Source organism: Marinobacterium nitratireducens (assembly GCF_014645375.1).
GTDB lineage: Bacteria > Pseudomonadota > Gammaproteobacteria > Pseudomonadales > Balneatricaceae > Marinobacterium_A > Marinobacterium_A nitratireducens.
The window spans coordinates 230,685-288,355 of sequence record NZ_BMLT01000007.1 but is presented as its reverse complement, the minus strand read 5'-3'; the positions used below and the strand labels follow the sequence as shown (position 1 = coordinate 288,355).

Annotated in this window: 48 protein-coding genes and 5 pseudogenes (2 of these 53 cut by a window edge); 32 read left to right on the top strand and 21 right to left on the bottom strand. The window is 57.7% G+C overall.

Going from position 1 to position 57,671, the window contains the following annotated elements; genetic code table 11:
* The 4 genes and pseudogenes from IEX85_RS15330 to IEX85_RS24035 all read right to left on the bottom strand — a co-directional run.
* A protein-coding gene (locus IEX85_RS15330) for an ABC transporter substrate-binding protein (protein WP_188861476.1) crosses the window boundary here: on the bottom strand, positions 1 to 408 show its beginning. It extends 681 nt beyond the left edge of the window; only the first 408 of its 1,089 coding nucleotides appear in the window; its start codon is at positions 406 to 408; the stop codon falls past the left edge of the window.
* Entirely contained in the window at positions 405 to 1,829 is a 1,425-nt protein-coding gene (locus IEX85_RS15325) for a sensor histidine kinase (protein WP_229721955.1), read from the bottom strand. Before IEX85_RS15325 ends, IEX85_RS15330 begins: the two co-directional genes overlap by 4 nt.
* Positions 1,816 to 2,493, bottom strand: coding sequence for a response regulator transcription factor (locus IEX85_RS15320; protein ID WP_188861475.1), 678 nt, complete (start codon positions 2,491 to 2,493; stop codon positions 1,816 to 1,818). Before IEX85_RS15320 ends, IEX85_RS15325 begins: the two co-directional genes overlap by 14 nt.
* Before the next feature lie 302 nt (positions 2,494 to 2,795).
* Positions 2,796 to 3,072 (bottom strand): annotated as a pseudogene (locus tag IEX85_RS24035) (IS110 family transposase); the annotation flags it as partial.
* Between the two features lie 457 nt (positions 3,073 to 3,529).
* Here IEX85_RS24035 and IEX85_RS15315 point away from each other — a divergent pair.
* From IEX85_RS15315 to IEX85_RS15260, 12 genes and pseudogenes are all read left to right on the top strand, one after another.
* On the top strand, positions 3,530 to 4,489 hold the full coding sequence (locus IEX85_RS15315) for an AraC family transcriptional regulator (protein ID WP_229721954.1): 960 nt from the start codon (positions 3,530 to 3,532) through the stop codon (positions 4,487 to 4,489).
* Between the two features lie 244 nt (positions 4,490 to 4,733).
* Entirely contained in the window at positions 4,734 to 5,771 is a 1,038-nt protein-coding gene (locus IEX85_RS15310; protein WP_188861474.1) for an NAD(P)-dependent alcohol dehydrogenase, read from the top strand.
* Between the two features lie 177 nt (positions 5,772 to 5,948).
* Complete coding sequence (locus tag IEX85_RS15305; protein WP_373290921.1) at positions 5,949 to 7,217, top strand: ABC transporter substrate-binding protein; 1,269 nt, start codon at positions 5,949 to 5,951, stop codon at positions 7,215 to 7,217.
* Positions 7,218 to 7,513: 296 nt separating this feature from the next.
* Positions 7,514 to 8,320 carry a carbohydrate ABC transporter permease gene (locus IEX85_RS15300; protein WP_229721957.1) on the top strand — a complete coding sequence of 269 codons (807 nt, stop codon included), beginning with the start codon at positions 7,514 to 7,516 and terminating at the stop codon, positions 8,318 to 8,320.
* Between the two features lie 105 nt (positions 8,321 to 8,425).
* Complete coding sequence (locus tag IEX85_RS15295) at positions 8,426 to 9,259, top strand: carbohydrate ABC transporter permease (protein WP_188861471.1); 834 nt, start codon at positions 8,426 to 8,428, stop codon at positions 9,257 to 9,259.
* An 18-nt stretch (positions 9,260 to 9,277) separates the two neighbouring features.
* The gene (locus IEX85_RS15290) at positions 9,278 to 10,387 is read left to right on the top strand and encodes an ABC transporter ATP-binding protein (protein WP_188861470.1); all 1,110 of its coding nucleotides are present in this window, start codon (positions 9,278 to 9,280) and stop codon (positions 10,385 to 10,387) included.
* Positions 10,388 to 10,573: 186 nt separating this feature from the next.
* A pseudogene (locus IEX85_RS15285) lies at positions 10,574 to 11,417 on the top strand (NAD(P)(+) transhydrogenase (Re/Si-specific) subunit beta); the annotation flags it as partial.
* A pseudogene (locus IEX85_RS15280) lies at positions 11,402 to 12,404 on the top strand (IS5 family transposase). The pseudogenes IEX85_RS15285 and IEX85_RS15280, both read left to right, overlap by 16 nt.
* Before the next feature lie 265 nt (positions 12,405 to 12,669).
* Entirely contained in the window at positions 12,670 to 13,695 is a 1,026-nt protein-coding gene (locus IEX85_RS15275) for a substrate-binding domain-containing protein (RefSeq protein WP_188861469.1), read from the top strand.
* A 433-nt stretch (positions 13,696 to 14,128) separates the two neighbouring features.
* A complete protein-coding gene (locus IEX85_RS15270; protein WP_188861468.1) occupies positions 14,129 to 14,878 on the top strand; it encodes a sulfite exporter TauE/SafE family protein in 750 nt (249 codons plus the stop codon).
* A gap of 89 nt (positions 14,879 to 14,967) precedes the next feature.
* Positions 14,968 to 15,870 carry a 2-hydroxy-3-oxopropionate reductase gene (locus tag IEX85_RS15265; protein ID WP_188861467.1) on the top strand — a complete coding sequence of 301 codons (903 nt, stop codon included), beginning with the start codon at positions 14,968 to 14,970 and terminating at the stop codon, positions 15,868 to 15,870.
* Positions 15,871 to 16,058: 188 nt separating this feature from the next.
* Positions 16,059 to 17,381, top strand: a complete 1,323-nt coding sequence (locus IEX85_RS15260; RefSeq protein WP_188861466.1) for an NAD(P)/FAD-dependent oxidoreductase — start codon at positions 16,059 to 16,061, stop codon at positions 17,379 to 17,381.
* Between the two features lie 120 nt (positions 17,382 to 17,501).
* On the opposite strand, the gene IEX85_RS15255 is transcribed toward IEX85_RS15260, so the two are convergent.
* A complete protein-coding gene (locus tag IEX85_RS15255) occupies positions 17,502 to 17,738 on the bottom strand; it encodes an AbrB/MazE/SpoVT family DNA-binding domain-containing protein (protein ID WP_229721953.1) in 237 nt (78 codons plus the stop codon).
* A 422-nt stretch (positions 17,739 to 18,160) separates the two neighbouring features.
* On the opposite strand from IEX85_RS15255, the pseudogene IEX85_RS15250 reads away from it, so the two are divergent.
* Positions 18,161 to 19,516 (top strand): annotated as a pseudogene (locus IEX85_RS15250) (IS1182 family transposase).
* Positions 19,517 to 19,714: 198 nt separating this feature from the next.
* Here the strand turns inward: IEX85_RS15250 and IEX85_RS15245 are convergent.
* The 4 genes from IEX85_RS15245 to IEX85_RS15230 form a co-directional block, all read right to left on the bottom strand.
* Positions 19,715 to 20,752, bottom strand: coding sequence for an ABC transporter permease (locus IEX85_RS15245; protein WP_188861465.1), 1,038 nt, complete (start codon positions 20,750 to 20,752; stop codon positions 19,715 to 19,717).
* Between the two features lie 36 nt (positions 20,753 to 20,788).
* The gene (locus tag IEX85_RS15240) at positions 20,789 to 22,336 is read right to left on the bottom strand and encodes a sugar ABC transporter ATP-binding protein (RefSeq protein WP_373290920.1); all 1,548 of its coding nucleotides are present in this window, start codon (positions 22,334 to 22,336) and stop codon (positions 20,789 to 20,791) included.
* A 571-nt stretch (positions 22,337 to 22,907) separates the two neighbouring features.
* Positions 22,908 to 24,089, bottom strand: a complete 1,182-nt coding sequence (locus IEX85_RS15235; RefSeq protein ID WP_188861464.1) for a Gfo/Idh/MocA family protein — start codon at positions 24,087 to 24,089, stop codon at positions 22,908 to 22,910.
* A gap of 152 nt (positions 24,090 to 24,241) precedes the next feature.
* Positions 24,242 to 25,741 (bottom strand): CoA-acylating methylmalonate-semialdehyde dehydrogenase, encoded by a 1,500-nt coding sequence (locus IEX85_RS15230; RefSeq protein WP_188861463.1) that lies wholly within the window; start codon positions 25,739 to 25,741, stop codon positions 24,242 to 24,244.
* Between the two features lie 411 nt (positions 25,742 to 26,152).
* On the opposite strand from IEX85_RS15230, the gene IEX85_RS15225 reads away from it, so the two are divergent.
* From IEX85_RS15225 to iolG, 12 genes are all read left to right on the top strand, one after another.
* A complete protein-coding gene (locus tag IEX85_RS15225; protein ID WP_188861462.1) occupies positions 26,153 to 27,589 on the top strand; it encodes an NAD-dependent succinate-semialdehyde dehydrogenase in 1,437 nt (478 codons plus the stop codon).
* Positions 27,590 to 27,599: 10 nt separating this feature from the next.
* Positions 27,600 to 28,415 (top strand): HpcH/HpaI aldolase family protein, encoded by an 816-nt coding sequence (locus tag IEX85_RS15220; protein WP_188861461.1) that lies wholly within the window; start codon positions 27,600 to 27,602, stop codon positions 28,413 to 28,415.
* A 1-nt stretch (position 28,416) separates the two neighbouring features.
* A complete protein-coding gene (locus IEX85_RS15215) occupies positions 28,417 to 29,385 on the top strand; it encodes a hydroxyacid dehydrogenase (RefSeq protein ID WP_188861460.1) in 969 nt (322 codons plus the stop codon).
* A 141-nt stretch (positions 29,386 to 29,526) separates the two neighbouring features.
* Positions 29,527 to 30,651, top strand: a complete 1,125-nt coding sequence (locus IEX85_RS15210) for a Gfo/Idh/MocA family protein (RefSeq protein ID WP_188861459.1) — start codon at positions 29,527 to 29,529, stop codon at positions 30,649 to 30,651.
* A 191-nt stretch (positions 30,652 to 30,842) separates the two neighbouring features.
* Positions 30,843 to 31,778, top strand: coding sequence for a MurR/RpiR family transcriptional regulator (locus tag IEX85_RS15205; RefSeq protein WP_188861458.1), 936 nt, complete (start codon positions 30,843 to 30,845; stop codon positions 31,776 to 31,778).
* 425 nt (positions 31,779 to 32,203) lie between these two features.
* Complete coding sequence (gene iolD / locus IEX85_RS15200; protein ID WP_188861457.1) at positions 32,204 to 34,069, top strand: 3D-(3,5/4)-trihydroxycyclohexane-1,2-dione acylhydrolase (decyclizing); 1,866 nt, start codon at positions 32,204 to 32,206, stop codon at positions 34,067 to 34,069.
* Positions 34,070 to 34,972 carry a myo-inosose-2 dehydratase gene (iolE, locus tag IEX85_RS15195; protein WP_229721952.1) on the top strand — a complete coding sequence of 301 codons (903 nt, stop codon included), beginning with the start codon at positions 34,070 to 34,072 and terminating at the stop codon, positions 34,970 to 34,972.
* A complete protein-coding gene (locus IEX85_RS15190) occupies positions 34,969 to 35,781 on the top strand; it encodes an SDR family oxidoreductase (RefSeq protein ID WP_188861456.1) in 813 nt (270 codons plus the stop codon). Before iolE ends, IEX85_RS15190 begins: the two co-directional genes overlap by 4 nt.
* A 1-nt stretch (position 35,782) precedes the next feature.
* The gene (locus IEX85_RS15185) at positions 35,783 to 36,844 is read left to right on the top strand and encodes a sugar phosphate isomerase/epimerase family protein (protein WP_188861455.1); all 1,062 of its coding nucleotides are present in this window, start codon (positions 35,783 to 35,785) and stop codon (positions 36,842 to 36,844) included.
* A complete protein-coding gene (locus IEX85_RS15180; protein WP_188861454.1) occupies positions 36,841 to 38,004 on the top strand; it encodes a Gfo/Idh/MocA family protein in 1,164 nt (387 codons plus the stop codon). The genes IEX85_RS15185 and IEX85_RS15180 overlap by 4 nt, the downstream gene beginning before the upstream one ends.
* A 202-nt stretch (positions 38,005 to 38,206) precedes the next feature.
* A complete protein-coding gene (locus tag IEX85_RS15175; RefSeq protein ID WP_188861453.1) occupies positions 38,207 to 39,139 on the top strand; it encodes a substrate-binding domain-containing protein in 933 nt (310 codons plus the stop codon).
* A 151-nt stretch (positions 39,140 to 39,290) separates the two neighbouring features.
* Entirely contained in the window at positions 39,291 to 40,298 is a 1,008-nt protein-coding gene (gene iolG / locus IEX85_RS15170) for an inositol 2-dehydrogenase (RefSeq protein WP_188861452.1), read from the top strand.
* 614 nt (positions 40,299 to 40,912) lie between these two features.
* On the opposite strand, the pseudogene IEX85_RS15165 reads toward iolG, so the two are convergent.
* The 3 genes and pseudogenes from IEX85_RS15165 to IEX85_RS15155 all read right to left on the bottom strand — a co-directional run bounded on the left by IEX85_RS15165 (position 40,913) and on the right by IEX85_RS15155 (position 43,905).
* Positions 40,913 to 42,227: pseudogene (locus IEX85_RS15165) on the bottom strand (IS1380 family transposase).
* Between the two features lie 306 nt (positions 42,228 to 42,533).
* On the bottom strand, positions 42,534 to 43,034 hold the full coding sequence (locus tag IEX85_RS15160; RefSeq protein WP_188861451.1) for a MaoC family dehydratase: 501 nt from the start codon (positions 43,032 to 43,034) through the stop codon (positions 42,534 to 42,536).
* Between the two features lie 148 nt (positions 43,035 to 43,182).
* Entirely contained in the window at positions 43,183 to 43,905 is a 723-nt protein-coding gene (locus IEX85_RS15155) for an enoyl-CoA hydratase/isomerase family protein (RefSeq protein ID WP_188861450.1), read from the bottom strand.
* A 114-nt stretch (positions 43,906 to 44,019) separates the two neighbouring features.
* Between IEX85_RS15155 and IEX85_RS15150 the strand changes: the two genes are divergently transcribed.
* Positions 44,020 to 45,012 carry a GlxA family transcriptional regulator gene (locus tag IEX85_RS15150; protein ID WP_188861449.1) on the top strand — a complete coding sequence of 331 codons (993 nt, stop codon included), beginning with the start codon at positions 44,020 to 44,022 and terminating at the stop codon, positions 45,010 to 45,012.
* Positions 45,013 to 45,324: 312 nt separating this feature from the next.
* Here the strand turns inward: IEX85_RS15150 and IEX85_RS24305 are convergent, their stop codons facing one another.
* The 3 genes from IEX85_RS24305 to IEX85_RS15140 all read right to left on the bottom strand — a co-directional run bounded on the left by IEX85_RS24305 (position 45,325) and on the right by IEX85_RS15140 (position 47,118).
* Complete coding sequence (locus IEX85_RS24305) at positions 45,325 to 45,477, bottom strand: VapC50 family PIN domain-containing toxin (protein ID WP_505718475.1); 153 nt, start codon at positions 45,475 to 45,477, stop codon at positions 45,325 to 45,327.
* Entirely contained in the window at positions 45,478 to 45,675 is a 198-nt protein-coding gene (locus IEX85_RS24240) for a PIN domain-containing protein (protein ID WP_373290918.1), read from the bottom strand.
* A 192-nt stretch (positions 45,676 to 45,867) separates the two neighbouring features.
* The gene (locus tag IEX85_RS15140; protein WP_188861447.1) at positions 45,868 to 47,118 is read right to left on the bottom strand and encodes a tyrosine-type recombinase/integrase; all 1,251 of its coding nucleotides are present in this window, start codon (positions 47,116 to 47,118) and stop codon (positions 45,868 to 45,870) included.
* A gap of 210 nt (positions 47,119 to 47,328) precedes the next feature.
* Here IEX85_RS15140 and IEX85_RS15135 point away from each other — a divergent pair, with 210 nt between their 5' ends.
* Complete coding sequence (locus tag IEX85_RS15135) at positions 47,329 to 48,312, top strand: DNA-binding protein (protein WP_188861446.1); 984 nt, start codon at positions 47,329 to 47,331, stop codon at positions 48,310 to 48,312.
* 249 nt (positions 48,313 to 48,561) lie between these two features.
* Here IEX85_RS15135 and IEX85_RS15130 read toward each other — a convergent pair whose 3' ends face one another.
* Positions 48,562 to 49,443 carry a LysR substrate-binding domain-containing protein gene (locus IEX85_RS15130; RefSeq protein WP_188861445.1) on the bottom strand — a complete coding sequence of 294 codons (882 nt, stop codon included), beginning with the start codon at positions 49,441 to 49,443 and terminating at the stop codon, positions 48,562 to 48,564.
* Between the two features lie 105 nt (positions 49,444 to 49,548).
* Here IEX85_RS15130 and IEX85_RS15125 point away from each other — a divergent pair, with 105 nt between their 5' ends.
* From IEX85_RS15125 to IEX85_RS15105, 5 genes are all read left to right on the top strand, one after another.
* On the top strand, positions 49,549 to 50,253 hold the full coding sequence (locus tag IEX85_RS15125; protein WP_188861444.1) for an SDR family oxidoreductase: 705 nt from the start codon (positions 49,549 to 49,551) through the stop codon (positions 50,251 to 50,253).
* Between the two features lie 80 nt (positions 50,254 to 50,333).
* A complete protein-coding gene (locus IEX85_RS15120) occupies positions 50,334 to 51,242 on the top strand; it encodes a DMT family transporter (protein ID WP_188861443.1) in 909 nt (302 codons plus the stop codon).
* A 488-nt stretch (positions 51,243 to 51,730) separates the two neighbouring features.
* Positions 51,731 to 51,964, top strand: coding sequence for a type II toxin-antitoxin system ParD family antitoxin (locus IEX85_RS15115; RefSeq protein ID WP_188861442.1), 234 nt, complete (start codon positions 51,731 to 51,733; stop codon positions 51,962 to 51,964).
* A complete protein-coding gene (locus tag IEX85_RS15110) occupies positions 51,964 to 52,257 on the top strand; it encodes a type II toxin-antitoxin system RelE/ParE family toxin (protein WP_188861441.1) in 294 nt (97 codons plus the stop codon). Before IEX85_RS15115 ends, IEX85_RS15110 begins: the two co-directional genes overlap by 1 nt.
* A gap of 140 nt (positions 52,258 to 52,397) precedes the next feature.
* Positions 52,398 to 52,580 carry a nucleotidyl transferase AbiEii/AbiGii toxin family protein gene (locus IEX85_RS15105; protein ID WP_188861440.1) on the top strand — a complete coding sequence of 61 codons (183 nt, stop codon included), beginning with the start codon at positions 52,398 to 52,400 and terminating at the stop codon, positions 52,578 to 52,580.
* A gap of 460 nt (positions 52,581 to 53,040) precedes the next feature.
* On the opposite strand, the gene IEX85_RS15100 is transcribed toward IEX85_RS15105, so the two are convergent.
* The 5 genes from IEX85_RS15100 to IEX85_RS15080 form a co-directional block, all read right to left on the bottom strand.
* The gene (locus IEX85_RS15100) at positions 53,041 to 53,259 is read right to left on the bottom strand and encodes a hypothetical protein (RefSeq protein ID WP_188861439.1); all 219 of its coding nucleotides are present in this window, start codon (positions 53,257 to 53,259) and stop codon (positions 53,041 to 53,043) included.
* A 921-nt stretch (positions 53,260 to 54,180) separates the two neighbouring features.
* Positions 54,181 to 55,431, bottom strand: a complete 1,251-nt coding sequence (locus IEX85_RS15095) for an acyl-CoA dehydrogenase family protein (protein ID WP_188861438.1) — start codon at positions 55,429 to 55,431, stop codon at positions 54,181 to 54,183.
* Positions 55,432 to 55,467: 36 nt separating this feature from the next.
* Positions 55,468 to 56,226 carry an SDR family NAD(P)-dependent oxidoreductase gene (locus tag IEX85_RS15090; protein ID WP_188861437.1) on the bottom strand — a complete coding sequence of 253 codons (759 nt, stop codon included), beginning with the start codon at positions 56,224 to 56,226 and terminating at the stop codon, positions 55,468 to 55,470.
* Between the two features lie 20 nt (positions 56,227 to 56,246).
* Complete coding sequence (locus IEX85_RS15085) at positions 56,247 to 57,275, bottom strand: phosphotransferase family protein (RefSeq protein WP_188861436.1); 1,029 nt, start codon at positions 57,273 to 57,275, stop codon at positions 56,247 to 56,249.
* 243 nt (positions 57,276 to 57,518) lie between these two features.
* Positions 57,519 to 57,671, bottom strand: partial view of an SDR family NAD(P)-dependent oxidoreductase gene (locus tag IEX85_RS15080; RefSeq protein ID WP_188861435.1) — the final stretch only. 621 nt of this gene lie beyond the right edge of the window; only the last 153 of its 774 coding nucleotides appear in the window; its start codon lies off the right edge, out of view; its stop codon occupies positions 57,519 to 57,521.

Below are 57,671 nucleotides of genomic sequence, written 5' to 3'. Positions count from 1 at the left end.
GCCGAACAGCTCATCGCGCCACTTCGAGCGTGTGGGCAGGCGATCGGTGTGCTCGGAGCTGTAACGCTGCGCATAACCGTCGTTCACCAGCTTGAACTGCAGGTCCATGGCCGAGCTCAACATCAGGTCTGGGCGCTCGTCCGGATGCTCGAGAAAATACTGGTAGAGGTCGAGGCTGTTGAACTCTCGGTACTTGAGCGCTATCTGAGGGTGGCGCTCCAGAAAAGCGCTGAAAACCGACTTGATTGTTTCCCTGTCCACGGCGCCATAGATCACCAGCTCAGATCCGGTGCTGTTGTCGACGGCCTTATCGAGCACCTTATCGGCGAGAAGCGATCCGGCACCGACAGCGGTGCCAATCACAATCGCCGTCAGGATGGCGAGAAAAAAAACCGGCAGGCGCTTCATGACGCTGTTACTTCAACGGGCGGAAAGACCACTTCTACGATCAGGCCCCGGGGCGTGTTGTCCCTGAGCCGGAAGCTGGCATGGTGGTGCTCGGCCACCTCCTTGGCAATCGCAAGTCCGATACCGGTGCCCGGTTGTTGGCTGTTGGGGCTGCGGTAAAAGCGTTCGAAAATATGCTGTTTCTCTTCATCACTGACGCCAATGCCCTGGTCTTTAACGCGCAGCACGACTTCATCCCGGGATTTCCCGTGCTCGACGTGCAGCGACACCTCGACGACGGACTGCCGGCTGCTGTAATTGACGGCATTTTCGATAATGTTGCGGATCATCTGCTTGAGCGCGAAATCGTCGCCGTCAATCTCGACTTCGACCTTGCCGCTGTATTCGATCTCGACACCCTTTTGCAGTGCCCAGACCACCAAGTCTCGGCAGACCTCCTTGGTCAGGCGATCCAGCGAGATGCTCTTCAGGGGCTGGCTCTGGAAACGGTGGGCCAAGGTGGCTTGGTTCAGCAGTTGATTGACGGTTTCACGCAGCAGGTTGCTGCACTCGACGATATGCGAAAGCTGTTGCTGCCGCTGGGTTTCATCTTTCTCGTCCAGCGCATTTTGCGCCTGGGAACTCAACCCGGCCAGCGGGGTGCGGATCTGGTGCGCCGCTTCCGAGGTGAATCGTTTAAGCCGCTCTAGGGTGCTGTTGAGCTGGGTATTCGAACGGTTGATAGCGTTGACCAGCGGGGTGATCTCCTTCGGCACCGGCAAGATCAGCGGCTTCAGCTCCAGCGCGGAGCGCTCGTCGATGGCTTTTCGTAGCCGCTGCAGTGGCCGCAACACCCGCCAGATGCCGAACATCAGCAGTAGCAGCGTGACCGCGAAAAACAGCATGACGAAGCGCAGCACGAACCAGTTGGTTTCCTTGGCCAGTTCTTGGCGGGCACTGAGGGTCTGGCCGACGACGATATAGATATCGCTAGAACTGTTCGAGTCGATTAGCTGCTTGTTCACGCCCAAGAAGCGAACCTCTTCGCCGCGGTAAACCCCGTTGTAGAAGAAAGGCGTGATCTGTCCGCCCTGGTCCCGGACCTGATCCAGATCGTCAAACGGAATGTCCGGCAGATCGGTGTAGCCGCTCAGCACGTGCTGGTCCGGCCCGATGATCGAATAGAAAGCCCTGTCGGACGGCGCCATCGCCAGCGTTTCGAACGCCGAGCGTGGTAGGTCGATGACAATATTGCCATCCAGACTGTTGATGTTTTCGGCGATTTGCAGCACCGATCCCAGCAACAGCCGGTCATAGGACAGGCGGGCGGCGCGGTTGGCGTAAAGGTTGGCCGACCAGGCCACGAAGCCGTTGATAACAATCAGCACCAGCAGCGTCATCCACAACAGCTGACGGCGAATCGAAGGATTAGCCCGGGTCACCGTCTTTTTCCAGCAGGTAGCCTAGGCCTCGGATGGTGCGGATATGCAGATTGCTGTCACCCAGCGCTTTTCTCAGCCGCGCCACGTAGATTTCGATCACGTTGGGGCTCGGGAACTCGTCGATACCGTAGATATGCTCCATCAGCGCCTCTTTGCTGAGCACCTGGCCGGTATGGCCCATGAAGACCTCGAGCAGCCGGTACTCCCGCTGTTTTAAGCTGACGGACTCGCCCCGGATCGTTACTGTGCACGCCTTTCGATCCAGGCAGACATTTCCGTACTCTATCCTGTCGTGGGCCTGTCCCTGGCTGCGCCGGAGCAGTGCCCGGCAGCGGGCCAGCAACTCGCCGAAATCGAACGGCTTTGTCATGTAGTCATCGGCGCCGAGATCCAGCAGCGCAATCCGATCTTCGACCTGGTCGCGTGCGGTCAGGATCATGACGGGCTTATTAATCTGCCGTTTGCGCAGACTGCCGAGAACCGCGTCCCCGGTCATGTCCGGCAGGTTCAGGTCGAGAATCAGCAAGTCGTAGTCGTACATGCCGATGAATTGCTGTGCGGCCGCCCCGGTCTGGGCGAGGTCCACCCCGTGACCGATGCGACGAATACGCTGGATAATGGCTTCGCCAAGCACCTTGTCGTCTTCAACTACCAGAATGCGCATGTGACTGGATCCAAAGTCTCGTAATTAGCCGTCCAGGGCGGTACAGCCCAATAGTATCACCATATCCGCGCGCTGCAGCTGCACTGGTCGAAGAGTTACGCGCTTTCAGCCCTCTGATGGGGTAACCGAGTACTTCGACGACGAAATTGGTTTCGGCGGCCGCAAGATCGATAGCTGTGTCGTCCAAGTAGCCCGGGCGTGACCGGGAATAACAGCAGCGGAAATAAGTACTTAATCACAGGTTGTATGGACTCCCCCGGTATTGCAAGAGATTGGCTGTCGGCATCGTTGCGATCGTTCTTGTCGTTCTTGTCGTTCTTGTCGCTCTTGCGGTACGGCGTAACGAACTGGGGTGCCATCATCCGTACCTCGTGTCCTAGCTTGCGCAGCTCCCGAGCCCAGTAGTGGGCTCCGCCACAACTCTCTATAAACGACCACGCACGGCTCCAACTGAGCAAAGAACGCCAACACCGTGTTGCGTTTGAGGGTTTTACGAAACAGACGCTGCTCCTGATGGTCAACGGCGAAGACCTCGAAGACGTTCTTTGCCAAACCCAGGCTGGTACACATACTTTTCATGAAGGACTCCTTCTTTTCGATTGGTCGAGTCAACTTCCAATCTGGCACATAGATGCCGATAGAGGGGGAGTCCATCCCATTTCCTTAGGCGGCCCTCGATGCTGTCGCACTGGATCAACGGTCTGGACAAGGCTCGGCACTGCAATGAGGTCTTGCGCAAACGATCGGGGCCGGGAGAAGACGTGTCCCTGAAGCGCTGAGGATGCAGCAGAATCACCATACTATTTTGTCGCACGAGTTGACGGCGTTAGGATGCGAACAGGCCGATTTTACGAGCGACATAACTGAAAATAGGTAGCTCCAAGCATTCGTTAGGAGTGTGACGCTCAGAGTCTCTATGGGTGGTTTGGCAGAATAGTATAGATAAGTGCCCTTTGAGTATTGGCAAATCGATTCCCAATAGCCTTCAATGACAAGGTGCCGTTCGATAGAGCGGCAGCGTAAGACAGAACAGTGAGTGCGCCTGCCCATCGCGATCCACTCCGCAGGCACCAACCAAGACACCGAAACCAGTCTAGCCATGAACGATAATAAAAAAACATTGGCGCCGGATTACGAATGGGTCACTCAGCCGCAGGGTGAGTCCATCCACTACATCCAGCATGGCGTGCCCAGCGATCTGATCCGGTGGCATCACCACCGGCAGTACGAGTTGCGGCTAGTCAGGGCGACCCGCGGCAAGATGTTCGTTGGCGATTACATCGGCAATTTTGCGCCCGGCAACCTGGTCCTGATTGGGCCGGATCTGCCCCATAACTGGATTAGCGAACTGGCCGCGGGGGAAACGATTGCGCTGCGGGATCAGGTGGTGCATTTCTCGAGCGAATTTGTTCAGGGTCTGCAGTCTGCCATACCGGAAGTCCAGGCGATCGAGTCGATGTTGCAACGATCGCGTCGGGGCATCGAGTTCCTGGGTGAGGAGACCATCGGTCAGGCGGCCCGGCTGTTCGATCAGATCGCCAGTTCCCACGGCATGAAACGCCTGGTCTGTTTCCTTCAACTGCTGGAACTGCTCGCCAGTTCCTCTAACTACCGCATGCTGTCAAACTCCAACGTCGAGGAGAACATCAACAAGCAGCACCTGGACTGGCTGACGCAAGCCGTGGATTTCATCCTGATGCACTATTCCCGCGAACTGTCGCTGGATGAGGTTGCAACAGAAATGGGTATGAGTGCCACCCAGTTTTCAAAACGCTTCAAACGGGCCGCCGGGCATCGCTTCATCGACTTCGTGAATCAGTTGCGTGTGAGCAAGGCTTGTGAGCTGCTGGTTAGAAACGAAATGCCCATTACCGATATCTGTTTTTCCGTTGGCTACAACAATGTGGCGAACTTCAATCGCCGTTTTCTGGAGATAAAGGGGATGACGCCGAGCGAATACCGGAAATCGTATATTCACGATTTGAAAGCGTCCTGATACTCAGGCTCTTCCAATACAATACGCAGCCATTGGTGCTGCCAGCCTGTTGGACGGAAAAATTTGTGTTCCGGAATGTCCTGGAAAAAAGTATAGAAGTTTGTCTGTGTAGTATTGGTTATTTGCGTATCGAATTGCTGTAATAGATATTGAAAACCCCATGGGGTCTGAACTTCAGCCAAACTGATTTTTTAACTCAAAAAAATCATCACGCATTCATAAACGAAAATAACAGGGTGTTGTCATGCAAGCTCTTGTGCTGGAAGAGGTCGGTAGACTATCGATTCGAGATATCCCCATCGAGCAATCAATGGGTAAAGACGATGTGCGTATTGCGATCCGAAACGTCGGTGTCTGCGGCAGCGATGTCCATTATTACAAGCACGGAGTGATCGGTCCCTTCGTTGTGCGGGAGCCGATGGTACTGGGGCACGAAGCTTCCGGTGTCGTGGTGGCGGTGGGGGAAAATGTCACGCACCTGCAACCGGGAGATCGCGTTTGCATGGAGCCGGGTATACCCGACCTGCAGTCCCGGGCATCCCTGGAAGGCCACTACAACCTGGATCCTTCAGTCCGCTTCTGGGCGACGCCGCCGATCCACGGTTGTCTCACGCCTGAAGTGGTGCATCCAGCCAGCTTCACGTTCAAGCTGCCGGACACTGTCAGTCTTGCCGAGGGCGCCATGATCGAGCCGCTGGCGACCGGTATGCAGGCGGCCGACAAGGCCCGAATCCGTCCCGGCGATGTGGCGGTCGTCGTCGGCGCCGGCACGATCGGGATTTTGACCGCAGCGTCTGCGCTGGCAGGCGGTTGCAGTCGCGTCATTATCGCTGACCTGGTGCAGGAAAAGCTCGATATTGCGGGCCATCTGGTTGACAGTATCATCCCCGTCAACATTGCCACCGAAAATCTCGCGAAGACGGTCGGTCGTCTTACCGACGGCTGGGGCGCGCAGATTGTCTTCGAAGCCTCCGGCAGCCCCAAAGCCTACGACAACCTTTTTGATCTGGCCTGCCCCGGCGGCTGTGTCGTAATGGTAGGTATGCCGCCAAAACCGGTGACACTCGATATCGTTTCGATGCAGGCCAAGGAAATTCGCATAGAATCGGTTTTTCGCTATGCCAATCAGTTTCCCCGGGCGCTGGCATTGCTGGGCTCCGGGAAATTGAATATCAAACCGTTGATATCCAAAATATACCCTTTCAACGACTCGATTGCCGCATTCGATCATGCCAGTCAAGGCGCACCCGGGGATGTCAAAATTCAAATAAGCCTGGAATAGGAATAATGGCTTGGCTCGCCGCACGATATCTCTGAGTAATGAGAGTTAAGGAAACGGGGAACGATTCACTTTTCTGATGTTTAATAGCCGGTCGTCGGCTTTAAAACAATAATAACCGGAGATTCAAAAATGAAAAAACCACTTGTTCTTTCTGTCTCAGTGGCAGCAGCTATCGCTATGGGATCGTCGTTGGCTATTGGCGCAACGACCGTTACCATCGGCACCGTCAACAACGGCGACATGATCCGCATGCAGGAGTTGTCCGGTGAGTTCGAAAAATCCCATCCTGATATTAAATTGGACTGGGTCGTGCTCGAGGAAAACGTCCTGCGCCAGCGCCTGACCACCGATATCGCCACCGAGGGCGGCCAGTTCGATGTCATGACCATCGGCATGTACGAAGCCCCGATCTGGGGAGAACGTGGCTGGCTCGAGCCGATGAAGGATCTGCCCGCAGACTATGATCTGGAGGACATCTTCCCAGCCGTACGCAATGGCCTGTCGGTCGAGGGTATCCTGTACGGGCTGCCGTTCTATTCCGAAAGCTCGATGACCTATTATCGCAAGGACCTGTTCGAGCAGGCCGGCCTGACCATGCCGGAGCGCCCAACCTGGGACCAGATGCGCGACTTCGCCAAGGTACTGCACAAGCCGGATCAGGAGCAGTATGGCCTCTGCCTGCGCGGCAAGGCCGGCTGGGGCGAGAACATGGCGATCGTCACCACCCTGGCTAACAGCTTCGGTGCACGTTGGTTCGACGAGGGTTGGAAACCGGAGTTCACGGGCGAGGCCTGGACCAACACCATCGAGTTCTATGTTGATGCGTTGAACAACTACGGCCCGCCGGGGGTTTCGTCCAATGGCTTCAACGAAACGCTGGCGCTATTCAGCTCCGGCAAGTGCGCGATGTGGGTCGATTCCACCGTGGCCGGTTCCTTTGTCACCGATCCAAGTCAGAGCAAGGTCGGGGACCAGGTAGGCTTTGCGCTGGCGCCGAAACAAGTGACCGAGAAGGGGGCTGGCTGGCTCTGGTCCTGGGCGCTGGCGATTCCGGTCAGTTCGGATGCCAAGGACGTCGCCACCGAGTTTGTCACCTGGGCGACCTCCAAGGCCTACAGCCAACTGGTGGCCGACAAGTTCGGTATTGCCGCCATGCCCCCGGGTAGCCGTGCCTCGACCTATGCCAACGCCGACTATATGTCCGCCGCGCCCTTTGCCGCCAAGACACTCGAGTCGATGAACAACGCAGATCCTGCCGATTCGACGCTGAAGCCGTCTCCCTATATCGGCATTCAGTTCGCCGCGATTCCTGAATTCCAGTCCATCGCCACCCAGGTCGGCAAGCTGGTCTCCGGCGCCCTGGCCGGCCAGATGTCCGTTGATCAGGCCATGAAAAGTGCCCAGTCGATCGCCGAACGGGAAATGAAGCGCGCGCGTTACTACTGATCGGCGCTTGAACTGATCGTCCCGGTCGATTCTAGAGTGACGGAATTCCCGGCCGGGGACCTGGCCCCGGCCAATTTGTACAGGATGTACGTTTCCTGCGAGTGCATGGATGCACAGGAGCAGGACGTCCGATTACAACGATAACAAGAGTCTGTCCCATGAGTATTTCAACCGTGCAAGACGGGGTGTCGGCGGTATCGGCACCCGGGCCCACGACGGTCAAGGCCGACCGGCAACTCCATAATCGCGTAGGTCTGCTGACGGTGTCGCCGTCGGTGCTGGCGCTGCTGGTCTGGATGATCGTGCCGCTGGCGATGACCATCTACTTCTCGCTGATCCGTTACAACCTGCTGTATCCCGGCGACAACGAGTTCGTCGGCCTGGAAAACTACTACTTCTTTCTCACCGATGAAGGCTTCGTCCATGGTGCGCTTAACACCCTCTGGCTGGTCGGCGCGACGCTGCTGATCAGCGTCGTCGCCGGGGTGCTGATCGCGGTGCTGGTGGATACGCCATTCTGGGGTCGGGGCATCGTCCGGGTGATGCTGATCTCGCCGTTCTTCATCATGCCGACGGTCAGCGCACTGGTGTGGAAAAACCTGCTGCTGCATCCCGTGTCCGGGGTCTTCGCCGCGGTCTGGAACTTCTTCGGCGCCACGCCGGTGGACTGGTTCGCCGAGTATCCGCTGCAGGCGATCATCCTGATCGTGTCCTGGCAGTGGGTGCCGTTCGCGGTGCTGCTGCTGATGACGGCGATGCAGTCGCTCGACCAGGAGCAAAAAGAGGCGGCCCGCCTCGACGGCGCAGGTCCCATCGCCATCTTCTGGCATATCACGCTGCCGCACCTGACGCGCCCGATCGCGGTGGTGGTGATGATCGAGACCATCTTCCTGCTGTCGATCTTCGCCGAGATCTTCACCACCACCGGCGGCGGGCCGGGTTACGAGACCACCAACCTTGCGTACCTGATCTACAGCCAGGCGCTGCTGCAGTTCGATGTCGGCATGGCCAGTGCCGGTGGCCTGGTAGCGGTCGTTATTGCCAACATCGCCGCCTTCATCCTGATCCGGATGATCGGCAAGAACCTGACCGAGAAAGCGTAGGAGGGATGGACATGAGCCAATATCGCACATTACAGACCCTCCTGATCCGGATGATCGGCGCTTATATGACCAAGAATCTAACCGAAAAGGCGTAGGAGGCTCACCATGCTGACCCTGAAACAAAGCCGCCGCCTGCAGACGGTACTGATCGCAACCCTGGCCTGGCTGGTGGCGCTGGCGATCTTCTTCCCGATCTTCTGGATGATCCTGACCAGCTTCAAGACCGAGATCGATGCCTTCGCCACGCCACCGCAGCTGTTCTTCACGCCGACGCTGGAAAACTACGTCCATATCGACGAGCGCAGCGACTACTTCCACTTCGCCTGGAACTCGGTAGTGATCTCGTTCGGCTCGACCCTCGCCGGGATGCTGCTGGCAGTGCCGGCGGCCTACTCGATGGCCTTCTTCGAGACCAAGCGCACCAAGTCGACGCTGCTGTGGATGCTGTCGACCAAGATGTTGCCGCCGGTTGGCGTGCTGGTGCCGATCTACCTGCTGTTCAAGGACGCGGGCCTGCTCGATACCAAGACCGGCCTGGTGATCATCTACACCCTGATCAACCTGCCGATCATGGTCTGGATGGTGTACACCTACTTCAAGGAAATTCCCAAGGACATCCTCGAGGCGGCCCGCCTCGATGGCGCCACCCCGGCGCAGGAGATCTACCGCGTGCTGCTGCCGATCGGCAAGGGCGGCCTGGCATCGACGGTGCTGCTCTCCTTGATCCTGTGCTGGAACGAGGCCTTCTGGTCGCTGAACCTGACCGCCTCGTCGGCCGCGCCGCTGACTGCGATGGTGGCCTCCTACTCCAGCCCCGAAGGCTTGTTCTGGGCCAAGCTGTCGGCCGTCTCGACCCTGGCCTGCGCGCCGATCCTGATTTTCGGCTGGCTGAGCCAGAAACAACTGGTACGCGGTCTTTCCTTTGGTGCCGTCAAATAACAACAAGAGGTTTTCCCCATGGCTGATCTGACTATCCGCAATCTGAAAAAAAGCTTCGAAGATATCGACATCATCAAGGGCATCGATCTGGACATCAAGGATCACGAGTTCGTGGTGTTCGTCGGCCCGTCCGGCTGCGGCAAATCGACGCTGCTGCGGCTGATCGCCGGCCTCGAGGAGGTGAGCAGCGGTACCATCCACCTCGATGACCGCGATATCACCGACGTTGCACCGGCCAAGCGCGATCTGGCGATGGTGTTCCAGACTTACGCGCTCTATCCGCACATGACGGTGCGCAAGAACATGTCGTTCGCGCTTGAGCTGGCCGGTGCCGACAAGGCCGAGATCAACCGCAAGGTCGACGAGGCGGCGCAGATCCTCGAGCTTGGCCACCTGCTGGACCGCAAGCCCAAGGCGCTGTCCGGGGGCCAGCGCCAGCGCGTGGCGATCGGCCGTTCCATCGTACGTCATCCCAAGATCTTTCTGTTCGACGAGCCGCTGTCGAACCTCGACGCGGCACTGCGCGTACAGATGCGCTTGGAGCTGGCGCGGCTGCACCACGAACTGAAGGCGACGATGATCTACGTCACCCACGACCAGGTCGAGGCGATGACGCTGGCCGACAAGGTGGTCGTGCTCAACGGTGGTCACATCGAACAGGTTGGCTCGCCGCTGGAGCTGTACCATCATCCGGTCAACGCCTTCGTGGCGGGCTTTATCGGTACGCCGAAGATGGCCTTCCTGAAGGGAAAGGTGGAAAAGGCCGACCGCGCCGGCGTGACGGTGAAGCTGGACTGCGGTCCCGAATATCAACTGCCGCTGGACGGCAGCCGTCTCAAGGCCGGCGAGTCGGTAACCTTCGGCATGCGGCCCGAGCATATCGAGGTGACGGCGGCCGATGCCAGTCCGTTCAAGGTGACGCTGGACGTTACCGAGCACCTTGGCGCCGACACCTTCTGCTACGTCAAGGCACAGAACGGCGAGACGCTGACGGTCCGTGCGGGAGGCGACTACGCCGGCCGCTTCGGCGAACAGGTCGGTCTCACTCCTGATCTGGCGCACTGCCATCTGTTCGACGAAAAGGGCAGGGCGGTGCCCAAGCCAGGTGCGCCGGCAAAGGCTGCCTGAGCGACGCACTGATCAATCGGTTCTAAAACCAGTCCTGCTGTTCGTTGCGGCGTTATGCGTAAAACCGGGGCCTTATGGCCCCGGTCAGAAATATCTTCAGTGCCCGTCCTTTCTATATCGACCTGGACTCTCTCCCGACCAGCGTTCAATAGCGCGTCTGAAATTTGCGATCTCGGCAAAACCAACCTGATCGCGTTGGTGTTCGGTGTGCACATGGTCGTAGCCATCGGCGGCGCCGACATGCCGATCGTGGTATCGATGCTCAACAGCTACTCCGGCTTGGCCGCGGTGGCGATGGGTTTCATGCTCGGCAATGACCTGCTGATCGTGCTCGGCGCGCTGGTCGGTTCCAGCGGTGCGATCCTCAGCTACATCATGTGCAAGGCGATGAACCGCAAGTTCGCCAACGTTATCCTAGGTGGCTTCGGCTTCGGCTTCGGCTTCGGCTTCGGCTTCGGCGCCAAGGGCGGCGCGGCGGCGGCTATGTTGGAAAATGCCAAGGAAGTGATGATCCTGCCGGGTTACGGCATGGCCGTTGCCCAGGCGCAGCACACGGAGTTCGAGATCACAAAGAAACTGCGCGAGAAGGGCGTCAACGTGCGCTTCGGCATCCACCCGGTGGCGGGTCACTTGAACGTACTGCTGGCGGAAGCCAAGGTATCGTACGATATCGTCTACGAAATGGACGAGATCAACGTGGACTCCCCGGACATCGACGTCTCCGTGGTCATTGGTACCAACGACATCGTCAACCCGGCGGTGCATGAAGTGCCGGACAGCCCGATCGCGGGCATGCCGGTCCTCTAGCCCCGGAAAGGCAAGACCACCTTCCTGCACAAGCGCGGCATGGCGACCGGTTACGCCGGCGTCTACAACCCCCTGTTCTACAAGGACAACACGCGGAATGCTATTCGGCGATGCAAAGGAAAGCGTCGACAAGGTGCTTAGGGAAGATGCGAACAAGTCCCCGACCATGAGAGAATCCCGAGTCTTGAATCGACCAGATCCTGATGCATGGAACAGCAACTGACCTTCGCCGATAGCGAGTACCATCACAAACGTCATCGCACGCGTAAGGAAACATTCCTCGCCCGGATGGAGGAATTAGTGACTTGGCAGCGTTTGGAGGCTGTCGTCAAACCGCATTACCCCAAAGCCGGAAATACCCATAGGGCACTTCGGTCGTAGACCCTATCCTTTGATGACGATGCTGCGCATCCATTGCATGCAGCACTGGTACAGTATGAGCGATCCGGCGATGGAAGATGTGCTGTACGAGATTGCTTAGATGCGGTTGTTTGCTGGGCTCTCGCTGGACCGGTCTATTCCGGATCACACCACCATTATGAACTTCCGACATTTGCTGGAACGTCATGGCCTGGCGCGGAAGATCTTTGAAGCGGTTAGTGAATGGCTCACAGAGGCCGGCGTGTTGCTCAAGCAAGGCACGTTGATGGATGCCACCATCATCGAAGCGCCCAGTTCTACAAAGAATCGCAGCGGGGTGCGGGACCGCAACGGCGGACCGCCCGAGATGCACCAGACCAAAAAGGGCAACCAATGGTTCTTCGGCCTGAAAGCGAATATTGGTGTGTATGCGCGGACAGGTATCACTCATAGCTTCACCACCACGGCAGCCAACGAGCACGACCTGAACCAGGCGGAACATCTACTCCACGGTGATGAAGCGTTCATTTTTGCTGATGCGGGTTACCGGGGTGCTGGAAAGCGGAACGAGTTGAAAGATGTGAGCGCGGACTGGCATATCGCCGAACAACCAGGGAAGCTGAAGGCTCTGAAAAAGCATCCTCGGATCAATAAGGTCAGGATCCGCACCGAGTATCTGAAGGCCAGCCTTCGCGCCAAGGTCGAGCATCCGCTCCGGATCATCAAGTGCCAGTTCGGCTTCGTGAAAGCCCGTTACCGTGGTTTGAAGAAAAATGACGGCAAACTGGCGATGCTGTTTGCTCTGTCAAACCTCGTTCGCGTGGATCAGATGTTGCGAGCTCAGGGGTAATCCGTCTGAACTGCCTGAAAAGGCAGCTCGTCGATGGAAAAAGCAGGAGAGTGACGCCTAGATTGAGTTCCAGCTGCATTAATTGCGAGTCACAGCGGAAATAAGGACTTAATCACAGGCTCCCTAACTTCATCTGACGCTTCTATGCTTGAAACTGTAATCGCCGGCCTTCGATCAAACGAAGATAGGCGTTGCCCGGGACCGGTCGGGGTCGATTCGCTAAAGACGAAGAGGCCACTGTGCCGGGCATCGAACGGGGGGAGTCATGTTGCTGTCGAGAACGTCAAAAACCTTTCTGATCAGCATGTTCACGATGCTGGTTGCGATTTCCGTTGCCGCAAAAGAATACCGATTCGTGATGGTGTCCCACATCGGGGCCCAGGATCCGAATATGAATTGGCTGACGCTATCTCTAGCCGAATTTGAGAAACGATACCCAAATGTGTTTACCGAATATGTCGGCGGGCTGACGTCTGGCGTCGAGGAGTTGGCGCAAAATCTGGAGGAGACGATCGCCTCCCGTCCCGATGGAATTGCGGTGCCGATTCTTGATGCCAAGGCTCTCGACGCTCCCATTCGCAAGGCGCTGAGCATGGGTATCCCGGTGGTGGCGTTCAATATCCCGGATAAGCGGCCGCCGGACCAGCGAATCCCCTACTTGACGTATGTGGGGGGGGACGAGTACCTGACCGGCTACAAGATCGGTCTCTATGCTCTCGCCAAAGCGAAAGATGGAATGGTTCCAATGCCCAGGAAGGTCGTCTGCACCTTGCATACGGCGGGTCATGCGGGACTGCGGGAACGTTGCCGAGGCATCGAGGACGCCTTCGGGAAAGTCGGTGCCCCGGTGGAATATCTGGTGACTGACATTGAAGAGACCAACTTTCGCCAAAAACTGAAGGCCTATCTTTCGTCCAATCTCGATACCAACTACATCTTCAACCTGGCCGACTTTACCGCCGCCTGGTCCTGGGAAGTGGCGGATGAGCTGGGTATGGAGCCGGATGCGGACACCAAGGGTCTAACGGTGCTAACCGTGGACGTGGGCCCGATTGGTCTTTCCGGTGTGAAAAATGGTCATCTTCTGGTGGCGTCCGAGCAGGGGTTCTGGTTGCAGGGTTACATTCCGATGGAATGGCTCTACTGGTATCACGAGATGGGTTACAAACCCCAGTCCGATATCATTACCGGGCCTGTACTGGTCGACAAGGACAACCTCGAGCAGATGGACAAGCTGTCCAAGCTCGTTTTTGGTGTCGGCTCCGAGTCTGATGCTGCTTGGCGCAAATAGTCCGCCAGTATTGGGTTGCCCCGCCGTGATCAAGTTCTCGATTTTTTAATCGTCTGTTGGACAAACCCAGAGTGGTGGCTGCTAGCGCGGGCGTATAGGTTTTCGCCATCCAGTTCTGTGGGATCGCGATCGAAGTCGTGTCAATTGCTCTTTTGGCCTCAGACGCCGGGGATGTGCTGGCCTTTATGTGGAAACAATAATTGCTTAAGGTTAATGATATGCAATTTATGTTGTAATTATGGGGTCGCTTTGTTAACCTCGGTCTTCATTGATGATCGTGCGTTGTTCGACGGCGCTACACTGCCCGAAAGGGCCGTGCTGTTGATTCTGAATGGCAGTTGTTGTTCTGCACCTCCCTGGCCGTGCTCCGGCTGGACTTGTGCCACCGGCTCGGCCGGTGGCATTTTTTATTGACTAGGGGGCTGGTACGGTAATGATCCATGATCCGTTTTTCTTCCTTTGTGCAATACCGGCTGTGCTGATATTTGGCATCGCTAAAGGCGGGTTTGGCGGCATCATCGGTATTGTCAGTGTCCCGCTTATGGCGCTTTCGGTCAGCCCGGCACAAGCTGCCGCCATACTGTTGCCGATTCTCTGTGTAATGGATCTGCTGGCAGTATACAAATTCTGGGGGCAATGGCATTCCGAAAATCTGAAGATCATGCTGCCCGGTGCGCTGTTGGGCATTCTGCTGGGCGTTCTCACTTTCAGCTATCTGTCAGAGGCGCATATTCGGCTGCTGATCGGCGCTGTGGCGCTGGCATTTGCCGTACAATACTGGTTCGGCACCGCCAAGCGTAGCGAGGTGGGGCCCAGTCGCGTCAAAGGGAGTGTCTGGTCGATGATAGCCGGTTTCACCAGCTTCGGGATTCATGCAGGCGGTCCGCCGGCAAGCGTCTATCTCATTCCTCAACGACTGCCGCCGACCCTGTTCATAGGAACTTGCAGCCTGCTTTTCGCCGCGATCAATTACGCAAAGCTTGTTCCCTATTATTGGATGGGGCAGCTCAGTGGCGACAATATGCTGACGTCTCTGCTGTTATTGCCACTGGCGCCCTTTGGCATCGGTATCGGCTATTACCTGCACAAGAGGGTCTCTACCCAACTGTTTTATGGAATCTTCAATGTTTTTCTGGTCTTAACAGGTCTGAAATTGCTTCTTGACGGTATTGCCGCGCTGTAGTCAGTGTCCCCGGGTAATATTTCACGAAATGGTTTTGGGCAAAGTCGTCAAGGTTCTGATGGCAGAACTGGCGGAAAATGGAGACGAAATTGATGAAGATCGGACTTATCGGTACCGGTATTATGGGACTGCCGATGGCACAGAATCTGCGCAATGCTGGCCATCAACTGTACGTTTCAACCCATCGCAGTCCCGTGCCGGCGGGCCTCCAGGAGGCTGAAGCCTGTGCCAATCCGGCGGAAGTCGCTCGTGCAGCAGAAATCATTATCCTCATGGTTCCGGATACACCGCAGGTTGAAGCAGTACTGTTCGGTGACAACGGAGTCGCCGAAGGCCTGGAAAACGGAAAGGTGGTGATCGACATGAGCTCCATCTCGCCACTGGCGACCAAGGTATTCGCCAAGCGCATCAACGCGCTGGGTGCCGAATACCTGGACGCCCCTGTCTCCGGGGGAGAAGTGGGAGCCAAGGCCGGAACGCTGTCAATCATGGTGGGTGGCAATGAAGGGGCCTTCGCGCGCGCCAAACCGCTTTTCGAGATCATGGGCAAGAATATTACGCTGGTTGGTGGGAATGGAGACGGTCAGACTGCCAAGGTCGCGAACCAGATCGTCGTAGCACTGAATATTGAGGCAGTGTCCGAGGCATTGCTGTTCGCGTCCAGGGCCGGTGCGGACCCGGAGCGGGTGCGCGAAGCCTTAATGGGCGGGTTCGCGTCGTCCAAGGTCCTCGACGTACACGGCGAGCGCATGGTCAAAGGTACCTTCGATCCGGGCTTTCGCATTGCCCTGCATCAGAAGGATCTGAATCTGGCGCTGAGCGGCGCAAAGGAGCTTGCATTGAACTTGCCCAATACCGCCACTACCCAGCAGATTTTCAGTACCTGTGTGGCATTGGGCGGCGATGGCTGGGATCACTCCGGCATGATCAAGGGGTTGGAGCACATGTCCAACCACTCTATTCGGGATCGGTACAATGAGACTGAAGGCTAACAGCGCCATCCCGTTAAAATAATATCACCCGGACATCTCACAAAGAGACCGTTTAACAGTGGCGAACTCTTTTGGTAAATCGCTGTTGCGACTTCTCTATACCTGTCGTATCGATTTGATCAGCCCAATTTATTACCAACGCTTAGTTTGAGTTCTAAATTTATAAATAATTCTAATTTGGAGTTGACATGACTGATATGAGCTTCTCTGAATCAACTGAAATTCGTAACATCGTTGTTGTTGGAGGTGGTGCCGGTGGCCTCGAGTTAGTTACCAAACTGGGTAGGAAACTTGGAAAAGAAGGAAAGGTGTCGGTAACGTTGGTAGACCGAAACCGTATTCATATTTGGAAGCCATTGTTGCACGAGGTTGCAACAGGAACGCTGGACTCAGGTACTGAAAGTGTGGTCTATCATGCACACGCGGCACGGAATGGCTATAATTTTGAGCTGGGTGAGTTGATCGATGTTAATACTTGCGAAAACCGTATCACCCTTGGACTGATAGTTGATGCGAACGGCAATCAGTTGTTGTCTGAGAGAACGATTGAATATGACACCTTGGTTCTCGCATTGGGAAGCCTGTCCAATGATTTTGGGATCAAGGGTGTCAAGGAAAACTGCTACTTTCTCGACTCCTACCAGCAAGCGGAAAGATTCCAAAATGCTCTGATAAACAAATTTACGGGAATTCACCAGCTCGGGGCGGGGGAACGCCTGCGGATAGCGATTGTAGGAGCAGGCGCCACGGGCGTAGAGCTGGCGGCTGAACTGTACCATGTAACCGATCTACTCAAGTCCCATGGCATGCCGCGCATGTCGCGGGATCAACTGGAAATTACATTGATTGAAGCCGGTTTAAGAGTACTGCCTGCGCTACCCGAACGCATCTCGGTATCCGTTGCGAGCGAACTGGAGAAGCTCGGAGTGAAAATACGAACCTCCGTCATGGTAAGTTCCGCAACTAGGGAGGGGCTTCATACCAATGATGGTGAGCTTTTCGATGCTGACTTGATTGTCTGGGCGGCAGGAGTGAAGGCTCCGGATTTTATCTCAGGAATCGAGGGCCTAACCACTAATCGAAGTAACCAGATTGTGGTAGAGAAAACGCTGCAAGCTAGTGGTTGCAAGAATATATGGGTAATAGGTGACTGTTGCTCTTTTACACAGGAGAATGGAAAGCTTGTTCCGCCGAGGGCACAGGCGGCTCATCAGATGGCTTCGACAGTTTTTACCAATATTATCAGAGCAAGTAATGGGCGTAATCTAAAAGATTATCGATATAAAGATCACGGCTCTCTTGTGAGCCTGAGTCGATTCAGTGCGGTCGGCAATTTAATGGGTAACCTACACAGGAATAGCTTGTTTATCGAAGGTCGTGTGGCAAGGCTTTTCTACGTCTCCCTTTATCGTATGCATCAGTTCTCGATTCACGGATACCTCAGAGGCGTTTTGGTTGTCCTAACCGATCGGATTGCAAAAGTGGTTAGACCAAAAATGAAACTTCACTGACCTCAGTAAAAACATAAAACGACCTTTGACGCCCGCTACTGCGGGCGTTTTGTTGAGGGCTCCTGCGATTGAATTGCAACCATATAATATCACCAGCTTCGGGCACATAGCGCGCCACCATCAAAGGGCTTCCTTACCGACCTCCAGACCGTAATCAACCTCGCTGTGAAGGTTGCTCTCCGTGATACCGGCAACCAGGTCTTCCAGTTTGTAGTCTTCTTCCCAGATCGGTTCGATCACAATCCGGCCGCCCTCTTCACGCACGTCCACAATGGGGTCTATATGCAGTTTGGCTGCATCCATGATTGCTGACGGGATACGCATCGAGGCGCTGTTGTCCCACATTTTCACGGTCACTCGCTTAGCACTTGCCTTCGTTCGAGTGTATCAACAATGTTAATACAATAGGTTGGCGGTGGCGGTGGCGGTGCTGCAACATTGTCGATATCGAAGTGGTGGTGGAACCGCTCGGCTATGGCATCCTGCTTCGCCCTAATTCCTCCATCCATGGAGTCCTGTTGTTCCACGCTACATCGACTTAAGGTGCCGTTTGTTTCGCTCAGAGACACCTACAATTTCCCGCTTCCCGCTTCCCGCTTCCCGCTTCCCGCTTCCCGCTTCCCGCTTCCCGCTTCCCGCTTCCCGCTTCCCGCTTCCCGCTTCGCATTTCACGCTTCACGCTTTACCACTTACTCATAAACGACAAAGGGGCGCCGAGGCGCCCCTCAGACTGCTGACAAAGTCCTCGCCCAGCGGCGGGGACTTCTTATAATGGGGCCATGCTAAAAGACAGAGCCCCTACCCAGTCCGAGTTGGAATTCGTCTGCATCGACGAACTCGTCCCCGCCGATCACTTGTTACGCAAGATCTATAAGACTGTCGATTTCGGCTTCATCCATGAGCTGGTCAAAGACCTCTACTGCAGCGATAACGGTCGGCCGGCGCTCGATCCGACCCTGCTGTTCAAACTGCTGTTTCTCGGCTATCTGTACGGCGTACGCAGCGAACGCCAGCTGATGCGGGATGTGCAGGTCAACGTGGCCTATCGCTGGTTCCTTGGCTTGAACCTCACCGACAAGGTGCCCGACGCTTCAACACTGAGCCAGAATCGGCGCCGACGCTTCAACGAGTCCGAGGTGTACCAGCAGATTTTTGATGAGATTGTCCTGCAGGCGATGCGCAAGAAGCTGGTATCCGGCCAGATACTGTACACCGACTCAACCCACTTGAAGGCCAATGCCAACAAGAACAAGTGGATCAAAGCCCGTGCGGCCAGCTCAAGCCGAGACTATCTGGAGGCATTGGATCAGGCGGTAGAGGAGGATCGCCTGGCCCATGGAAAAAAGCCCTTGCCGCCGCGCTCGAGCGAACCCGAGACGCGGGACATTAAACAGAGCACCACCGACCCTGATAGCGGTTACATGGTGCGTGACGGCAAGCCCAAAGGCTTTTTCTACCTGGATCACCGCACCGTGGACGGGCGTTGTAACATCATCACCGATGTTCACCTGACGCCAGGTATCGTGCATGACAGACTGTCCTACCTGGAACGTCTGGATCGGCAGCAGAAGCGCTTCGGCTTCGACGTGCAGTCGGTGGGCCTCGATGCGGGCTACTTTACCGCAGGCATCTGCAAAGGGCTGGAGGATCGCCAAATCTACGGCGTCATCGGCTAGCGTCGACCGACCCACCGTAAGGGCTACTTTTACAAGCGGGAATACCGTTACGACGCCGAGCAGGATCGTTATACCTGCCCCGAGGGCGCCTTACTGATCTACAAGACCACTGATCGTAACGGCTATCGGCACTACCGCTCAGACCCCGCTCGCTGTTTGCACTGCCCGCAGCGCGAACGCTGTACTGACAACGCGAAAGGCGTAAAAACGCTGATGCGCCATGTCTGGGAAGACAGCAAAGAGCGCATCGGGCAGAACCGCCTGAGCCCAGGAGGGCAGCTCATTTATCAACGCCGCAAGGAAACGGTGGAGCGAAGCTTTGCCGATGCCAAGGAGCTGCACGGTTACCGCTATGGGCGGTTCCGGGGATTGGATCGCATGAAAGCCCAGTGCTTACTGGCGGCTGCCGCGCAGAACATCAAAAAATCGCGCTGCTCACAGCCTGATCTGGCCATGTAGCCTTCACTTCCGCGATTAGGCGCAAGCATTTCGGGGCGCTGCTCCTAAACACCCCAAAGCGCCCGGCGTTTATCCCTTCATCAAGGAAAAGGCGAGACCCAGCAGGGAAAACAAACCCCCCTGATCAACTTGACCGGGGTTTGTCAGTACCCTGAGGGGCGCCGAGGCGCCCCTTTTGTTTTACAGCTATTAACCCGGTCAGGTCTTCTTGCTGCGCTTGGCCTGGCGGTGCTGGTCGACCACCACCGCGGCGACGATGATCGCGCCCTTGATGATGTCCTGGTAGTAGGCATCGACCCGAAGGAAGGTGAAGCCCGAGAGCATCACGCCCAGGATCAGGGCACCGATCACGGTGCCGGTGATCCGACCGCGACCGCCGGACAGCGAGACCCCGCCGATAACGGCTGCGGCGATGGCGTCGAGCTCGTACATCAGGCCCATGCCGGCCTGGGCTGTCTTGATGCGGGCGATGGCGACCATGGCGGCCAGGCCTGCCAAGAGACCTGCGATCACATAGACCTTGATCAGGTGCGTTTCGATGTTGATACCGGAGACGCGGGCCGCCTGCGGGTTGGCGCCGATGGCGTAGGTGAACTTGCCGAAGCGGGTGTAGCGCATCATGACATGGAAGAACGCCGCGACCAGCAGGAAGATGACCACCGGCATCCAGCGGTCCAGACCGTTACCCAGCATCGCGAAGCTTTCGGTGAAACCGGAGACCGGGCTGCCGTCGGTGAACCAGCGGGCGACACCGCGGGCCGAGACCATCATGCCGAGGGTGGCGATGAACGGTGGGATTTTGGTCTTGGTGATGAACCAACCGTTGAGGAAGCCGGCCAGGGCGCCCACGCCAAGACCCACCGCTAGCGGCACGATAAAGGGCAGGTCGGTCAGGGCCGGGAAGATAACCTTGGGCCATTCCGAGTTCTGGGCGAAGGTCGCGGCAATCATGCCGCTCATCGCGACCACCGAGCCTGACGACAGATCGATCCCGCCGGTAATGATGACCTGGGTGACGCCGACGGCGATGATGCCGATGACCGAGACCTGCAGGATGATGATCTGCAGACGGGCCATGTTGCCGAGGAAGCTCTGGTCGACCAGGAACCAGCCCAGTACCTCGAAGAAGGCGGCGATGCCGAACAGGACCAGTAAGATGCCGACTTCCGGCGGCATGCGTTTTTTGGCGCGCAGTTGAGCGCTGGCGGCGGTTGCAGTGGTGGCTGTTGTAGACATAATGACCTCTCAAATATCCTGAAACGGCGTTTGTTGTTATTGGGCGGCCAGATCCATGATCTTCACCTGGTCCGCTTCAGAGCGATCCAGAATGCCGGTGGCGTGACCTTCGTGCATGACGACGATGCGGTCACTCATGCCGAGCACTTCTGGCATTTCCGACGAGATCATAATGACGGCGACGCCCTTATGGGCCAACTGGGTGATCAGGCTGTGGATCTCCGCCTTGGCCCCGACGTCGATGCCGCGGGTGGGCTCGTCCAGAATCAGTATCTTCGGGTTGGTCAGCAGCCAGCGCGCGATCAGCACCTTCTGTTGATTGCCGCCAGACAGGTTTTCGATGCACTCGTGCATGTTGGGGGTTTTGACCCGCAGCTTTTTGCACATCTCGACGCATGCGTCGACGAGCTTGCCCTCGCTGATGAAACCGCTGTTGACGAATTCGTCATGGATCACCGCCACCTGGGCGTTCTCCTGGATATCCAATGGCAGGAAGCAGCCGGTTTCCTTGCGGTCCTCGGTGAGGAAGGCCATGCCCAGCTTGATGGCATCTTGGGGAGTCTGGATGTCCACCGGCTGGCCGTTGATCTCGGTGGTGCCGCTGGTGGCCGGGGTCACGCCGAACAATGCTTCGGCAACATTGGAGCGGCCTGAGCCGACCAGACCCGCGAAGCCGAGAATCTCGCCCTGGCGCAGATCGAAGGAGATGTCATGGAAGACGCCCTCGAGGCTCAGGTTCTTGACCGACATGACGACGTCGCCGAGTTCGACTTCTTCCTTCGGGAACATCTGGGTGATTTCGCGGCCCACCATCATCCGGATGATGTCGTCGCGCGTGACCTCGGAGGAGAGGTGGGTACCGATGTAATGGCCGTCGCGGAACACCGAGAACTCGTCGGCGATCTCGAACAGCTCGTTCATCTTGTGGGTGATATAGACGATACCGATGCCCTTGGCGCGTAGATCGCGGATGATCTCGAACAGATGCGCCACCTCTTTCTCGGTGATCGCCGAGGTCGGCTCGTCCATTATCAGGACATCGGAGTTGAAGGAGACCGCTTTGGCGATCTCGACCATCTGACGGTTGGCGACCGACAGTTCGCTGATTTCGGCCTCCGGATCCAGATGGATGTTGAGACGGTCGAACAGCTCGGCCGTCATGCGGTGCATTTCGGCATGATCGACCAGACCGTATTTGTTCTTCGGTTCGCGGCGGATCCAGATATTCTCGGCGACGGTCATATAGTTCATCAGGAGCAGTTCCTGGTGAATCATGGCGATACCCGCTTCCTGTGCGGCAAGAGGCGTTTCGAGGTGAACGTTTTCGCCCCTGAGCCTTATCTCGCCAGCATCCGGTTGATAAATGCCGGCAATAATCTTCATCAGGGTGGATTTACCGGCACCATTTTCACCCATCAGTGCATGTACTGTACCCGGACGGATCCTCAGCGAGACGTCATCGAGTGCCACCACGCCTGGAAACTCCTTGCGGGCATTCACAACTTCCAGCACATATTCATAGCTTCGAAGTTGAGGCATAGGGCTGCGCGAAGGCAACACGTCCTCTCGAAGTACGTTGTTCATAACGCAACTCCTATTATATTTTTCTTAAAATTGGAGGTCTGAGGTCAGTGTCAAAACTGACTCAAAGGTATTGGTTGCCTCGCAAGAGGCAGAATCCGATAAAGCTCACATTTCCCTGATGTCAGTGTTGGGTATCACCTTACATAACAATCAATATTGCTGTCAATGATAAGATGCAATTAACGTTGCAATACTGTTGTTCCCTGTGTTCTACAGTGATGCCTGATCTACGCAAGTCATTGAAAATAGAAAAGATACCTGGGGAGGCATGGCTTTGTGCCGACGTGTTCGCCCCATGTGGTTGCGTGTGGGCGGACGGGCAGGGGGCTCGGTTTCGGTCAGCGTAGGGGGAGCGGGGGCGTGACGCCGGCAGGACGCGGAGCCACTGGTGACGATGGCCAGGAAACGGCCGTTATTTTAATGACCGCCAAATCATCGGTTCGGTCGGGACCGACCCGACCCACTCGGCGGGAGGAGATATCGAGAGGGAACCATGGGCAGGCATCGCAGCTTCGTGGTTCACATGCCTGTCGTGCTGAAAGCCTTTACAGGAAAAGGCGCTGGCATTTGCCTAATAACAGTTAGTGAACTTTGGCTCGATGTAAACCCACATGCCATTGCCTCGATTAGATTCGATCGCCGCCTCGATGAATCTCACGCCCTGAACACCGTCCTCTATCGGGGGGAAATGGATTAGGGGATTTCGAATATTCTTGATCGTATCGCTAACGGCGTCGGCAAAATCGTTATAGAGGGTGGCGAAGCCTTCTCGGTATCCTTCCGGGTGCCCTACGGGCACACCGGTAGCGCGATTGGCACTTTCGTACAGGCCGGGCCTGCCCTTGGTCAGCAGTTGGGCGGGGTGCCCCAGGCTGCGAAAGAGCAGCTCGTTCGGGTGTTCCTGGTGCCATTCGATACCGCCCTTGCTGCCGAAGACGCGCAGATAGAGCCCATGTTCGGCGCCGGCGGCGGCTTGGGTTACCCAGAAGGAACCGCGGGCACCGTTGGCGTATCGCAGCTGGATACTGGTGAAATCGGTGGCCGAGCGGCCTGGCACCATGGTGCAACTGTCCGCGCTGAGTTGCTCGGGCAGCATGCCCGTGACATAGGAGCATAGGTGGTAACAGTGGGTACCGATATCGGCGACGATCAGATCCTCGCCGGCGATATCCGCACGCATGTGCCAGTTTTTGCCTTGCAGTTCCGCTTCGCTCATTTCCGCCAGGTGGCCCTGAACGTAATTGCACTGGATCATTCTGATTTCGCCCAGCTCGCCCGCTTCCACCATTGCTCGCGCTTGACGGACCATCGGGTAGCCGGAGTAGGCGTAGGCCACGCAAAACTGCAGACCTGATTTTTTTGCGCGAATCTCAAGGCTCTTTGCCTGATGGTAAAGATTGGTCAGCGGTTTTTCGCAGATGACGTGAATACCCTTGTCCAGAGCGAGGCACGCTATTTTGTAATGGCTGTCATTCGGCGTCATGATCGAGATGACATCGATGCCGTCCTCTCGGGTGGCTTCCGACTCTATCATGTCCTCGATGTGCCGATAGCCTCGCGGTATGCCCAATTCGGCGGCGGCAGCGACCGAACGGCCGGGATCCGATGAAAGTACGCAGGCGACGACCTCGTATTGCTCGTTCATCAACGCAGCTCCCCGGTGAATGGATCCGATAAAGGAGCCAGGGCCTCCGCCGACCACGCCGAGTCGCAAACGACGGCCGAGCTTTTTAACGACAGGGTTGGTACTCATAAGGCTGTCTCTTTCCTGCGAACGAATAAACAAGGTTATTAACCCGGCTGTTGACATTCACCGGGTTAATAACCACCGATATATCAAGCTATCGGTGCGGCCAACGGCCGTATAAAGAGCAGACCTTCAAGTCTGCAAGAGCCGTCCTGTGGTCACTGCATCGTCGGCATGACGAAGTCCGCTCCGGCCCGGATGCCGGTGGGCCAGCGCGATGTGATGGTCTTGAGCTTGCTGTAGAAGCGTATGCCCTCGGGCCCATGCATGTGATGGTCGCCGAAGAGCGAGGCTTTCCAGCCGCCGAAGGAGTGGAACGCCATCGGTACCGGAATCGGTACGTTGATGCCAACCATCCCGACCTGGATCTGGTGGGCGAACTCGCGGGCGGCATCGCCATCGCGGGTAAAGATCGCCGTGCCGTTTCCGAACTCGTGCTCGTTGATCCAGCGGGCGGCCGTTTCGTAGGAGTCTGCGCGAGCAACGGCGAGTACCGGCCCGAAAATCTCTTCCCTGTAGATTTTCATATCGGTCGTGACGTGGTCGAACAGGGTGCCGCCGATGAAATAGCCGTTTTCATGCCCTGAAATTTTCAGGTCCCGGCCGTCCACAACCAGTTTCGCGCCTTCCTCGACGCCGGACGCGATATAGCCGCTTACTCGCTCGAGGTGTTCGCGGGTGACCAGCGGACCCATTTCCGATGTGGCATCGGTACCCGGCCCGACGTTGAGTTCCCGAACCTTGGCTTCGAGTTTGGCGACCAGGGCGTTGGCCGTTTCCTCGCCAACCGGAACCGCGACGGAAATTGCCATGCAGCGCTCGCCGGCAGAACCGTAGGCCGCCCCCATCAGCGCATCGACGGCCTGATCGAGATCGGCGTCCGGCATGATGATCATGTGGTTTTTGGCGCCCCCCAGCGCCTGGCAGCGCTTGCCGGTGCGGGCAGCGGTTTCGTAGATGTAACGGGCGATCGGTGTCGAGCCGACGAAGCTTACCGCGGCGATGTCCGGATCGGTCAGCAGGGCATCGACCGATTCCTTGTCGCCCTGGACGACATTGAAAACGCCATCGGGCAGGCCCGCTTCCCTGAGCCACTTGGCGATCAGCAGTGAAGCCGACGGATCCCGCTCCGAGGGTTTCAGAATGAAACAGTTGCCGCACGCCAGCGCGACCGGGAACATCCACATCGGCACCATCACCGGGAAGTTGAACGGGGTGATGCCTGCAACGATTCCGAGCGGTTGCCGCAGTGCATGGCTATCGACCCGCGTGCCAACATTTTCTGTAACCTCGCCCTTTAGCAGTTGCGGCGCGCCCACCGCGAACTCGACCACTTCCATTCCGCGTTGAATTTCGCCTTTTGCGTCGGAGAGTACCTTGCCATGTTCGGCGGTGATGACGGCCGCCAGTTCGTCCATGTGCTCCTCGAGGATGCGCAGAAAACGATTAAGAATGCGGGCACGTCGCAGCGGCGTCGTGCTGGACCAGGCGGGGTAGGCCTGCTTTGCAATCGCCACGACCTCCCGCACTTCGTCGGTACTGGCCAGCGGCACCGTGCCGCTCTGTTCACCGGTTGCGGGATTGAAGACCTGGCTGGTGCGCGCACCGCGTCCCGCTACTTCCTGGCCGTTTATGAAATGGTTGATTGTGCGTGGCATATCAGTACCTCTGTCAAAGTGCCTTTCTATTTATTGAATGCTAAAAAAACCTATAGCAACTAAAATTGCAAGCCAATGAAAATAGAAATTAAAGTTGCAAAAGCGCTTTTGTAATTCTGCCTGTCCGTGTGAGCCGGAGGAACCTTACGCACTTGGCGTCGCTCAGCCCGGATGCTCGCCCTGGTCTATGTGACGATGACTGTACCAGAGGTGTCTTCAATTTAAGTTGCTTTAAAAAAATGTTTGCAATTAACGTTGCGAAAGGGCTATCTTGCTGCCATGACACTAGGGACGCTATCGGGAGAGTGCGGAGCAACCGGCTCGGCTGACAGGCGTTGCAAGTGAAGTCGGAAGGGGGAGGTGCCCGAAGCCATTCTCCCCAAAAATCACGTTCAGGAGAGTCTCAACGCTATGTATAACAATTACGGACTTTTCATCGACGGTGAGTGGTGCAAGGGGAGCAGTGAAGCCATCATCTCGGTGCTCAACCCCGCCACTACCGACGTTTTAGGCGAGGTGCAGGCTGCCTCTGTCGAGGATACGCAGGCGGCCATCAGGGCGGCCGAGGCGGGGTTCAGGGTATGGCGTGAGACGGCTGCCTGGAGCCGGGCCGATTTGTTGCATGCCGTGGCTGACCAGATGGTACTTGCCACCGAGGACGCAGCGCGCTGTATCTCGCTGGAAACCGGAAAGCCCCTGGTGCAGGCGCAGCGGGAGTGGGCGTTATCCATCGATCAGTTCCGCTGGTACGCCGAGGAGGCCCGGCGTCTCTATGGTCGCATTGTCGAAAGCCGTGCTCCGGGTGGGCGTATCGAAGTCCATCATGAGCCCGTAGGTGTCGTGGGTGCCTTCACGGCCTGGAACTTTCCGGCGGTCCTGATCGCCCGCAAAGTGGCACCGGCGCTGGCGGCAGGCTGTTCGGTCATCGTGCGGCCGTCCAGCGAAGTGCCCGGTACCGCAATGGTGCTGTTCGAATGCCTGCGCAAGGCGGGCATTCCCAAAGGTGTCGTAAACCTCGTTATCGGTCCGACACAGAACACCTATAACCCGGTATTGGCGTCGCCGGTGGTGCGCAAGATTTCGCTGACCGGGTCGACGGCGATCGGTCAGCAGATGATTCGTGACTCGGCCGATACCGTCAAGCGGGTCAGCATGGAGCTGGGCGGCAATGCGCCGGTTCTGGTCTTTGAAGATGCGGATCTTGAACAGACGCTGGATCTCTGCGTCCCGACCAAATATGCCAATGCTGGGCAGGTCTGTGTCACGGCCGACCGCTTCTATGTGCACGAGAGTCTGTACGAGCGTTTTGTCGAGGGGTTTGCCCGGCGGGCGCTGGCGCTGAAGCTGGGTAGCGGGCTCGAACAGAGCACCCAGATGGGCCCCCTCATCAATCAGCGTCGACTGGATGCGATCGAAGCGGTGGTGGCAGATGCTGTCGAGCGTGGTGCGCGCCTGGTAACCGGGGGTAAGCGCCCGGAACACCTTGGCGCGGGCTATTTCTTCGAGCCGACGGTACTCGCTGACGTGCCGGACGATGCCCAGGCCATGGCGGAGGAAAACTTCGGCCCCATCGCCGCCATTACATCTTTCAGCAGTACCGAGGAGGCATACGCGCGGGCGAATGCCTTGCCCGTCGGTCTGTCGGCCTATGCCTTCACCCGGGACGCGGCGCGTATTCGTGAAGTGGTCGCGCGGCTCGAGGCTGGGATGGTGGGCGTCAACAGCTTCGCGCTGGCGGCGGCCGAAGCGCCCTTTGGCGGAATCAAGGACAGCGGGATGGGACGCGAGGGTGGTTCAGAGGGTATCCACGATTACACCAACGTCAAACTCGCGCAGATCACGGTATAGAGGTAGCACTATGGTTCCCAATCGAATCAAGCAGATCTGGTCCAAAGGGGGGCAGGCGATCAACGGCTGGTTGTCCATCGCCTGTCCTTTCACGGCGGAAATCATGGCCGAGCAAGGCTATGACGCGATCACCATCGACATGCAGCACGGCCTTGTCGGGTATGAAGTCGGTACCACCATGTTGCAGGCCATGCGGGCGAGTGGTGTAACACCCATGGTCAGGGTCCCCTGGCTGGATCCGGGCGCGGTGATGAAAGCCCTGGATGCCGGAGCCTACGGAATCGTCTGTCCGATGATCAATAACGCCGAGGAGGCGGCCCGGCTGGTGTCCTATGTGCGGTATCCGCCGACCGGTAACCGAAGCTTCGGTCCGACGCGGGTCAACTTTGCCGCGGGTGCCGACTACGGCCAGCATGCGGACGACGAAATTCTCTGTTTTGCGATGATCGAAACGGCGGAGGCGGTCGAAAATATCGACGAAATCCTTGCCACACCGGGTCTGGATGGCGTCTACATCGGCCCGGCCGATTTGACCCTGGGACTGACCGGCCGTAAGTATCGCACGGGGTTCGACCGGGAGGAGCCGGAGATGATCGAGGCGATCAAGCATATCCTCCAGTGTACGCATAAAGCGGGGTTGCGGGCCTGTCTTCACAACGGATCGGCGGAATATGCTGCCCGCGCGCTGGAGTGGGGGTTCGACCTGGTCACGGTGTCCAACGACGTTCGTCTGCTGGCCGGCGCGGCCAAGGCAAGTGTCGACAAAGTGCGCGAATTGCAGGGTGGTTCCGCAGTGTTTTCGTCCAGTAGTGCAGGGGGATATTGATATGCCGCACATTCTCGTGGCCGGAAAAATCCATGAGGCGGGACTTGAACGCCTTCGGAATGCGCCCGGCGTGACCTTTGACCTGGTCGAGGAGGTTAGCACCGAAAGCTACGCGCCGCTGCTCGAAAAGGCGGACGGGCTGCTGATTCGCACCCAGCCGATGACATCGAAAGAGGTCGCGCTCGGCAGTAAGCTGAAAGTTGTCTCACGCCATGGCGTCGGGTTCGACTCGGTTGACGTCAAGGCGCTCAATGAACGTGGCATTCCGCTGGCGATCGTGGGCGACGTCAACTCCGGCGCAGTCGCGGAACATGCCTTGATGATGATGCTGGCGGTCGCCAAGCAGGCGTTGCACCACGATGCGGGGGTACGTGGCGGAAACTGGAATTGCCGCAACGCATTTTCCGCCACCGAGCTGGCCGGTCGGACGCTGCTGTTGCTGGGCTTTGGCCGAATCGGCCAGGGCGTGGCCAATCTGGCCCTGCCCTTCGGCATGCGCGTCGCTGTATTCGATCCCTACCAGAGCGATGATTTCATCCGTGAAAAAGGCTGTGCTCCAGTGGCAACGATCGACGAAGGCTTGCCCGAAGCCGACTTCGTCTCGGTGCATATGCCACTGATCGACGGCAAGGCGCTGCTTGGCGAGCGGGAGCTGGCATTGATGAAAGCGTCGGCAATCGTCGTAAATACCGCCCGTGGCGGCATCATCGATGAGCAAGCGCTCTGTGCGGCGCTGAAGGAGGGTCGGCTCGGTGGTGCCGGACTCGATGTACTGGTCGACGAACCGCCGAAAGCTGAGGATCCGCTGCTGGATTGCCCGCGCGTGCTGCTCAGCCCGCACGTTGCCGGCCTGACGCAGGAGGCGGCCATGCGCATGTCGGTGTCCGCGGTCGAGAACATTCTGAAGTGTTTCTCCGGAGACCTGGATCCGGTGTTGGTGGTCAATGCCCAAGAGATCGGTTTCTCGTAAGCGGGTTTGGCGATTAAATAGGTCTCCCGGCACGTTTAATCCTGCCATTTAATAACTGGCCTAGTTTGCAAAATCCATTTTTACAGGGACTTGAAGTTGAGCCAGAAACCACGCCTGCCAAAACTTATAAGAGGTTAAAAAATGCGTGATATTGGTATTGGTATTATCGGTACTGGCTTTATGGGCCAGTCACATGCATTGGCGTATCGTGCTGCCGCAGGCATTTATCCCGACAGCCTCAATCCGGTTCTGAAAGTGGTTGCCGATATCAACGAAGACGCGCTGGAACGTGCGCGCGTCCAGTACGGCTTTGAACGTGGCACTACAGACTGGAAAGCGTTGGTGGCGGATCCCGAGGTGGGTATCGTGTCGATCACGACACCGAACACCCTTCACCGGGAGCAGGCCCTGGCCGCCATTGCCGCCGGCAAGCATGTCCACTGTGAAAAACCGATCGCTCCTAGCGCAGCTGATGCCCGGGAGATGATGGAGGCGGCCGAGGCCGCCGGCGTCATGACTCAAGTCGGATACAACTATCTGAAGAACCCGTTGCTCAAATTGGCACGGCAGATGGTCGAGTCCGGCGAGCTGGGCGAGATCACCAGCTTTCGTGGTATTCATGCTGAGGACTACATGGCGGATCCGCAGCTGCCCTATAGCTGGCGATTCGATCCGGCGGGCGGTGCCGGGGTGCTCGCAGATCTGGGAAGTCACATTGTCGGCATGGCCCGGTTTCTGCTCGGCCCAATCAGTGACCTCAACGCGGATCTGGAAACCGTTATCAAAGAGCGACCAATCGCACCGGGATCGAGCGAGACACGAGCAGTCCAGCTGGACGATATTGCGCGCCTAACCGTGCAGTTCGCTCGGGGCTGCAAGGGCTCTATCGAAGCTAGCTGGGTCGCGACCGGGCGCAAGATGCAGCTGGGCTTTGAGCTGGTCGGCTCGAAGGGCTCGCTAGCATTCACCCAGGAACGCTTCAATGAGCTGCTGTACTTCAAAGCCGGTAACGATCCGAAATACGCCGGCTATCAGCGCATCGAAGCCGGTCCGCAGCACACACCCTACGGTCATTTCTGCAAGGCTCCGGGACATCAACTGGGCTTCAACGATCTCAAAACGATCGAGGTGGCGGAGTTTCTGCAGGCGATTGCTCGCGGCAAGGACCCGGAAGGCCCTGACTTCCGCGAGGCCTGGGAAATCCAGAAGGTGATCGATACCGCAGTGCTGTCGTCCAGGGAGCGCAGTTGGCTGGCGGTACCCTAAACTTTGAGGCGAGCAGAGGTCGGGCGAGAGGCCGCTCAAAGCGGAGTAGGCTGTGCGCAGGTGGCGAGTGACCATTCGAGGCCGGTATCGTCGACCGGCCCCGCTTACGTCGCAGAATGATTGGGGGCTCTCGCCGCTTCGTGTTATCAATGGGATAATAAGAATACCCAGATTGTAATGGACGCGTCCCGATGCCTGAAAAAAGCGGCTCCGTTTCGGAGCAGAAATCACCACCTGACCACTACGAGCAAATCGTCAACGAAATCACCAACCAGTACGAAAAACTGTCGGAACGGTACAAGCAGGTCGCTCGTTATGTGACGCAGAATCCGAACAACGTGGCGATGGAGTCGGTGAATTCGGTTGCGGCCAAGTGCGGCGTCCATCCGTCCGTACTGGTGCGTTTCGCGCAGGTTTTCGGCTATTCCGGCTTCAAGCAGATGCAAACGGTTTTCCAGTCCCGGTTGGCGACCGCGGCCCCAGGGTTCGATGAGCGCGTCAAGGCGCTGAAAACCGATATCCGCAAAAGTCGGGAACAAGGCATCGTCGGTTTCATGCATGATCTTGTCGTGCGCGACATCGCGACGTTGCAGGAACTGTTGAATTCGGTTACCGAGGAAAACCTCCAACGCGCGGCCACGCTGTTGAAAGATGCCAATACGATTTACATCGCAGGTCAGCTCCGATCAGAGTCGATCGCGATCTTTCTCCGCTACCTGTTAACGATGCTGAAGCAGCGTGTCGTGCTGCTCGATCCCGCCGGCGGCCTGGCGCCCGAAATGGCACGGACCATGGGACCCGACGATGTGTTGCTGGCGATCGCATTCCGGCACTATGCGAAGGAAACCATCAGCATCGCCGATATTGCCAGCCAGGCCGGTGCACCGATTGTCGGCATCACCGACAGTCCGCTGTCTCCGCTGGCCAAGGACTCGACGGTGCTGTTCAGTATTCCGGAAGATGAATACAGTTTTTCCCGCTCACTGGCTGCGCCCATGTGCCTCTCGCAGAGCATCGCCATCGCGCTGGCGTCTTTGCTCCAGCCGGACGAAGAAGCGCCCCGCATTGCAACCGTCACGGGTAACGAGCGGCGACGTGCACGCCGTCCCCGGGAGACCAAGAGCTGAACTTAGGACTGCCCTGATCCACTGCCGAAAAGCCGATTACGGCCGTTTTCCGAGCGCATGCTTGGTGAACAGAAGCATTATTCGCCAAAAAACAGCTCAAAAACTGCAGGGACTTCCCCTCGTTACGATCGACCAAGCCCGACAGGCGCCTGGCGGGAGGGGAACCTCCCGCAAGCCCTTTCCCTTCATTCCCGTTGGCGATCGCTTCGCCTATCGATGCCCCGACATCGCTCGCGCAGACCCGCTGATAGACGTCGATTTGCCGGCTCCGCGCCCTCCTGAAAACGCCTAATCCTCCTGCTGCAACCACCGCGCAATTTTCATTGCAATAAAAGTTGCAATTTGGATAATCTTGCAATAATGTTTATTGCAACAATAACAAGGCTACGACGCTTGCGCGTAGCAGACCGTGTGAAGGAGAAGCTATGTCTACCGTTCGATGCACTATGGCTCAGGCCCTTGTTCGTTACCTTTGCAATCAGTTCGTGGAAATCGACGGCCAGCGTGTCCCGTTATTTGCAGGGGTGTTTGGCATCTTCGGTCATGGCAACGTGACCTGCCTGTCCGAGGCGCTCGAGGCAGTACAGGATCAATTGCCGACCTGGCGCGGGCAGAATGAACAGTCGATGGCGCTTGCAGCCGTTGGCTTCGCCAAAGCCAAGCGTCGTCGTCAGGCGATGATCGCGGCGACGTCGATCGGCCCGGGCGCCATCAATATGGTGACTGCGGCGGGTACGGCGATGGCGAACCGACTGCCGGTCCTGCTCCTGGCGGGCGACACCTTTGCCAATCGTCTGCCCGATCCCGTGTTGCAGCAGGTCGAACATTTCAACGATCCGACCGTGACGGTAAACGACAGCTTCAAACCGGTGGTGCGCTACTGGGATCGTATTACCCACCCCGAACAGATCATCACCTCGCTGCCGCAGGCGCTTGCCACGATGCTCGACCCGGCTGACTGTGGTCCGGTATTCATCGGCCTGGCGCAGGATACCCAGGAAAAGGCATTCGATTACCCGGAAGCCTTCTTCGAACCGAAGGTCTGGTCGATCCCGCGTCCGCGTCCGGACCGCCGGGCGGTAGAAGAGGCCGTTGCGGTGCTCAGGACGGCAAAGAAGCCCCTGATCATTTCCGGTGGCGGCGTACGCTACGCCATCGCCGAGAACGAGGTTGCGGCCTTTGCGCAGAAGCGCGGCATTCCCGTGGTGGAGACCATTGCGGGCAAGGGCGCTCTGACCCATGACCACCCGGTTCACGCGGGCCCCATTGGAATCGTCGGTTCGACATCGGCCAACGCGCTTGCGGCCGAGGCGGATGTGATCCTGGCCATCGGCACGCGCCTGCAGGACTTCACCACCGGTTCATGGACCGCCTTCTCCAAGGACGCGAAATTCATCTCAATCAACACGGCACGCTGGGACGCCATCAAACACCGTGCGGTAGCGGTGGTCGGCGACGCACTCGAGACGGTGACCGAACTCGACGCCGCATTGGGCGACTTTGCGATGCCGGCAAGCTACATGGCCAAGGCGAAAGGGCTCTTCGATGAGTGGAACGCACTACTGGACCAGCACCAGGCGCCCACCGATGCAGCCATTCCCTCCTACGCACAGGTGATTGGCGTGCTCAACAAGGTGGCGCGTCCGAACGATACGCTGATCGGCGCGGCGGGTGGTACCCCTGGCGAAATCACCAAGGGCTGGCGGGTTAAAAATCCCAATACCTTCGACTGCGAATTCGGGTTCAGCTGCATGGGCTACGAGATCGCCGCCGGCTGGGGCTGCGCCATGGCGCAGGATGGCCCGGGCGCGACCGGTGGCACGCCCATCGTCATGCTCGGCGACGGCACCTATATGATGATGAATTCGGATATCTATTCCGCCGTTCTGACGGGGCACAAAATGATCGTCGTCGTCTGCGACAACGGCGGCTATGCGGTCATCAACCGCCTGCAGCAGTTCAAGGGTGTCCCTGGTTTCAACAACCTGCTCAAGGACTGCCGGATCCAGAATCCCGAAAATCCGCTCCACGTCGACTTTGTCAAACACGCAGAGTCGATGGGTGCCTATGCGCGCAAATGCGAAAGCCTGGAAGAGCTGGAAGAGGCGATGGAGTGGGCACAGAGCAATGACCGCACCACGCTCCTCACCATCGTTTCCGACGCCTATGCCTGGGTTCCGGGGGATGCGGACTGGGATGTCGGTGTGCCTGAAGTCTCGGCGCACGAGAGCGTCCGCAAGGCGCGGGAAGCTCATGACGTCATCCGTTCGAAACAGCGCGTAGGAGTTTAAATGATGCTGAAAGCGAAACTGGGGATCGCCCCCATTGCCTGGTGGAACGACGACCTGCCTGAACTTTCGGATGACGTCAGTCTCGAGGAATGCCTGCGGCAGGCGTCGGTTGCCGGTTTCACCGGCATGGAGACCGGCCGTCGATTTCCGATGGACATGAAGGAACTCGGACCCATCCTCAACGAGTTCGGCATCTCGGTCTGCGGCGGCTGGTTCTCGGGTCTGCTGCTCGACGGCGACATCGAGACGGAGAAGGCACGGATTGCCCGGCAGCTGGCCTTTTTCAAGGCCGCGCAGGCGCCCTGTATCGTCTATGGCGAGACCGCACGCTCGATCCAGGGCGTGGCTTCGGCGCCTTTGGCCACTAAGCCGAAGCTCAGCGAGGAAGAGATCGCCGCCTATGCGCGCAAGGTCTCGGAATTTGCCGATTGGTGCCAGGGGCAGGGAATGCCCATCGCCTACCATCATCATATGGGGGCGGCGATCGAAACCGAGGCCGAACTCGACATCTTCATGCAGCACTCCACAGTGCCGCTGCTGTTCGATACCGGTCATATGGTGTTTGCGGGCGGAGATCCCCTGAGTGTTATCGAGAAGTACCACAGTCGCATCATTCAGGTGCACTGCAAGGATATCCGCGCGGATGTCGTGAATGGGCTTGACCGCAGCAAGGAGAGTTTTCTGGATGCGGTCGTCAAGGGGGCCTTTACGGTGCCCGGCGATGGTTCGCTGGATTTCGAAAGCATTGTCACGGCGCTGGCGGCTAAGGGCTATGAAGGCTGGTTCGTGGTTGAAGCGGAGCAGGATCCCGTCGCCAATCCGCCACTGGACATGGCGAAGAAGGGCCATCAAGAACTCATGCGTGTCATGGCGGCAGCAGGTTATGAGGTAGAACAAAAATGAATTCAATTAACGGAAAAGTGTGTGTCGTGACGGGCGGCACTCAAGGGCTGGGTGCCGCGATCGCCCGTCTTTTCGCGCGGGCCGGTGCGGCGGGCATCGTCGTCTGCGGACGCGGTGTCGAGAAAGGCAACGCAGTCGCGTCCTCGATTACCGAAGAGACCGGCGTTCAGACGCACTTCGTTCAGGCTGACCTCGGTGTTGTGGCGGACTGTCGCAACGTTATCGCGCAGGCCGACATGCATTTCGGGCGGGTGGATATTCTCGTGAACGCCGCTGGATTAACAGACAGGGGCAATATCCTTAATACCACACCCGACTTGTTCGACAAGATGATAGCTGTGAATACACGCGCGCCGTTCTTTTTGATTCAGGACACGGCAAAGATCATGATCCGAGAAGGGATTGAAGGCCGCATTATAAACATTGGCACAATGTCTGAACTTGCAGGCCAGCCATTCCTGTCGCCCTATTCCACGTCGAAAGGCGCGTTGACCACGCTGACGCGAAACGCGGCTTTCGCTTTGATGCGCAACCGTATCCACGTCAACCAGTTGGACATCGGGTGGATGAACTCGGACCATGAGCGCAAGCTTGTCGCCATGGAAACCGGGGATCCGGATTTCCTTGATCGCGAGGCAGCCAAGAAGCCTTTTGGTCGCATCCTCGATCCCGACGAAGTCGCCCGCGCGGTTCTGTGGATGGCATCTGACGATAGCGGCATGATGACGGGCGCTGTGGTTCCGTTTGATCAGTCGGTCTATGGCGGTTATGACGACGCGCCCGTGCCGTCCGCCGCGTTGGAGGTTTAAAATGAAGACCATCAAGGGACCGGGCGTTTTCCTGGCGCAATTCGCTACCGACGAGGCGCCCTACAATTCCCTGCAGTCGCTCGCCAAGTGGGCGGCCGACAAGGGCTTCAAGGGCGTGCAGATCCCCACCTGGGATACCCGTCTGATCGATATGAAGCAGGCCGCCGAGAGCGAGACCTATTGCGACGAGATGAAGGGGCTCCTGGCCGATCACGGCCTCGAAATCACCGAGCTGGCGTCGCACATCACCGGTCAGCTGGTGGCCGTGCATCCGGCTCACGACCAGATCATGGACAGCTTCGCGCCCGAATGCGTGCGCGGCAATCCGGCGGCGCGTCGGGCCTGGGCCGAGGAACAGTTGCGCTTCGCCGCCCGCGCGTCGCAACGTCTGGGCATCGACCGGCATGTCACCTTCTCCGGCTCGCTGCTGTGGCCTTATCTGTACCCCTATCCGCAATGGCCCGAGGGGCTGGTGGACGAGGCTTTCGGTGAACTGGCCGAGCGCTGGACGCCGATACTGGACGATTTCGATGCGTATGGCGTGGACGTCTGCTACGAGATCCACCCTTGCGAAGACCTGCATGACGGTCACTCCTGGGAGATGTTTCTCGAGCGCGTCAAACAGCATCCACGGGCGAACATGCTGTACGATCCGTCGCACTTCGTGCTGCAGCAGCTCGATTACCTGGCCTTCATCGACCATTACCACGACCGGATCAAATGCTTCCACGTGAAAGACGCCGAGTTCCGTCCCGATGGCAAGTCGGGTGTCTATGGCGGCTACCAGCCCTGGTCGAAGCGGGCAGGGCGATTCCGTTCTCTGGGGGATGGTCAGGTCGATTTCCGGGCGATCTTTTCGAAGTTCGCGACCTACGACTACGACGGTTGGGCGGTGCTGGAGTGGGAATGTTTCCTCAAGAACTCGGAAGATGGCGCCATCGAGGGCGCGCGATTCATCGACGACCACATCATCCGGGTCTCGGATCGCGCTTTTGACGACTTCGTAAAATCCGGCGCCAATCGCAGCGCCAACCGGGCGATGCTCGGGCTGGAGGACAAATGAGCTATCAACGACCCCTTCGTCTTGGCATGGTAGGCGGTGGCCAGGGCGCTTATATCGGCAACATTCATCGCATTTCATCGCGTCTCGACGGCGCCTGGCAGCTTGTTGCGGGTGCCTTCGATGTGGATGCCGAGCGTGGCCGGGCTTTTGCCCTGACCCAGGGCATAGCTCCGGATCGCAGTTACGGCGACTACATGGAAATGATCGCTGGTGAGCGAGCACGTGAGGATCGGATCGATGCCGTGGCGATCTGCACGCCGAACTTCACCCATTACCCGATTGCGCGTGCCTTTATCGAGGCGGGCTTTGACGTGATCTGCGAAAAGCCGATCACGGCCACGCTCGAGGATGCGATTGCGCTCGAGAAGCTGACGCGCGAGAGCGGGCGTTTTGTCGGCGTGACCTATACCTACTCGGGTTACCCGATGGTGCATGAAGCCCGGGTCCGGGTAGCGGCCGGTGAAATCGGACGCGTACGCACCGTGCAGGTCGAATATCCGCTGGAGTGGATGGCGACCGCGATTGAACAGCAGGGAAATGCCCAGGCTTCCTGGCGCACCGATCCCAAAAAGAATGGCCGTGGTGGCTCGATCGGCGACATCGGCACCCATGCCTATCATCTTGCGGGTTTCGTTACCGGCCTCAAACTGGAGTCGCTGACCGCGGATCTGGCGACCTTCGTCGAAGGGCGGGCGCTGGATGATAACGCCCATGTGATGCTGCGTTATGAAGGGGGCGCACGCGGCCTGCTGTGGTCCTCGCAGGTAGCGTTAGGCAATTCCAACGGCGTCCGGCTGCGTGTCTTTGGCGAAAAAGGCTCGCTGTCCTGGTTCCAGGAGCAGCCCAATGACCTGGTGCTGGCTCCGCTCGATGGTCGTACTCAGATCATCAAACGTGGCGCCGATGACCTGTCCGACGACGCCAAGGTGCGTACGCGCACGCCGCCGGGGCATCCGGAAGGTTACCTGGAAGCCTTCGCCAATTTGTATGCAGGGTTCGCGGAAACGATTCGCGCGCGACAGAGCGGACGTGAGCCGGGTGTGATCGGCCAAAACCTGCCCTCGGCCTACGATGGACTGAAAGGGGTTGCCTTCGTCGATGCGGTGGTCGATAGCCACGAAGCCGAGGGTCAGCCCTGGCTTACGCCGGTAGCAGTTTGATTCTTGTAACGCTGTTTTAAAACTGCCTGCAGAGTTTCTAGGAAACGCTCGGCGAAAATCGCCGGGCGTCGGCGGAGCTATGCCTGGTGGTCCACTGAGACTATTAAATCAAGTTCGTAGCGGAAAACATCAACCGTGGATAAATCCGCTTCAAACCTCGGCAGTAAAACTGCCGTAATTGCTAGCTAAGAGGAAAATAAATATGAAAAAGCTTCTGAGCACAATTGTATTGGGCAGCGCCCTGATGGGAACAGTAGCTCAAGCCGAGACCATCGGTGTCGCCATGTCACTCTTTGATGACAATTACCTCACCGTTCTGCGTCAAAACATGCAGTCGCATGCCGATGAGCTCAATGGTGTGGATATTCAGTTTTCGGACGGTCAGGGCGACATAGCGCGTCAGCAGTCACAGGTCGAGAACTTCATCGTCTCCGGCGTCGACGGGATCATCGTGATGCTGGTCGATGCTGACTTCGGTAAATCGATCTCGCAACTTGCCGAAGACGCTGGAATACCACTCGTCTTCGTCAACATGCTGCCGTCCAATATGGACAGCTTCCCGGAGAAGCAGGCCTGGGTGGGCTCGGATGAATACCAGGCCGGCTTGCTGCAGACTACTGAGATGTGCAAGCAGATGGGCGGCGAAGGTGAAGCCGTGATCCTGATGGGGCAGCTTGGCACGACCGGCCAGCGTGGTCGTACCGCAGCGGCACATGATGTACTTGCGTCGGACGACTGTAAGAACATCGAAGTTGTTGACGAACAAACCGCGAACTGGATGCGCACCCCGGCGATGGACCTGATGACCAACTGGATCAGTGCCGGCATTCAGCCCAAGGGCGTTATCGCCAACAACGACGAAATGGCGCTGGGTGCGATTCAGGCCCTGAAGGCGTCCGGTGTGTCGATGGATAACGTCGTCATTGGCGGTGTGGACGCGACGCAGGATGCGCTGTCCGCGCTCGAAGCGGGTGACCTGGATGTGACAGTCTATCAGTCTGCCAAAGGCCAGGGTCAAGGATCGATTGATACCCTGCTGAAAATCATTCGCGGCGAGACGTACGAGTCCAAGAACGTTATCCCGTTCGAACTCGTCACCGATGAGAATCTGGCGCAGTACAAGACGAAAAACTGATGTGAGGGGGTGGCCGGTCGGGGACACCGACCGGCGCTTCAACCCTTGTCCGGCCTGAACCCGGCATCTACAGTGTAGACAGCCTCACTGCTGCCATCTACAAGCGCCTCCGATAACGCTGTGGCGCGCACCAGTTCCAGGAGAATAACCCATGCTTAAAATTGCAGTGCTTGGCTGCGGGCGTATCGGACGTATGCACGCCGAAAACATCCACGCGCATCCGCGCGCGGAGCTCGCTGGCGTCTTCGACGTCTTCGCGCCGGCAGCGTCCGAGGTCTCGCAAAAACTGGGCGTCACCAACTTCGCTTCGGCCGAGGACGTTTTCGCTTCCGAGAACGTTGACGCGGTGTTGATCGCGACCTCGACCCCCACCCACGCCGATTTCATCGAGCAAGCCGTAGCAGCGGGCAAGCCCATACTGTGCGAAAAGCCGATCGACCTGTCGCTGGACCGTGTGAACGTCTGCGCAAGAAACATTTCAGGTTCGGAACTGCCGATCATGCTCGGTTTCGTCCGCCGCTTCGATCCGGGTCATCGGGCCGTTCGCCTGGCGATCGAGGCAGGCCAGATTGGCGACCTGCACCAAGTGGTAATCACCTCCCGCGACCCGGGGATGGCTCCGGACGCCTATATGGAAGCCTCGGGCGGCATCTTCCGCGATATGACGATCCATGATTTCGACATGGCGCGCTTCATCCTTGGCGAAGAGGTGACCGAAGTCTTCGCGACCGGCTCACGCCTGGTCAACCCCGCGCTGATGGAGCGCCTGAATGACTGGGACACGGTGTCGGTCGTCCTCACCACCGCCAGCGGCAAACAGTGCATCATCAACAACTCGCGCAAAGCGACCTATGGGTACGACCAGCGTGTCGAAGCCTTCGGCAGTGAAGGCATGGCGGTCTCGGAAAACCGTCGCCCTCATATGACCACGCTGCACCGCGGGGATTTTACCGGCCAGGGCGCGCCGCTCCTGAACTTCTTCATTGACCGCTATGCCGAGGCATTTGCTGCCGAGATCGACGCCTTTGTCGATACGATCGAGAACCGCGTCGCTCCGGACGTCGGTTTTGAAGATGGTCGCCAGGCGCTGGTGCTGGCCGAAGCTGCGCTCAAATCGGTTATCGAGTGCCGCCCGGTCAAAACCAGCGAGCTTGGCTAATCCAGCAAGCGCCTTGTTTTCGCCATGGCGGGTACCTTGAGCGGTGTTGAAGGTTGACGCACGTGCGGTCACATCGGGGCTTGAAGGAATCGTACAGGGCCCGACCCTCAGATGCTTCCATGCTTGCGGGGGTAGCTGACGAAGTTATGTCGATACTTTGTTTTTAGCGCCCTCCTGAACCGCCCCAGCCTCTGGGGCGGTTTATTCATTCAGGTGAGGCCGACACCCCGGTTTCCCACCATCTCGGCCGGGCTTTTTCAATCCTGGATCGAGGCCGCAGGCGGCCCAAAATGGCCGCACTGTCCAAGCGGCCACTTGTTGCCGAAACAAAACTCGCCAGTTGAATGGGTCAGGCGAAGCTGCCTGAATCAAACAAAGACTGTATCCAGATAGTCCGGGGCAGATCACGTAAATACTTCACTCGTTGACCAACAAACAGGGAGCTAACCCGCATGTTGCATCAGATGTTTGAGGCGGCCCCGGAGCCCGTTGCTATAAGAGCCATGCTGTTCACGGTAAGAAAAAACTGATCAATAAACGATCAAAGACGGTTTTCGGGCGCAGCTTCCCCAAACCCCATTGTTTATACCGTGCCGGGGACAGCACCACCGTTGCTATCCGGATAACAGTTTGCGCATCACCTGCGCGTACAGTACTTGGTCGGGATAATGGCTGCTCATCATGATCCGGATACGCCGGGTGTTCCGTGTAACGACCGCACCGATTTTCAGAAGGCGTAGTCGCAGGGTTGTGACCTGTGCGCGCACGTAGCGTGTGCCGCGCAGATAACCACTGCGGAGCCGTTCCAGCAGCACATACGCCAGCCCTGACAGCAGCAGGCGGAACTGATTGGGCCACCACTCGTGACAACTCGTGCGGTCCGAGAACAGCCACTTCTGTTCTTTGATCCGGTTTTCCATCTCGCCCCGCAGGCAGTAGCGCCGGTCATACAGCCACTTCGGTGCACCGGGTAGATTGGTCACGACATAGCGGTTATTCGGGCCCTGATAGGAGAACTCGCACTTGGCGATGATGCGACGTTTGCACTTCTTCCAGCTCTTCGCCGCATACTCAAAGCTGGTGAACAGGCGCGGGTTAACGCGGGTGTCACGGAATCGGACAGCCGCCTCGTGGCGCCGTTTCAGCGCCAGCTTTTCCAGCCGGCTGTTCGTGGCAATGCCGACGATGTAGCTGACATTGCAACGCTCACACCAGCGTAGCAAGCGGTGCCGACAGAATCCGCTATCGCCGCGAAAGATGATCTGAACATCCGGCCATTCGGCGCGAAGTCGCTTGGTCAGCAAGGCCAGGATCGCCCAGGCGTGCTTGGCAGCATCCTCGTAGGCCGGGCGCAGGTAGCTGACCAGTAGCTTTTGACCACAGAATACATGCACAGGGGAGGAAGCAATATCCATCGTAGTGACCGTGGAAGTGCCGCCCCACCTGCTGCCCGTGGACACTGTCATCCGTGGCATCGAAATCGAGTATCAAGCGCTTCGGCGGCTTGCGATAGGAGCGGACGAATTGCTCGATCAGCTCCTCGTGGATCGCCACCGCCCAGCGGCGGTCAGCGTTGAGTTCAAAGCGGCACAACGTCGACTGGCTGGCCAATGCCTGGTCGGTCCCGACGGCGGTCTGCAGCACCAAGTCCTGTCGCAAATACTGATGGTCATTCAAATCTTCATAGCCAAGCGCCAGCCCAAAGATACGCTGGTGCAGCATCGTTTCAAGCTGGTGCGTACAGCGGCGAGGGTCACGCGGATCCTGGATGCGACGGGCAATCGAACGAGTCAAATCGAGGTTGCTGTCGAGTTGCCGCAGCAGCATGACGCCGGCATTCGAGGTGATGTTGCCACCTTCAAAACTGGTTTGGATTTGACGGCCTTTGCAGCGTGCTAATAAGGGTAGAGTCGGGTTACAATCTGTCATGGGCGATTTGGTTGTTATATTCGACGTAAGCACTTGAATTATAACAAAAAACCAAATCGCCTTTCTTGTTTATGCCGCAATATCCGGGTTAGCGTCGTGACAGGGGAAAATATTTTGAGCTATTGATGTCAATTCAGTAGTTACGGAAAAATAGTGGCTAAGAACAGTCGGCCAGATGCTGCCCGCGACCCGAAGCGGACATTGGTGAACTGAGACAGAGTATACTGTCCCCGGAAACCACAACTCAGTCTTTTTCGTCATGCTCAGAACGAGTGCATGTATTGATTTCAAAAAACGAATGGCAACTCACTTGTAGTTTCTTTCAGGAGATGTTGACCGGAGCGGCATAACCAGACTCCAATTCTGAGTGGCGAGTGTCATACCGTCAGCATTCCTTGTTGTCACCTTCAAATCGATAAATCCGCGATCTGGACGGCTTTTTGAGGGGCGAATAGCCGTGACCTCAGCACCCGCTCGCAATGTGTTCCCCGGGCGCATGGGGGCATGAAACCGTATGTTTTTTAACTCTGCCCCGATAAGTGGCGTGCCCCCCAAAAGACGTGCGTCTACCAGCAGCCGCATGGTTAGTACCAACGTCTGCCAGCCACTACCTACCAACTCCCCGAAAATCGTGTCATGCGCTGCTTTTTCGTCGAGATGCATTGGCTGGGGGTCGTACTGTTCCGCAAAGGCAATGATCATGTCCCGCGTCACAGTGAACTCTTTGGTTTCGACAAGATCACCAACCTGTATATCTTCAAGATAGAGCGGGTCTGCCGACCGCTCGCTTGCCGCCTTGGCTTCCATATTGCGCCCTTAATACTGCGATTGGGTGGATATCGAGATAGCACAGGATGTAGTCATCACACCGATAGCGTTGCAGGCACCGGGGGTGATGTTCCAGATGGTGCTCTGCACGCTATTGACTACGGTTGTCACTTTAAAGGAAAGCTTTTTACTGGCTGGCCTTGCGCTTACGCTCTACCGCAGCATTAATTTCGGCCACCTCTTGGTCTATTCGCTCGTGATGCTCATCACTGTTCGGGTGCAACCAGTCTTTGATGCGTCGAAACATAAAGGGATCTTTCGATGCGAGAAGCGTTGCACGCTCCATTGCTCGTGTGCGCATCTCCGCTGGGGAGGAAAGCTCCGCAACAAGTCCCCATTCATAAGCGTCAGCACCTGTGAATGTCTCGCCGCTGAATAGCAAGCGCTTGGCACGCGGGAGCCCAATCGCACGTTGCAGCAACAGCGAACTCGCAGCCTCAGGTGATATGCCCAAATCGATGAAAGGCAGCTTGAAGGTCGTTTCAGCACTTGTCACCACCCAGTCAGCATGCAGCAGCCATGTCACGCCAATCCCAGCAGCAGAACCGTGCGCCGCGATCACCAAAGGTTTCCTCACATCTGCAATGGCGTGGAAGAAGGCTGGAACTGGATCATGCCGCTGCTGAGGCCATTCCTCGAAGGCTTTCAAGTCATGTCCTGCACAGAAAACGTCACCATTACCCGTTACTAATATTGAGCGCACGTCGCCTCTTTGGTCGGCCTCCCTGAGGGCCTCGGTGATGGCGATGAACATGGGCATCGTGAGCGCGTTACGCTTCTCCGGTCGGTCAATGCAGATATGCAAAACCCCATCCTGGACACTGCACTTAACGGATTCGACTTTTTCCATGGTTGTAACCTCGTGTAATGACTGACTTGGCAATTTTCTTAGCCCATTTGACAGGAATACACTGATGGCACAAAGTGTCGAAAATGACACTATATATGCGAATTAGGTCAAAACATGCCACGAGCCGCTATCCTCACCTTCGACCACTGCTATGCCTCCAGTGTGGCGGGTTTTGCCGACATTCTCCTCGTTGCAAACTCACATCTGCGGATTTCCAGGGCAACGGCATCCGAACTATTCGAATGGCATTTCGTGTCGCTATCGGGTGGTCCCGTAATTGCGAGTAATGGCTTGCCTTTACATACCCAGAAACCGGGGTCGCAAGACCACTATGACCTAGTGTTCGTTCCCAGTATTTTCTACGGTGGACATCGCCAGTTCGATAGATTTCTCAACCAGCAGGAGCGGGTTTGCAGGTGGCTAGCGTCACAATGGCGCGCAGGGGCTTGGATTGCCGCCAACTGCACAGGAACGTTCATTCTGGCCCAAACAGGGCTGCTAGATGCACGCACGGCAACGACGACTTGGTGGCTGGAACGACAATTCAGAAATAAGTTCCCGGCGGTTGACCTGCAAATGCAGCCCGTCCTCACGGAGATGGACCGGCTCATCTGTGCGGGCGCGTCAGCATCTTATTTGATTCAGACCGTGCGGGTCATTGAGCGTTTCGCCGGGCCTGTCATAGCATCCCAGTGTGCGAAGACCATGCTGATCGACGTGAACCAGACCAACCAAATTCCCTATCTTCCACTTCTTGCAAAAAAGGACCATTCCGATGCTCTGGTACACCGGGCTCAAAACTGGTTACAGAACAATATGACTAAAAGTGTCAGAATCTCAGAACTCTCCGATGCGCTTGCTGTTAGCGATAGAACTCTGACACGGCGATTCCGCTCGGTACTGGATCAAACACCGTTGGCTTATTTGCAGGACTTGCGTCTGGAATCAGCACGTGCGCTGCTTGATACCAGTTCGCAAAGCGTTGATGAGATTGCCGGTCAGGTCGGATATAGCGATACCAGCTCTTTCACCAGGCTTTTCCGTCAAAGAGTTGGTATGAGCCCAGGTGCTTACCGAGATCGCTTCCAGATACGGGCTGTAGAATGAACCAAATATCAAAAATTTTCACAATATAATGATGCTGGGTTAACGATGGGTGACACTGGGTTCAGTACAAAAGGGACTTTATTTGATCATTGTCAGACGGCATGAACCTTCCGAGCAGACTTAACCCAATTTAGTCTAAGCGAGAACTAATACACTCGATATCACTAAAAAGCGATTTTATTAACGTCGGCAATGTGCCGGGCGCGGCCGCTGAAGGATCCGGGTTTTGTACATTGATTTACCCGAGATGGATCCCAGTTACGGGCAAATGCATTGCAGGAAGCCTGGTAGAATACAGTAGTTTGCTTGTTATTATATGAGTTCCTTGTCTTCACGTAATATTGACGCGAAAATTCTGAGGCCTGCGTTGTCCAAAGCATCGATATACTCTTCTGCCGTTTTGGGTGGGTATTTTAAGCGGGCGCGATGGCGTTTTATCGCTGTTAAGGTTTTGGCAGGCTCCAGTCACAGTATGTCGCATAGAAAGTCATCTGGACTTATGGCGCTTATAGCATAACTGTCCAACTCTTCACGCGGAAATTCTCGAAGGTTAAAGGTCACGATAAATTCCGCTTCAGCCTCAATCGCGGCAGCTACGACGTGCCGGTCATCTGGGTCGGGAAGTTCTAACAACGCCTCCCATCGCTCGTAGCCTTGAACCAATGCACCAGGCGTAGTTTACCTGGAGGCCGGTAGTGACCCGCACACACCGGGAACCTTGGCGTAAAAACAACCAGAACATCGGGTGAAACTCAGCCAAAACCGCACAAAAAACAGACAGGGCTGTTAAAGAGAGTCAGCTTTTCAACAGCCTGTTAAAACATCCGGCTTCTAGTAATGTTAGTGGATCGACACTCACCAACCATCACGCCCCATTTTCTGCGTGGCATCTACGAGTGCATTCTCATCCTCATGATTGTAGATAAGCGTCGTGCGTGGATCGGCGTGGCCCGCCCATTTTTGCTGCTGGCGCAGGTCCATCTGTTTTCCTGCACGGGTGATCGCCGTGTGCCGAATCATGTGGGGGTAAGCGTGCTCAAGGCGTGAGGCCGCTTCTGGGTCGGCGTCCCGGATCGACGCAGCCGCCTCACGGAACAGGGCCTTCAGCGTTTTATACAGCTGTGACGCCTGTATCCCTTGGGTGTAGGTGGGCAGCGACGGATTGGTCTGGTTCTGCCCATATAGGCTCGGCACCAGCGGCGTCATTTCCCGCGGGCCAGGGTAGGGGGTGAGGCCTAGCCGGCTTCGAAAGCGCTGAAGGGCTTTTAGCAGCTTATCATTCACCGGTACCTCGTGGCGTTTGCCCCCTTTGCCCGTCACCACGAACCACCATTGCCGCACACCTAAATCGTCCTCCTTATAGTAGAACGCTGACATCGGGTGGTTCGTAATTTCCGCAATCCGCCGGCCGGTCTCCATCATCAGCACGACGACCCAGCGTAAACGCTCGTACTTGAGCGCCTCTCGCTCGGTCATACCGGGGCTGTACAGCGTGTTGACCTGTTGCAGTACGACCGACCATTCCGAACGGCTGAACTGCTTATGGCTCTGGCCGGTGCTCCCCGCCTGGCTTCGACGTTTTGCCTCGCTGCTTTGGTGGCCGATAAACACTGCCAGTGGATTGCGGCGCAGATAGCCTGTTTTCACCAGGTAGGCGTAGAGCGCATTCAGGATCGTCAGGGCCTGTTGTACCGACCTGGCACTGGTGCCTTGGACGAACGGCCGCCACTTGGGGTGTTGGCGGGCGTAGGGGTTGTCCGCGACCCAGTCGCTGGGCGGGTTTTCCATAAACAGCCGGTACTGCTGAAAGTCATCGGGGTTCAGCGAACTCATGGGCATGCCACGGATGGCGTAGCACCACAGCAGGAAGCGCTCCGCTTCTTTGCGGTACGTGCGCTGAGTCTGGGCGGAGCCATGCTTGCTGTGGACCCATCGGGCGATTGCCTCCCGGTCCGTATTCACGCCGAGCATATTGTCCAGGCGATCTTCACGCCAGGTGCCGCTACTGCCGTCCAGTTCAGGCGGAATGCTGAACGGACTGATGACCAGTTCGCGGGATTGATGGGTAAACAGGGCGGGAAAGGCCCTCTGGTCGGTCGTGTTCATGCGCGCAAACAGCCACTGTTTTCAGCGCAGTATACCGCGGTCGACGGTCGCATTTCTATAAATACCGATAATCACAGTTATCATGATATTTTGTTTTTGCACCTCCTGTCTGGAATCGATCAACATGAAATTAGCTAAAATTGATGTTGGATAACATTGTGATATAGTTTTAAAAAACACATAAACACGTGACAACAGGGTATAGGTAAAATGTCGGAAGAACGCGAAACCTCCGCCCGCGGTCTGGTCATCGCCGCCGCGTACGAACTGCTGATCGAGGGCATAAAACCCTCGCAACAGAGCGTTCGCGCGCGGCTCAAGCAGCAGGATCCCCACTACGGGGCCAGTAACACCACCATCGGCAATGGCCTGAATGACTTCTGGGCCCAGCTCGCCGGTGAAGTCCGCGACAGTCGGTCGCGCCCGGGGATTCCGGACGAGATCTTCGAGCTGGCCGGTCAGCTCTGGTCGATGGCGTACAGCCGCGCCGATCAGGACACCAGCCAGCGTCTGGCCGAGATCCAGGATGACAATGCCGGCTTGAAGGCGCAGCTTGCAGGGGCTGAACAGGCCCGGGAGGCGCTGCGCGCCGAACTGCTGGCCGAGCTCCAGCAACGGGACGCGCAGCTGGAGATGGCTCAGCAGCAGCTCGACGCCAGCCGCCACGAAACCGAGGCCCTGCAACACCGTGTCACCGAGCTTGACGCCCTCAATACCGCCTTATCCGAGCGCCTGGCCCAGGGCCAGGACGCGATGGGGCAGCTCGATAGCCGCAACCGTGAAGCCACGCACGCGCTGGCGCTGGAACAGGAACGCAGCCGGTTGGCCGCAGAGAAAGCCACCTTGGTGGCCGAACAGGTCGCGCGCCTGCAGGATGAGCTGCAGGCGCTCAAAGGATTGAATGGTGAACTGACGCAAGATCTGCGGGCGTCGGAAAAGCGTGCCCTGTCGGCGCTGTCCCATTCGAAACAGACGGAACAGGACCTGGCGCTGGCGAACGTCAGTGCCAACGCGCTCCAGGAGCGCCTGGCGTCGACGACTGAGGCCTTGGCCAAAGAAACGGCCCGCGGCGAGCGACTGGAGCAGGCCCTGTCCGACGCGCGTGAACGCGTACTCACACTGAGCGATAAGCTCGAGCGTGTGCGGGATACGTACGATGCTGAAATTCGAGCGTTACGTCAGGATCGGCGCTGATTGAGGCGTGCGCTACCGCTTCGATGCGCATAGTGCTACAGCATGTGTAGGCATCGCACCCCATTCGTTGCAATGAGGGCATAGATCCAGCGCGCCGAAAAGTTTGGGTATCCGGATTAGGTGGTTGATTAGTTGATATCATGTCGAGGTCACACCACGTCTACTCAACGGACTAGCTGGTTGGTGGATGGTTAGAAGATTGCCCCATCTGTTAACAGAGTAGTCACCAGAAGGCGGTGGCCAGCCCCGCTAATCGACACGGAGCGAGAGTCGGGCCACGCACCAGTTCCATACCGCATCTCGCGGGGCAAGAGGTAAGGATGGCCGCTTGCGGACGAGGAAATAGCTGGGCTCTTTGATCATGGTCTCATCCGTAACCTGCACTAGACGCCCGGCCTCGAGATCCCCTGCCACAAACGCTCGGCATGCCAAGGCGATGCCCTGGCCAGCCAGGGCTGCATCCAGCGCCAGTGTCGTCTGGTTGAATACCGCACCGGGCAGCTTGCCGTCGGCACGCAGAAACATCGGCCAATGATCGTGCGCGTCATGCAAGAGTGGAAGCTCTCTAAGCCGTTCGGTAGAGAGGGGGAGCGGCAAATCTTTGATCAGATGAGGACTAGCGACCGCGACCAGCTCCTGGTGGAACAGCAGCTTGGCCTCCAGTCCGGATGGGAATGGGGGGCGGGTTAGCCGCACTGCGATGTCCACCTGGTCGCGCTCAAAATCGGAGAGCGCCTCGGTTGCGACCGTGCGCAATTCCACGCCGGGTAGCGCGGCGTTCAGCTCGGCTAGACGGGGAATCAGCAGCTTCGCGGCGACGGTCGGCGTAACACTGATCGTGACAGTGTCCGGTCGCTCTAGGAGTCGTCCGGTGGCGTCCCCGAGCATATCGAAGGCGCGGGTCACGTCCGTCAGGTAGGCCGCGCCTTGTGGCGTCAGGGCGAGGCCGCGCGGCAAGCGCTGGAACAGGGCCTGGCCCAGGTGCTCTTCCAGCGCGCGCACCTGCTGCGCGACGGCGCCTTGGGTGACGCCCAACTCCTCGGCGGCGGCCCGGAAACTCATCCGGCGGCCTGATACCTCGAAGGCACGCAGGGCATTGAGAGGGGGGAGCTTGCGGCGGGATGGCGTCATGGCAATAGCCTATAGTTTTTCTACAGTCTTACACGTTAATTTATCACGCGAAACTTCGTCTTTCACTTGACATAATGCCCCCAGAACCTACCAAAGGAGGCTGTCATGGCTGTAGAAAAAGTTGCACTCATAATGGGCGGTGGATCCGGTATGGGGGCTGCTGCCGCGCGAAGACTGGCTCAGGATGGCTATCGTATCGCCATCCTCTCCTCGTCGGGTAAGGGCGAGGCTCTGGCCAAGGAATTGGGCGGTGTCGGTGTCACCGGCTCGAACCAGTCGCTCGACGACGTGAAGCAGGTCGTGGATCTGACGATGACAACATGGGGGCGGATCGACGCGCTGGTCAATTCCGCAGGTCATGGTCCGCGCGCACCGGTCCTCGACATCCCTGACGAGGACTGGCACCAGGGCATGGATGTCTATTTCCTGAGCGCCGTGCGCCCGATCCGTCTGGTCGCGCCGATCATGGAAGCGCAGGGTGGTGGTGCCATCGTCAACATTTCGACTACCTGGGCTTTCGAGCCGTCCAGCGCATTCCCGACCTCGGTGGTATTCCGGGCGGGTCTTGCCAGCTTCACCAAGCTCTTCGCGGATGCCTATGCGGCGAAGAATGTCCGCGTGAACAATGTGCTGCCCGGCTGGATCGACAGCCTTCCCGAGGTCGATGAGCGCCGCGACAGCGTGCCGATGGGGCGCTATGGGACTGTCGAGGAAATCGCAGGCACCGTGGCCTTTTTGCTGTCGGAAAGCGCGGGCTACGTCACCGGCCAGAATATCCGTGTTGATGGCGGCGTGACCCGCTCCATCTGATTGCCCCTGTCCTCCCGTTTCAACGAGCCGCCTTTCCCTGGGGGAAGGCGCTCGTTGCACCTTTCCTCAAGGAAAACGCAATGTTACGTGCCTATATTGCGCTCGCCGCGCTTGGCATCATCTGGGGCTCGAACTTCATCTTCATGAAGTGGGCCACCGATTTGATCTCTCCGACACAGACAGTATTCCTGCGTGTGCTGTTCGGTTTTCTTCCCCTGGCCTTGGTGGCATGGCGAGCCAAGGTCCTGAGGCGCGATCAACTCCGTCATCTGCCGCACTTCGCGGTCATGTCGGTGCTGGCGACGACCTTCTACTATTACGGGTTCGTGGCCGGCACCGCCCGCCTTCCATCGAGCATTGCCGGACTCCTTAGCGGTTCGATCCCTATCTTCGCGTTCATCAGCGCCTTCCTGTTACTGCGCCAGGATCGCCCGACCGGCCAGATGGCGGCCGGCGTTGCCCTGGGCTTCATCGGTATCGCACTGAGCGCCCGCCCCTGGGAGGGCACCGATGGTGTGGCGTTGGCCGGGGTCTTCTGGATGCTGGCCGGGACGCTGAGCCTCGGGGTGTCATTCGTCTATGCCCAACGATTCCTGTCGCCGCTGAAACTGCCCCCGCTGGCATTGGCGACCTGGCAGACGGGACTCGCGCTTCTGACCCTACTGATACTGACCAATTTCGACGGCATGGCTGCAATAACGACGGACTCGCGAGCACTGTTGGGAGTCGTAGTCGGCCTGGGCATGCTGGGCACCGGCGGGGCCTTCTTCAGCTACTACTTCATCATCGAAAAACTCGGTTCCGTGCAGGCATCCGGTGCAACCTACATCGCCCCGGTGGTGGCCGTGTTCATTGGCGCTGCGGTCGGCGAGGAAATCACCGATACCATCATCCTCTCGCTGGCACTGATCCTAGGGGGCGTGGTTCTGATCCAGACGGGTAAGCACAGCACCACACCTGCTTCCATTCAGCACCAAGCTGAGGAGTAGACTGATTCCGGGGTGACTTTTTCTGCTTTTAATCGCTTTAGCATGCCCTTGAGGGAAGGCATCCGGCTCAACATAATTACACACCGGAAGCGAAGTGAACCGCCCCGGGTGCTTCGGAGACAGCTTTGTCTGAGTCAGGCAGCCTCACTTGGCTCACCCAATTGGTGATAGAACGTAAAGGGAAAGGCCTCAAGCTGCGACAGATCACCTCCAGCGGCGGCTGTGGCGTCAACTTGACAAAGAAATTGAATGTGTCCTGAACTACATGGAGCGGACCGGTCGTGCTTGATGGAGCATGGAGACCCCAGGTTGAAGGCCACCCGCAAGCGATGACTGAACATAATGCGTAATCATAAATTCCCTACAAATTAAATACTTATTTCGCATAACTGTTATGGTAAACCCTGTACGTCACAAGTCGGTTTCTTTGGCAATTTTTGGCAAAATTTGCCATAGTAGAGTGGTGGAACAGTAGAAAGGTGACGCACATGGCGACCATGAATATTTCCGTTCCTGATCCCATGAAGGATTGGGTGCAGGCGCAGATCGATAATGGCAAGTACGCCAGCAGCAGTGATTACGTCCGCGATCTGATCCGGAAAGATCAAGAACGGCGGGAAAAGCTCCAAGTGCTCCAGACAGCTATCACCAAAGGCATAGAAAGCGGCATTGCGGAAGACTACGATATGCAGGCCATCCAGCAGGGGTTAGATCACGAGTAATGCGCTTTAACGTCAGCAGGGAAGCTCTGGAAGATTTGCGAGCGATAGGCCGCTACACCCAGAAAATATGGGGAGCTGCACAGCGCCGGAAGTATCTGAATGGACTGGACGAGAGGTTCCGTTTCCTGGCAACGAATCCGCTGATCAGCCCCTTAAGGGCCGAGTTTTCCCCGCCTGTCCGTATCCATCATCATGACAGCCATCTGATTGTGTACCTGGTCGAAGATACCCATATCACTATCATCAGGGTGCTGCATGGCAGTATGGATATTGAAGCTCACCTGGATAATTGAACCTTTCCATGATGGGGTTGTAAGCCGGAATCCCAGAAATTTCCGTCACCCCAATTCCAGCCCCGCCACGAGTGCATCCAAGTCAATGAGATTGCCGTCGCTTTGGAAGGTGTAGTGCCCATTCAGCAGGATGTGCCGCCATGCCGCCGGCGATAGAAGGGCTGCTCTACGACGAAAACCTGGCACGTGACATGGATGTTGCCTTCAAGGGCGGCACGGCCCTCAGCAAGTGCCGGCGCGCTATCGAACGCTGTTCCGAAGATATCGACCTGTCGATCCACTGGGCCGACTTGGCGAAAGCCGAAGACGAGCGAGAAGCATGACGCACTACGTTAAAGCTCTCAGCTCTCAGCCTCAGATTCGCAACGACACCCTGTGCCAACATCAGGTCGCTTTGGCAGCGCAGTATCTCTGCCAGGTAAATACCTTCACCGCTGCTTTCAGCTAGCGTCCTGGTGCTTTCCCATCGTTCACCGTGTCGCTTGGCATTGCGCACGCTTTCTGACTTTCGGCGCAGCCCACTGAGCTCATCTGGAAGCCTCAACAGCGTTGTCTTTTTAATTTTGGCTGTAGTGCGTCGAACTACAGGGGATGCTTTACCAAATTTGTCGACGCGCGCGCCTTCCAGCCTCGAGGTGGGCTGCGGTTGGACGCTCCTCATGTGGGCCAGGCTCCAGCCGATCATCGTGAGATTGAAAACTCAGATTCCTCTACTTACGAGCAGTAAGGAAACGGGGGAGGGCAGTGATCTTGACCTGCTCCCAACCTATTTGCCGTATTGCCTCAGATCACCGCAGAGTGTCCAAGCGCCTTCTCGATCAGCAGTCCGTAATAGTCGCTCTCGATCACAACAAACAGTGCCTGGCGCCTGAGATTTAGCGGGCCGAGCTCAGCCAGTTTACGGTCGATCCAGTCATTGAGATCAACATCGGGCGGGCTGGGGTGGTTAGCTTCAAGCATGGCGGCGAGGCGCTTCACCTCGCTGTAGAGTGGTTGTGACATATCCGTGTCCCCTTTGCAGTAGCTCGTCCTGAGCCAAAATCAGCATAGCACCTAATCGGCGTTCCTTCCGTCAAGTGCGTTTGCGGGTGTTTAATAATACACGTATTCGAATTACCGGAAAGTTCAGTAAATATGGTAGGTGCGCTACGTCACGATTGTGCTGAATGACTGTAAAGTGCCGAAAGCGGACACCCCGGAACACCCACTTGAATGACGCCTGCTGTGACTAAGCCGTCATAGCACTTCGCACGAATCAGCCTTCTGATGGACTCGCTTTCTAAATTGGCTGGGAGACTGCCCGATAGTCATCTGCGGAGGCAGAGTTCGTGAACGGAATCACGGAAAGTGCGGCGGTAGCGGCGACGGACGCGATGACTTTTTTCAGGTTGTTGGAGAACACTTCGATCACCTCGCGGGGTTGTAGTTGTTGTTCGCCGTTACTTTTTACACCACAACCTGATCAGTTCTGTTAACTATTATTCACTACAGAATTAACCTGAAATCACGCCAAAGTATTGCTCGAGTGTCTGCTATCCGGATTGTGGTTGTAGCGGGGCGCCGATTTCAGTGGCAAAAAAGGGGGGGCTGTTCGAGTACAGGTGCAAGGAGTGGACTATCTCAGCATCAGGTTGCAGAGAAACAACCGTCGAGCCGGTTGGACGGTTTGCTATGACGCGGAGTGCGTGTTGTATAGGGCAAGATGCGGTGGCGGATCAGTTTGAAACCGAATACCAGTTCGTTCCGTCGGTCTGATGTGAAAGTCCGAAAGCCGATCAAGAACCTCAAGGAATCTGCTTGCGGGCACGAAAGCAAAAGCGCTTAAACTGCCCGCGAGCAAGATACAGGGCGTCCAAACCGATACTGTAGCTGGGTACACATCGTATATTCAGGTCCCTAGGCGAGGACCTTATGACGTCACACTCAGAAACGTTTGGTTTGGCTGAGGTGGGTTGAGCTTGCGCCCAAGGCTTCCTGCTTGTTCTTGATTTCCAGCCTGGCGATGCTGCGCAGGTGCACTTCGTCGGGGCCGTCGATGTAGCGCAGGGCGCGCCCCCAGGTCCAGTGGTCGGCCAAAGGGGTGTCGGGACTGATACCCATGGCGCCGAATGTCTGCATCGCGCGGTCCAGCACGTTGGTATGGACGGTCGGAACGACTGCCTTGATCATCGAAATTTCCTTGCGGGCTGCCTTGGCACCGACCTCGTCGATCATCCAGGCGGTTTTCAGCACCAGCAGACGGGCCTGGTCGATCTCCATGCGGGACTTCGCGATCCAGTCCGAAACGGCGCCGTGCTCGTGCAGGTGCTTGCCGAAAGTCCTGCGTTCGCCGGCCCGTGCAATCATCAGCTCAAGCGCCAGCTCCGCCGCACCGATCGAGCGCATGCAGTGGTGAATCCGGCCCGGACCCAGACGGGCCTGCGCCAGTTCAAAGCCTGAGCCTTCGGTGCCGAGCAGGTTGCGCCTGGACACCCGGACGTTACGGAACAGCACCTCGCAGTGTCCCTCGGGCGAATGGTGGTTCATGATGTTGATATTGCGCACGATCTCGACCCCAGGGGTGTTGGCCGGCACCAGCACCATGCTCTGCTGGCGGTGGCTTTCGGCGTTCGGATCGGTCTTGCCCATCAGGATGAACAGCTTGCAGTTGGGGTGTGCGGCGTTGGTGATGAACCACTTGCGGCCGTTGATGACGTAGTCGTCGCCCTCAGGCGAGATCAGCGTCTGGATATTGGTGGCGTCGGACGAGGCGACGTCCGGCTCGGTCATGGCGAAGGCGGAGCGAATCTCGCCGTTCAGCAACGGCGCCAGCCACTCTGAGCGCTGTTCCTCGTTGGCGAACAGGTGCAGCAGTTCCATGTTGCCGGTGTCCGGCGCGTTGCAGTTGAATACCTCCGAGGCCCAGCTGACGCGGCCCATGATCTCCGCCAGCGGCGCGTACTCCAGGTTGCTCAGGCGGGTGCCGGGTTCGCTGTCCCGAAGGCTCGGCAGGAACAGATTCCAGAGACCTTCGGCGCGGGCCAGTGCCTTGAGATCCTCCATGAAGGTGACGGGGTAGTGTCCGTCCCGTACCTCATCGTTCCAGGCGCCGACGCGCGGCACTATGTGCGTGTCCATGAAGCTGCGCACCTGGGTGCGAAGCGCTTCAACCTTGGGGCTGTAACCGAATTCCATAAATCACCTCATTGTTAGCTGGGTTGTTGCAAGCCGTCAGAAAGCGGAAACACCGCCGTCGACGGCGATTGCCTGACCGGTCATGTAACTGTTGTCGGGGTTGCAGATCGCCAGCATGGCGTTGACGATTTCCTCGGGTGACCCGAGCCGCTTCATGGGGGAGCCCTGCGCCAGAAATGCCTGCTTTTCGTCCATATCGCTGTTGGTTACCAGCGGGGTCGGGCTGAAAAAGGGGCAGATCGCGTTGACGCGAATGTTTTTGGCGGCGTACTCCACCGCGGCCGTGCGGGTAAGGCCGACGACTGCATGTTTGGCGGCACAATAGGCGGCAAGCTTGGGGGCGCCGCCGATCCCGGCCAGCGAGGCGACATTGAGAATGCAGCCGTGGCCCTGGGTGAGCATCTGGCGGATCTGATACTTCATGCCGAAGAACACGCCCTTGGCGTTGACGGCAAAGGCCTGATCCAGCTCGGCTTCCTCGGTGTCGATCAGGGCTTTCATGGCGCTCGCCCGGCCGGCGTTGTTGATGGCGATATCCAGGCGTCCAAAGCGTTCGATCGCTGCTTCGTGCAGGGCTTTGACCTGCGCCTGCGAGGTGACGTCGCAGGCCATCGCGAGCACGGGCGCCCCCGCCGCTGACAGGCTGGCCGCCAGCCTGTCCAGACCGCCTTCATTCAGGTCCGCCAGGATGAGCCGGGCGCCACTCGGCGCCAGCTTTTCGGCCAGCAGCCTGCCGAAACCGCTGGCGGCACCGGTGATCAGCACGACCTGGTCGGCGAAGTGTGGGTATTGCATCGGTTCTCTCCCCGGCAATGTTAAGGTGCTTCGATCAGTTCCACTGCGAATTCTGCGAGTTCCCCGGCCATCCGGCCTACCTCGAGCGCCCTGTTGCTGGAGGCGCTACCATCCAGGCCACGCTTCAATACCCCCTGCAGAATCGCGGCGAGGCGAAAAAAACTGAACGCGAGATAGAAGGTCCAGTGCTCGATCGGGCCGATACCGCGCAGTTGGCAATAGCGGGAAACCATAGCGGCTTCGTCCGGTATGCCGAGGGCGGACCGGTCGAGACCGGCGAGCCCCTTGATTTGCCCGGAGGCTGGCAGGCGCAGGCACATGCATAAGTAGGCAAGGTCCGCCAGCGGGTGCCCCAGGGTCGAAAGCTCCCAGTCGAGCACGGCGACAGCCCCGGATCCGGTCGAATGAAACATCAGGTTGTCCAGCCGATAGTCGCCGTGGATCAGGCTTTGCTGCCCGTCGTCGGGTGGCAGGTGGGCGGGCAGCCAGTCGATCAGGGTTTCCATCGCCGCCAGGGTGGTTGTTTCCGAAGCCCGATACTGTTCGGTCCAGCGTTTGACCTGGCGCTCGAAGTAGTTGCCGGGCTTGCCGTAATCCGCGAGGCCGACAGCCCCGATGTCGGTATCGTGCAGCTTGGCCAGGACCCGGATCAGTTCCTTGTACAGTTCCTTGCGCTGTTCCGGCGACTGCGCCGGCAGCGCGGGGTCCCAGAAAACACGACCGTCGACGAAGCTCATCAGGTAGAAAACGCTGCCGATGACCGCCTCGTCCTCGCACAACAGCAAAGGGCGCGCTACCGGTACCGTCGTATCGGCCAGTGCCTCGAGCACGCGGTACTCCCGATCGACGGCATGGGCGGATTTCAGCAGCGCTCCCGGCGGCTTTCGGCGCAGCACATAGACGCCACTGCGCGCGTCGATCCGAAAGGTCGGGTTGGACTGACCGCCGCTGAATTTTCGCGCGCTCAGGGGCCCCTCGAAGCCCTCCAGGTGTGCCTCGAGGTAAGTGCACAGGCGTGCTTCATTCAGCCTGTCGGTTACGTCTGTCAAAGGGAGTTCCTCCTTAGACCTGTTTCGGATAGCCCGGGTCGCAGCCGCAGGGCGGTCGGGCCGCTCCAGCTGAGCGATGTTGTTAAAGCTCGCCAGCTGCATCTGGTCGCGATTGAAGTAGAAATGGCTGAGGCTGCTGTTGCGAAGCTGAAGGTTCAAACAGGTATCTTTCGGACCTAGACTGCCTGCCTCCGTTACCTTTGGCGTGCGAAGGATACTGTCGGAACCGCGCTCGCACGGGTGTCAAAGGGCGTTGTTGAGGTGGCCGCCGTCGACATTGATCACGGTGCCCGTCATGAAGGCGCCGGCGTCACTGGCCAGCAGCAGCAGTGGCCCGCTCAGCTCCTCGACGTTGCCCAGGCGGCGCATCGGCACCTTCTGGTCGATATAGGCCCG

Bases quoted from the DNA above. Each gene is read 5' to 3' on its own strand.
- IEX85_RS15135 (WP_188861446.1), top strand. From the start codon at position 47,329: ATGTCGGAAGAACGCGAAACCTCCGCCCGCGGTCTGGTCATCGCCGCC.
- IEX85_RS15235 (WP_188861464.1), bottom strand. From the start codon at position 24,089: ATGAGTACCAACCCTGTCGTTAAAAAGCTCGGCCGTCGTTTGCGACTC.
- iolE (WP_229721952.1), top strand. From the start codon at position 34,070: ATGATGCTGAAAGCGAAACTGGGGATCGCCCCCATTGCCTGGTGGAAC.
- IEX85_RS15245 (WP_188861465.1), bottom strand. From the start codon at position 20,752: ATGTCTACAACAGCCACCACTGCAACCGCCGCCAGCGCTCAACTGCGC.
- IEX85_RS15125 (WP_188861444.1), top strand. From the start codon at position 49,549: ATGGCTGTAGAAAAAGTTGCACTCATAATGGGCGGTGGATCCGGTATG.
- IEX85_RS15225 (WP_188861462.1), top strand. From the start codon at position 26,153: ATGTATAACAATTACGGACTTTTCATCGACGGTGAGTGGTGCAAGGGG.
- IEX85_RS15140 (WP_188861447.1), bottom strand. From the start codon at position 47,118: ATGAACACGACCGACCAGAGGGCCTTTCCCGCCCTGTTTACCCATCAA.
- IEX85_RS15095 (WP_188861438.1), bottom strand. From the start codon at position 55,431: ATGGAATTCGGTTACAGCCCCAAGGTTGAAGCGCTTCGCACCCAGGTG.
- IEX85_RS15155 (WP_188861450.1), bottom strand. From the start codon at position 43,905: ATGGAAAAAGTCGAATCCGTTAAGTGCAGTGTCCAGGATGGGGTTTTG.
- IEX85_RS15270 (WP_188861468.1), top strand. From the start codon at position 14,129: ATGATCCATGATCCGTTTTTCTTCCTTTGTGCAATACCGGCTGTGCTG.
- IEX85_RS15220 (WP_188861461.1), top strand. From the start codon at position 27,600: ATGGTTCCCAATCGAATCAAGCAGATCTGGTCCAAAGGGGGGCAGGCG.
- IEX85_RS15230 (WP_188861463.1), bottom strand. From the start codon at position 25,741: ATGCCACGCACAATCAACCATTTCATAAACGGCCAGGAAGTAGCGGGA.
- IEX85_RS15305 (WP_373290921.1), top strand. From the start codon at position 5,949: ATGGGATCGTCGTTGGCTATTGGCGCAACGACCGTTACCATCGGCACC.
- IEX85_RS15180 (WP_188861454.1), top strand. From the start codon at position 36,841: ATGAGCTATCAACGACCCCTTCGTCTTGGCATGGTAGGCGGTGGCCAG.
- IEX85_RS15210 (WP_188861459.1), top strand. From the start codon at position 29,527: ATGCGTGATATTGGTATTGGTATTATCGGTACTGGCTTTATGGGCCAG.
- IEX85_RS15090 (WP_188861437.1), bottom strand. From the start codon at position 56,226: ATGCAATACCCACACTTCGCCGACCAGGTCGTGCTGATCACCGGTGCC.
- IEX85_RS15130 (WP_188861445.1), bottom strand. From the start codon at position 49,443: ATGACGCCATCCCGCCGCAAGCTCCCCCCTCTCAATGCCCTGCGTGCC.
- IEX85_RS15295 (WP_188861471.1), top strand. From the start codon at position 8,426: ATGCTGACCCTGAAACAAAGCCGCCGCCTGCAGACGGTACTGATCGCA.
- iolD (WP_188861457.1), top strand. From the start codon at position 32,204: ATGTCTACCGTTCGATGCACTATGGCTCAGGCCCTTGTTCGTTACCTT.
- IEX85_RS15240 (WP_373290920.1), bottom strand. From the start codon at position 22,336: ATGAACAACGTACTTCGAGAGGACGTGTTGCCTTCGCGCAGCCCTATG.
- IEX85_RS15160 (WP_188861451.1), bottom strand. From the start codon at position 43,034: ATGGAAGCCAAGGCGGCAAGCGAGCGGTCGGCAGACCCGCTCTATCTT.
- iolG (WP_188861452.1), top strand. From the start codon at position 39,291: ATGCTTAAAATTGCAGTGCTTGGCTGCGGGCGTATCGGACGTATGCAC.
- IEX85_RS15205 (WP_188861458.1), top strand. From the start codon at position 30,843: ATGCCTGAAAAAAGCGGCTCCGTTTCGGAGCAGAAATCACCACCTGAC.
- IEX85_RS15290 (WP_188861470.1), top strand. From the start codon at position 9,278: ATGGCTGATCTGACTATCCGCAATCTGAAAAAAAGCTTCGAAGATATC.
- IEX85_RS15310 (WP_188861474.1), top strand. From the start codon at position 4,734: ATGCAAGCTCTTGTGCTGGAAGAGGTCGGTAGACTATCGATTCGAGAT.
- IEX85_RS15150 (WP_188861449.1), top strand. From the start codon at position 44,020: ATGCCACGAGCCGCTATCCTCACCTTCGACCACTGCTATGCCTCCAGT.
- IEX85_RS15120 (WP_188861443.1), top strand. From the start codon at position 50,334: ATGTTACGTGCCTATATTGCGCTCGCCGCGCTTGGCATCATCTGGGGC.
- IEX85_RS15260 (WP_188861466.1), top strand. From the start codon at position 16,059: ATGACTGATATGAGCTTCTCTGAATCAACTGAAATTCGTAACATCGTT.
- IEX85_RS15190 (WP_188861456.1), top strand. From the start codon at position 34,969: ATGAATTCAATTAACGGAAAAGTGTGTGTCGTGACGGGCGGCACTCAA.
- IEX85_RS15215 (WP_188861460.1), top strand. From the start codon at position 28,417: ATGCCGCACATTCTCGTGGCCGGAAAAATCCATGAGGCGGGACTTGAA.
- IEX85_RS15300 (WP_229721957.1), top strand. From the start codon at position 7,514: ATGATCGTGCCGCTGGCGATGACCATCTACTTCTCGCTGATCCGTTAC.
- IEX85_RS15105 (WP_188861440.1), top strand. From the start codon at position 52,398: ATGCCGCCGGCGATAGAAGGGCTGCTCTACGACGAAAACCTGGCACGT.
- IEX85_RS15100 (WP_188861439.1), bottom strand. From the start codon at position 53,259: ATGTCACAACCACTCTACAGCGAGGTGAAGCGCCTCGCCGCCATGCTT.
- IEX85_RS15110 (WP_188861441.1), top strand. From the start codon at position 51,964: ATGCGCTTTAACGTCAGCAGGGAAGCTCTGGAAGATTTGCGAGCGATA.
- IEX85_RS15175 (WP_188861453.1), top strand. From the start codon at position 38,207: ATGAAAAAGCTTCTGAGCACAATTGTATTGGGCAGCGCCCTGATGGGA.
- IEX85_RS15320 (WP_188861475.1), bottom strand. From the start codon at position 2,493: ATGCGCATTCTGGTAGTTGAAGACGACAAGGTGCTTGGCGAAGCCATT.
- IEX85_RS15275 (WP_188861469.1), top strand. From the start codon at position 12,670: ATGTTGCTGTCGAGAACGTCAAAAACCTTTCTGATCAGCATGTTCACG.
- IEX85_RS15185 (WP_188861455.1), top strand. From the start codon at position 35,783: ATGAAGACCATCAAGGGACCGGGCGTTTTCCTGGCGCAATTCGCTACC.
- IEX85_RS15115 (WP_188861442.1), top strand. From the start codon at position 51,731: ATGGCGACCATGAATATTTCCGTTCCTGATCCCATGAAGGATTGGGTG.